The 55,197-nt window shown below is 69.7% G+C and carries 52 protein-coding genes and 2 tRNA genes; 29 read left to right on the forward strand and 25 right to left on the reverse strand.

Annotated features, from left to right (window positions below):
- Positions 1-72 precede the first annotated feature (72 nt).
- From WG923_RS23505 to WG923_RS23525, 5 genes are read right to left on the reverse strand one after another with little or no spacing between them, the layout of a single operon-like run.
- Positions 73-1,257 (reverse strand): acetyl-CoA C-acyltransferase, encoded by a 1,185-nt coding sequence (locus WG923_RS23505; protein WP_340353438.1) that lies wholly within the window; start codon positions 1,255-1,257, stop codon positions 73-75.
- A gap of 37 nt (positions 1,258-1,294) precedes the next feature.
- Positions 1,295-1,687, reverse strand: coding sequence for a Zn-ribbon domain-containing OB-fold protein (locus WG923_RS23510; protein ID WP_340353439.1), 393 nt, complete (start codon positions 1,685-1,687; stop codon positions 1,295-1,297).
- 1 nt (position 1,688) lies between these two features.
- Complete coding sequence (locus tag WG923_RS23515) at positions 1,689-2,822, reverse strand: thiolase family protein (protein WP_340353440.1); 1,134 nt, start codon at positions 2,820-2,822, stop codon at positions 1,689-1,691.
- Between the two features lies 1 nt (position 2,823).
- Entirely contained in the window at positions 2,824-3,600 is a 777-nt protein-coding gene (locus WG923_RS23520; RefSeq protein ID WP_340353441.1) for an enoyl-CoA hydratase/isomerase family protein, read from the reverse strand.
- A gap of 9 nt (positions 3,601-3,609) precedes the next feature.
- Entirely contained in the window at positions 3,610-4,776 is a 1,167-nt protein-coding gene (locus WG923_RS23525; protein ID WP_340353442.1) for an acyl-CoA dehydrogenase family protein, read from the reverse strand.
- 166 nt (positions 4,777-4,942) lie between these two features.
- Here WG923_RS23525 and WG923_RS23530 point away from each other — a divergent pair, with 166 nt between their 5' ends.
- Genes WG923_RS23530 through WG923_RS23545 form a run of 4 tightly spaced genes read left to right on the forward strand, consistent with a single transcriptional unit; the run spans position 4,943 to position 9,630 of the window.
- Positions 4,943-5,899, forward strand: coding sequence for a Bug family tripartite tricarboxylate transporter substrate binding protein (locus WG923_RS23530; protein ID WP_340353443.1), 957 nt, complete (start codon positions 4,943-4,945; stop codon positions 5,897-5,899).
- A gap of 16 nt (positions 5,900-5,915) precedes the next feature.
- A complete protein-coding gene (locus WG923_RS23535; protein WP_340353444.1) occupies positions 5,916-8,069 on the forward strand; it encodes an acetate--CoA ligase family protein in 2,154 nt (717 codons plus the stop codon).
- Between the two features lie 2 nt (positions 8,070-8,071).
- On the forward strand, positions 8,072-8,476 hold the full coding sequence (locus tag WG923_RS23540; RefSeq protein ID WP_340353445.1) for a Zn-ribbon domain-containing OB-fold protein: 405 nt from the start codon (positions 8,072-8,074) through the stop codon (positions 8,474-8,476).
- Positions 8,473-9,630 (forward strand): thiolase, encoded by a 1,158-nt coding sequence (locus WG923_RS23545; RefSeq protein ID WP_340353446.1) that lies wholly within the window; start codon positions 8,473-8,475, stop codon positions 9,628-9,630. Before WG923_RS23540 ends, WG923_RS23545 begins: the two co-directional genes overlap by 4 nt.
- 282 nt (positions 9,631-9,912) lie before the next feature.
- On the opposite strand, the gene WG923_RS23550 is transcribed toward WG923_RS23545, so the two are convergent.
- Positions 9,913-10,686 carry an enoyl-CoA hydratase/isomerase family protein gene (locus tag WG923_RS23550; protein WP_340353447.1) on the reverse strand — a complete coding sequence of 258 codons (774 nt, stop codon included), beginning with the start codon at positions 10,684-10,686 and terminating at the stop codon, positions 9,913-9,915.
- A gap of 58 nt (positions 10,687-10,744) precedes the next feature.
- On the opposite strand from WG923_RS23550, the gene WG923_RS23555 reads away from it, so the two are divergent.
- Complete coding sequence (locus tag WG923_RS23555; RefSeq protein WP_340353448.1) at positions 10,745-12,841, forward strand: 3-hydroxyacyl-CoA dehydrogenase NAD-binding domain-containing protein; 2,097 nt, start codon at positions 10,745-10,747, stop codon at positions 12,839-12,841.
- A 120-nt stretch (positions 12,842-12,961) separates the two neighbouring features.
- Here WG923_RS23555 and WG923_RS23560 read toward each other — a convergent pair whose 3' ends face one another.
- The 4 genes from WG923_RS23560 to WG923_RS23575 are packed head-to-tail and all read right to left on the reverse strand — an operon-like array spanning position 12,962 to position 16,982.
- Positions 12,962-13,816: an IclR family transcriptional regulator gene (locus tag WG923_RS23560; protein ID WP_340353449.1), complete on the reverse strand. Its 855-nt coding sequence runs from the start codon at positions 13,814-13,816 to the stop codon at positions 12,962-12,964.
- A gap of 36 nt (positions 13,817-13,852) precedes the next feature.
- Complete coding sequence (locus tag WG923_RS23565; RefSeq protein WP_340353450.1) at positions 13,853-14,989, reverse strand: acyl-CoA dehydrogenase family protein; 1,137 nt, start codon at positions 14,987-14,989, stop codon at positions 13,853-13,855.
- Between the two features lie 8 nt (positions 14,990-14,997).
- Positions 14,998-16,164 (reverse strand): acyl-CoA dehydrogenase family protein, encoded by a 1,167-nt coding sequence (locus WG923_RS23570; RefSeq protein WP_340353451.1) that lies wholly within the window; start codon positions 16,162-16,164, stop codon positions 14,998-15,000.
- 8 nt (positions 16,165-16,172) lie between these two features.
- Positions 16,173-16,982: an enoyl-CoA hydratase/isomerase family protein gene (locus WG923_RS23575; protein ID WP_340353452.1), complete on the reverse strand. Its 810-nt coding sequence runs from the start codon at positions 16,980-16,982 to the stop codon at positions 16,173-16,175.
- A gap of 70 nt (positions 16,983-17,052) precedes the next feature.
- On the opposite strand from WG923_RS23575, the gene WG923_RS23580 reads away from it, so the two are divergent.
- The 6 genes from WG923_RS23580 (at position 17,053) to WG923_RS23605 (ending at position 22,483) form a co-directional block, all read left to right on the forward strand.
- On the forward strand, positions 17,053-17,595 hold the full coding sequence (locus tag WG923_RS23580) for a nuclear transport factor 2 family protein (protein WP_340353453.1): 543 nt from the start codon (positions 17,053-17,055) through the stop codon (positions 17,593-17,595).
- 99 nt (positions 17,596-17,694) lie between these two features.
- The gene (locus tag WG923_RS23585; protein WP_340353454.1) at positions 17,695-18,663 is read left to right on the forward strand and encodes a Bug family tripartite tricarboxylate transporter substrate binding protein; all 969 of its coding nucleotides are present in this window, start codon (positions 17,695-17,697) and stop codon (positions 18,661-18,663) included.
- A gap of 4 nt (positions 18,664-18,667) precedes the next feature.
- Positions 18,668-19,459 carry a 3-hydroxybutyrate dehydrogenase gene (locus WG923_RS23590; RefSeq protein ID WP_340353455.1) on the forward strand — a complete coding sequence of 264 codons (792 nt, stop codon included), beginning with the start codon at positions 18,668-18,670 and terminating at the stop codon, positions 19,457-19,459.
- A 15-nt stretch (positions 19,460-19,474) separates the two neighbouring features.
- Positions 19,475-20,716 carry a CaiB/BaiF CoA transferase family protein gene (locus WG923_RS23595; RefSeq protein WP_340353456.1) on the forward strand — a complete coding sequence of 414 codons (1,242 nt, stop codon included), beginning with the start codon at positions 19,475-19,477 and terminating at the stop codon, positions 20,714-20,716.
- 19 nt (positions 20,717-20,735) lie between these two features.
- The gene (locus tag WG923_RS23600) at positions 20,736-21,710 is read left to right on the forward strand and encodes a Bug family tripartite tricarboxylate transporter substrate binding protein (RefSeq protein ID WP_340353457.1); all 975 of its coding nucleotides are present in this window, start codon (positions 20,736-20,738) and stop codon (positions 21,708-21,710) included.
- Positions 21,707-22,483, forward strand: a complete 777-nt coding sequence (locus WG923_RS23605; RefSeq protein WP_340353458.1) for an SDR family NAD(P)-dependent oxidoreductase — start codon at positions 21,707-21,709, stop codon at positions 22,481-22,483. Before WG923_RS23600 ends, WG923_RS23605 begins: the two co-directional genes overlap by 4 nt.
- A gap of 28 nt (positions 22,484-22,511) precedes the next feature.
- On the opposite strand, the gene WG923_RS23610 is transcribed toward WG923_RS23605, so the two are convergent.
- The 5 genes from WG923_RS23610 to hrcA form a co-directional block, all read right to left on the reverse strand.
- Positions 22,512-23,279 (reverse strand): SDR family NAD(P)-dependent oxidoreductase, encoded by a 768-nt coding sequence (locus WG923_RS23610; RefSeq protein ID WP_340353459.1) that lies wholly within the window; start codon positions 23,277-23,279, stop codon positions 22,512-22,514.
- Positions 23,279-24,472, reverse strand: coding sequence for a CaiB/BaiF CoA transferase family protein (locus tag WG923_RS23615; protein ID WP_340353460.1), 1,194 nt, complete (start codon positions 24,470-24,472; stop codon positions 23,279-23,281). Before WG923_RS23615 ends, WG923_RS23610 begins: the two co-directional genes overlap by 1 nt.
- 485 nt (positions 24,473-24,957) lie before the next feature.
- Complete coding sequence (locus WG923_RS23620; protein WP_340353461.1) at positions 24,958-25,350, reverse strand: VanZ family protein; 393 nt, start codon at positions 25,348-25,350, stop codon at positions 24,958-24,960.
- Positions 25,351-25,641: 291 nt separating this feature from the next.
- Positions 25,642-25,718, reverse strand: a tRNA-Ile gene (locus WG923_RS23625).
- Positions 25,719-25,862: 144 nt separating this feature from the next.
- Complete coding sequence (gene hrcA, locus WG923_RS23630) at positions 25,863-26,885, reverse strand: heat-inducible transcriptional repressor HrcA (RefSeq protein WP_340353462.1); 1,023 nt, start codon at positions 26,883-26,885, stop codon at positions 25,863-25,865.
- 50 nt (positions 26,886-26,935) lie between these two features.
- Between hrcA and WG923_RS23635 the strand changes: the two genes are divergently transcribed.
- The 3 genes from WG923_RS23635 to rapZ are packed head-to-tail and all read left to right on the forward strand — an operon-like array spanning position 26,936 to position 30,414.
- On the forward strand, positions 26,936-27,829 hold the full coding sequence (locus WG923_RS23635; protein WP_340353463.1) for an NAD kinase: 894 nt from the start codon (positions 26,936-26,938) through the stop codon (positions 27,827-27,829).
- 19 nt (positions 27,830-27,848) lie between these two features.
- Positions 27,849-29,513 (forward strand): DNA repair protein RecN, encoded by a 1,665-nt coding sequence (recN, locus tag WG923_RS23640; protein ID WP_340353464.1) that lies wholly within the window; start codon positions 27,849-27,851, stop codon positions 29,511-29,513.
- Positions 29,514-29,520: 7 nt separating this feature from the next.
- Positions 29,521-30,414 carry an RNase adapter RapZ gene (gene rapZ / locus WG923_RS23645; protein ID WP_340353465.1) on the forward strand — a complete coding sequence of 298 codons (894 nt, stop codon included), beginning with the start codon at positions 29,521-29,523 and terminating at the stop codon, positions 30,412-30,414.
- An 81-nt stretch (positions 30,415-30,495) separates the two neighbouring features.
- Here rapZ and mutY read toward each other — a convergent pair whose 3' ends face one another.
- The 3 genes from mutY to mutM are packed head-to-tail and all read right to left on the reverse strand — an operon-like array spanning position 30,496 to position 34,417.
- Positions 30,496-31,596, reverse strand: coding sequence for an A/G-specific adenine glycosylase (gene mutY, locus WG923_RS23650; RefSeq protein WP_340353466.1), 1,101 nt, complete (start codon positions 31,594-31,596; stop codon positions 30,496-30,498).
- Positions 31,593-33,551 (reverse strand): dynamin family protein, encoded by a 1,959-nt coding sequence (locus WG923_RS23655; RefSeq protein WP_340353467.1) that lies wholly within the window; start codon positions 33,549-33,551, stop codon positions 31,593-31,595. Before WG923_RS23655 ends, mutY begins: the two co-directional genes overlap by 4 nt.
- 50 nt (positions 33,552-33,601) lie before the next feature.
- Complete coding sequence (gene mutM, locus WG923_RS23660) at positions 33,602-34,417, reverse strand: bifunctional DNA-formamidopyrimidine glycosylase/DNA-(apurinic or apyrimidinic site) lyase (RefSeq protein ID WP_340353468.1); 816 nt, start codon at positions 34,415-34,417, stop codon at positions 33,602-33,604.
- Positions 34,418-34,512: 95 nt separating this feature from the next.
- Here mutM and WG923_RS23665 point away from each other — a divergent pair, with 95 nt between their 5' ends.
- The 8 genes from WG923_RS23665 (at position 34,513) to WG923_RS23700 (ending at position 40,715) form a co-directional block, all read left to right on the forward strand.
- Positions 34,513-36,246 carry a tetratricopeptide repeat protein gene (locus tag WG923_RS23665; protein ID WP_340353469.1) on the forward strand — a complete coding sequence of 578 codons (1,734 nt, stop codon included), beginning with the start codon at positions 34,513-34,515 and terminating at the stop codon, positions 36,244-36,246.
- Positions 36,243-36,737, forward strand: coding sequence for an outer membrane lipoprotein LolB (locus WG923_RS23670; RefSeq protein WP_340353470.1), 495 nt, complete (start codon positions 36,243-36,245; stop codon positions 36,735-36,737). Before WG923_RS23665 ends, WG923_RS23670 begins: the two co-directional genes overlap by 4 nt.
- Positions 36,738-36,741: 4 nt before the next feature.
- Positions 36,742-37,614 (forward strand): 4-(cytidine 5'-diphospho)-2-C-methyl-D-erythritol kinase, encoded by an 873-nt coding sequence (gene ispE / locus WG923_RS23675; protein ID WP_340353471.1) that lies wholly within the window; start codon positions 36,742-36,744, stop codon positions 37,612-37,614.
- Positions 37,615-37,634: 20 nt separating this feature from the next.
- Positions 37,635-37,711: transfer RNA gene (locus WG923_RS23680), tRNA-Gln, on the forward strand.
- 71 nt (positions 37,712-37,782) lie between these two features.
- Positions 37,783-38,766 carry a ribose-phosphate pyrophosphokinase gene (locus WG923_RS23685; protein ID WP_340353472.1) on the forward strand — a complete coding sequence of 328 codons (984 nt, stop codon included), beginning with the start codon at positions 37,783-37,785 and terminating at the stop codon, positions 38,764-38,766.
- Positions 38,767-38,845: 79 nt separating this feature from the next.
- Complete coding sequence (locus WG923_RS23690) at positions 38,846-39,550, forward strand: 50S ribosomal protein L25/general stress protein Ctc (RefSeq protein WP_340353473.1); 705 nt, start codon at positions 38,846-38,848, stop codon at positions 39,548-39,550.
- Positions 39,551-39,676: 126 nt separating this feature from the next.
- On the forward strand, positions 39,677-40,282 hold the full coding sequence (gene pth / locus WG923_RS23695; RefSeq protein WP_340353474.1) for an aminoacyl-tRNA hydrolase: 606 nt from the start codon (positions 39,677-39,679) through the stop codon (positions 40,280-40,282).
- Positions 40,283-40,313: 31 nt separating this feature from the next.
- Positions 40,314-40,715 carry a hypothetical protein gene (locus tag WG923_RS23700; protein ID WP_340353475.1) on the forward strand — a complete coding sequence of 134 codons (402 nt, stop codon included), beginning with the start codon at positions 40,314-40,316 and terminating at the stop codon, positions 40,713-40,715.
- Positions 40,716-40,798: 83 nt separating this feature from the next.
- Here the strand turns inward: WG923_RS23700 and WG923_RS23705 are convergent, their stop codons facing one another.
- On the reverse strand, positions 40,799-41,113 hold the full coding sequence (locus WG923_RS23705; protein ID WP_340353476.1) for a YfhL family 4Fe-4S dicluster ferredoxin: 315 nt from the start codon (positions 41,111-41,113) through the stop codon (positions 40,799-40,801).
- Between the two features lie 54 nt (positions 41,114-41,167).
- On the opposite strand from WG923_RS23705, the gene WG923_RS23710 reads away from it, so the two are divergent.
- The 6 genes from WG923_RS23710 to WG923_RS23735 all read left to right on the forward strand — a co-directional run bounded on the left by WG923_RS23710 (position 41,168) and on the right by WG923_RS23735 (position 47,912).
- Entirely contained in the window at positions 41,168-42,118 is a 951-nt protein-coding gene (locus tag WG923_RS23710; RefSeq protein ID WP_340353477.1) for an ABC transporter permease, read from the forward strand.
- Complete coding sequence (locus WG923_RS23715) at positions 42,115-42,993, forward strand: ABC transporter permease (RefSeq protein WP_340353478.1); 879 nt, start codon at positions 42,115-42,117, stop codon at positions 42,991-42,993. The genes WG923_RS23710 and WG923_RS23715 overlap by 4 nt, the downstream gene beginning before the upstream one ends.
- Positions 42,994-44,028, forward strand: coding sequence for an ABC transporter ATP-binding protein (locus tag WG923_RS23720; protein WP_340353479.1), 1,035 nt, complete (start codon positions 42,994-42,996; stop codon positions 44,026-44,028).
- On the forward strand, positions 44,025-44,858 hold the full coding sequence (locus WG923_RS23725; RefSeq protein ID WP_340353480.1) for an ATP-binding cassette domain-containing protein: 834 nt from the start codon (positions 44,025-44,027) through the stop codon (positions 44,856-44,858). Before WG923_RS23720 ends, WG923_RS23725 begins: the two co-directional genes overlap by 4 nt.
- A gap of 46 nt (positions 44,859-44,904) precedes the next feature.
- Positions 44,905-46,398 (forward strand): ABC transporter substrate-binding protein, encoded by a 1,494-nt coding sequence (locus WG923_RS23730; protein ID WP_340353481.1) that lies wholly within the window; start codon positions 44,905-44,907, stop codon positions 46,396-46,398.
- Positions 46,399-46,487: 89 nt separating this feature from the next.
- The gene (locus WG923_RS23735; RefSeq protein ID WP_340353482.1) at positions 46,488-47,912 is read left to right on the forward strand and encodes an amidase; all 1,425 of its coding nucleotides are present in this window, start codon (positions 46,488-46,490) and stop codon (positions 47,910-47,912) included.
- A gap of 30 nt (positions 47,913-47,942) precedes the next feature.
- On the opposite strand, the gene WG923_RS23740 is transcribed toward WG923_RS23735, so the two are convergent.
- From WG923_RS23740 to WG923_RS23760, 5 genes are all read right to left on the reverse strand, one after another.
- Positions 47,943-48,626 carry a histidine phosphatase family protein gene (locus WG923_RS23740; protein ID WP_340353530.1) on the reverse strand — a complete coding sequence of 228 codons (684 nt, stop codon included), beginning with the start codon at positions 48,624-48,626 and terminating at the stop codon, positions 47,943-47,945.
- A gap of 215 nt (positions 48,627-48,841) precedes the next feature.
- Positions 48,842-49,342 (reverse strand): pantetheine-phosphate adenylyltransferase, encoded by a 501-nt coding sequence (gene coaD, locus WG923_RS23745; protein WP_340353483.1) that lies wholly within the window; start codon positions 49,340-49,342, stop codon positions 48,842-48,844.
- Between the two features lie 51 nt (positions 49,343-49,393).
- Entirely contained in the window at positions 49,394-49,972 is a 579-nt protein-coding gene (gene rsmD, locus WG923_RS23750) for a 16S rRNA (guanine(966)-N(2))-methyltransferase RsmD (RefSeq protein ID WP_340353484.1), read from the reverse strand.
- Positions 49,973-50,253: 281 nt separating this feature from the next.
- Positions 50,254-51,606, reverse strand: a complete 1,353-nt coding sequence (locus tag WG923_RS23755) for a M16 family metallopeptidase (RefSeq protein ID WP_340353485.1) — start codon at positions 51,604-51,606, stop codon at positions 50,254-50,256.
- A 9-nt stretch (positions 51,607-51,615) separates the two neighbouring features.
- Positions 51,616-53,037, reverse strand: a complete 1,422-nt coding sequence (locus tag WG923_RS23760) for a M16 family metallopeptidase (protein WP_340353486.1) — start codon at positions 53,035-53,037, stop codon at positions 51,616-51,618.
- A 29-nt stretch (positions 53,038-53,066) separates the two neighbouring features.
- Between WG923_RS23760 and ftsY the strand changes: the two genes are divergently transcribed.
- Positions 53,067-54,302 (forward strand): signal recognition particle-docking protein FtsY, encoded by a 1,236-nt coding sequence (ftsY, locus tag WG923_RS23765; RefSeq protein ID WP_340353487.1) that lies wholly within the window; start codon positions 53,067-53,069, stop codon positions 54,300-54,302.
- A gap of 189 nt (positions 54,303-54,491) precedes the next feature.
- Here the strand turns inward: ftsY and cutA are convergent, their stop codons facing one another.
- Positions 54,492-54,854 (reverse strand): divalent-cation tolerance protein CutA, encoded by a 363-nt coding sequence (cutA, locus tag WG923_RS23770; protein ID WP_340353488.1) that lies wholly within the window; start codon positions 54,852-54,854, stop codon positions 54,492-54,494.
- Positions 54,855-55,197 lie beyond the last annotated feature (343 nt).

The following is a 55,197-nucleotide window of genomic DNA, read 5'->3' on the forward strand; positions in this document are numbered from 1 at the left end:
GTTCCTCGCTGGGTAGGTTTCGTTGCCGCAGGACCGCCTGGCGTCGGAGGCGGCCACCTTGCGTTGCATGGCTCAGAAGATCTCGAACAGGCCGGCCGCCCCCATGCCGCCGGCGATGCACATGGTGACCACCGCGTACTTCACGCCGCGGCGGCGGCCTTCGATCAGCACGTGGCCCGCGAGGCGCGCACCCGTCATGCCGAAGGGATGGCCGATGGCGATCGAGCCGCCGTCGACATTGAGCAGTTCGTCGGGGATGCCCAGCTGGTCGCGGCAGTGGATCGCCTGCGAGGCGAAGGCTTCGTTCAGTTCCCACAGGCCGATGTCGCGCACCTCCAGGCCGTGGCGCGCGAGCAGCTTGGGCACGGCGAATACGGGCCCGATGCCCATCTCGTCGGGCTCGCAACCCGCCACCGCGAAGCCGCGGAAGGCGCCCAGCGGCTGCAGGTTGGCGCGCTCGGCGGCCTGGCGCTCCATCATCACGCACGCCGAAGCGCCGTCCGACAGCTGCGACGCATTGCCGGCGGTGATGAACTTGCCCGGCCCCTTCACCGGCTCGAGCCTGGCGAGTGCTTCGTAGGTGGTGCCCGGGCGGTTGCAGGTGTCGCGGTCCACCGTCACCTCGCGCAGCGTGAGCGCGCCGGTGGCCTTGTCGGCAACGGCCATCGTGGTCGTCACGGCCACGATCTCGTCGCGGTAGCGCCCGGCTTCCTGGGCTTCTTCCGTGCGGCGCTGGCTCTGTGCCGAGAAGCGGTCCTGCGCCTCGCGGCTGATGCCGTAGCGTTGCGCCACGATGTCGGCCGTGTCGATCATCGCCAGGTACAGCTCGGGCTTGTGCTCCACGATCCACGGATCGCTGCCGCCTTCGGCGCCGGCCACCGGCGGCTTCAGCCCCGAGATGCTCTCGACGCCGCCGGCCACGATGGCGGCCTCGCCGTCCAGGACGATGCGGCCGGCCGCTTCGGCGATCGCCTGCAGGCCGGACGCACAGAAGCGGCTGACGGTGGTGCCCGCCACGCTCACGGGCAGGCCGGCGCGGATCGCGGCCTGGCGGCCGATGTTGCGCGCCATGCGGCCCTCGGGGTTGCCGCAGCCGAGGATCACGTCCTCGATCCGGCCCGGGTCGATGCCGGCGCGCTCCACCGCCGCTCGCACGGCGAAGGCCGCGAGCGTGGGCCCCGGCGTCACGTTGAATTCGCCGCGGTGCGCCTTGGTCAGGGGCGTGCGGGCGGTGGAGACGAAGACGGCTTCACGCATGCAGGTTTCCTTCGGTGTGGTCGGTCATTCCCGACTTTCAGGGCGCCAGGCGGAACCGCGCCAGCGCGGTCTCGCCTTCCCACTCGATCTTCAGTTCAACGGGCGCGTCTCCGTTGAGCGACGCGTTCGCAGCGACGATGTTGGTCAGCAGCCGCGGCCCCTCGGCCAGCTGCACCAGCGCCACGTTGTACGGCAGGCGCGCTTCGAAGGCCGGGTGGTAGGCCGTGTGGTACACGACCCAGCTCACCAGCGTGCCCTTGCCGCTGGCGCGCTCCCACTGCGGATCCGGCTGCAGGCACTGGGGGCAATGCCGGCGCGCCGGCAGGAAGGCATGCCCGCAGCGGCAACGCTGGATCACGAGATGGCCTTCGCGCAGCGCGTCCCAGAAGGGGCGGCTCAGGTCGGTGGGTTCGGGCTTGGGCAGCTCCATCTCAGTTCCCCAGGATCAAGGTGGAGTGGGTGTGCATGGTCCCGCCCTGGTTGCTCACCAGGCACAGCCTGGCCCCCGGCACCTGCAGGGTGGCCGTGCCGCGCATCTGGCGCACGCCTTCCATCACCAGCTGCAGGCCCGGCATGCCGGTTTCCGACAGCAGGCCGCCGCTGGTGTTGATCGGCAGCCGCCCGCCGTGCTCGATCGCGCCATCGGCGACGAAGGCGCCGACCTCGCCCTTGCGGCAGAAGCCGTAGTCCTCCAGCGTCATGAGCACGGTGATGGTGAAGCAGTCGTAGAGCTGGGCGACGTCGATGTCCCGCGGCTTCACGCCCGCCATCTCGAAAGCGGTCTGGCCGGAACGCGCTGCCTCGGTGGACGTGAGCGTGGCGCGCTGCGGCAGCTCGAAGGAGGTGTGGCCCTGGCCGAAACCGAGCACCGGCACCGGCTGCGCCACGCCGAGTTCGCGGGCACGCTTGGCACTCATCACGACCAGCGCGGCGCCGCCGTCGGACACCAGCGCGCAGTCGTCGCGCCGCAGCGGCTCCACCACCCACGGCGAAGCCATGTACTGGTCCATGTCCAGCGGCGCGCGCAGCTGCGCGTGCGGGTTGGCGGCACCGTGCTTGCGGCACGCCATCGCCACCGCGGCGAAGGCCTCGGGCCGGGTGCCGTATTCGATCTCGTGCCGGCGATGCACCATCGCGTAGCCGGCAGCGGTGGAGAACCAGCCGTAGGCGGCGTCGTCCCCGCGCGGGCGGCCGAAATGCCCGCGGTTGCCGGTGCGGGGCGTATCGGCGTAGCAGACCAGCGCCACCTCGCACTGGCCAGCCTCGATGGCCATGATGGCGAAGGACAGCAGGGTGATGTTCGCCGCGCCGCCCTGGTCCCAGGCGCCGCCGATGCGCGGCATGATGCCCAGGGCCTCGGCCACCTTCTGGCCGTACATGAACTGGTGCGCGGAGCTCGGCACCTTGACGAAGACGGCGTCGACGACCGACTTGTCGATGCCCGCGTCGGCCAGCGCGTTGCGGCAGGCCTCCACGTTCAGCGACACGGTGTCGCTGCCGGGGAGCTTGCCGAAGGCCGTGTGGCCGATGCCGGCGATGACGTGCCGTCCGCTCAGGCCCGCCATCTCAGTTCCCCGTGAAGCGCGGCTCGCGCTTGTCGGCGAAGGCCTGCTTGCCCTCGGCCGCGTCTTCGCTGCCCTGCAGCGCCTTCTGCACGAATTGCTCGAAGCGCAGGCCGGCGGCCAGGCCGTCCTGCTGGCTGCGCAGCGCGAGTTCCTTGATCGCCTGTACCGCCAGCGGCGCATTCGCCGCGACGCGGCGCGCCAGGTCGAGCGCGGTCGCCATGACCTGGTCGCCGGGAACCACGCGGTTCACCAGCCCCCAGCGCGCCGCCGTCTCGGCGTCGATCGCGTCGCCGATCAGCAGCATCTCCATGGCGATCGCGTGCGGCAGTTGCGCCGGCAGCCGCTGCGTGCCGCCGTTGGCCGGGATGATGCCGCGCTTGACTTCGCTGAGCGCGAAGGTCGCATGCGAGGCCGTCACGCGCAGGTCGGTGGCCAGCATCAGCGTCATGCCGCCGGCCAGGCAGTGGCCGTTGATGGCGGCGATCACCGGCTTCCAGATCTCCATCCCGCGATTGAGCAGCATGCCCTTCTGCGTCTGCCACAGCTCGGACATCGGCGCCTTGCGGCCGATCCAGGACTTCAGGTCGGCGCCGGCGCTGAACACCTTGTCGCCCGCGCCCGTGACGATGGCGACCCGGATCGCGTCGTCGTCGCGCACGCGCGTCCAGGCCTCGGACAGCGCCTGGTAGTGCTCCGCATCCAGCGCGTTGCGCTTCTCGGGGCGGTTGATGGTGATGACGGCGATGCCGCCATCGAGCACGGCCAGATCGATCGACATGGATGTTCCTTAGCGGCTGCCGAGGAGGTGACGGGCCAGCACCATGCGGTGCACTTCGGAGGGGCCCTCGCCGATGCGCTTGATGCGCAACTCGCGGTACCAGCGCTCCAGCGGAAGTTCCTGCGAGACGCCGAGGCCGCCCAGGATCTGGATCGCGCGGTCCACCACGCGGCCGGCCGTCTCGGTGGCCGTCACCTTGGCGATCGACGAGGCGATCTTCAGGTCGCCGCGGCCCAGGTCGGCGATCCACGCGGCCTGCCATGTCAGCAGGCGGGCGGCGCGCAGTTCCATTTCGCTGTCGGCGACCATCCACTGGATGGCCTGCTTGTCGGCCAGCTTGCTGCGGAAGGTCTCGCGCTCCTTGGCCCAGTCGATCGCGATCTGCAGCGCCGCCTGCGCCACGCCGATCGTGCCGGCGGCGTAGGGGATGCGGCCTTCGACCAGCCACTTCTCGCAGATCGCGAAGCCCTGGCCTTCCTCGCCCAGGCGGTCTTCCACCGGGATCTCGACGTCCTTGAACGTGATCTCGTAGGGCGCGTAGGACCGGATCACCGGGATCTTCTTGAGGCTCATGCCTTCCGGATTGCCCTTGACGATGAAGGCCGTGATGCCGCCGCGGTCGCCCTGCTCGCCGGTGCGCGCGAACACGATGCCCCAGTCGGCGCCCTGGGCGCCCGTGATCCACATCTTGCTGCCGTTGAGGATGTACTTGTCGCCCTTGCGCACGGCGCGCGCGCGGATCGAGCGGGCCGGGTCGGCGCCGCCGGAAGCCTCGCTGATCGCGAAGTAGATCTTCTTGCCCTGCCGGATGCCCGGGATGCCGTAGCGCTCGATCTGGTCCTTGGTGCCGAGCCAGATGGCGTTCGGGGGATCCGCGCCGAAGGCGCCGCAGGCGGGCACGTAGGCGCCCATGCGGCACTTGGCCGCTTCCTCCGCCACCACCGCCTGGCCCAGCAGGCTCAGGCCGGCGCCGCCGTATTCGGCCGGGGAGCGCACGCACCACAGGCCGATCTGGCGCGCCTTGGTCTGCACGCGGTCCAGCGCGTCGGCGGGCAGTTCGTAGGCGTCGTGGGGCAGCTTGTCCTCGGCGGGCTTGACTTCCGCGGCCATGAAGCGAGCCACGGTGTCCTGGATCTGGCGGAGTTCTTCGGGAAGCTCCCAGCTGTCAGTGCTCATGGGGGTGTCCGGGGTTGGCTGAAAAGTGGATCGGATTCTTGCACGTGGAACTCGGTTCGTCAAACGGAACTTCGCTTGCCGTCGTCCGCCACCGATGCCATAATGGATTCGCGTCCACACAGCGGAACTCTGCGGTTCCGCCCATCCATCCCGGAGACACTTGCCCATGGTTTTCCAGCGCTTCCTGCGGCCCCTGCTCGTCGCCGCCACCCTCTTCGCCTCGGTCGCCGCCACGGCGCAGGTCACGCGCATCGTCGTGCCCTTTAATGCCGGCGGCGCCACCGACAGTTACGTGCGCGCCATCGCCGACGAGATGACGAAGCGCGGCATCCAGACCATCGTCGACAACAAGCCGGGCGCCTCCGGCATGATCGCGGCCGATGCCGTGGCCCGCGCCAAGCCGGACGGCCTCACGCTCTTCATGGGCTCCAACAGCACGCTGGCCAACAACGTGGTGCTGTTCGAGAAGATGAGCTACGACCCGTTCAAGGCCTTCACGCCCGTCTCGCACATCGGCTACCAGCCCAGCATCCTGATCGCGCGCGCCGACGCCCCGTTCAAGGACCTCAAGGAATACGTCGCCTATGCCAAGGCCCACCCCGGCAAGATCAACCGCGCCTCGGTCGGCGCCGGCAACATCACCAACCTGGCCGGCGTGATGCTGGACAAGGCGGCCGGCATCAGCACCACCCACGTGCCGTACACCGGCGACCCGCTGGCCATCCAGGCCCTGCTGAGCGACCAGGTGGATGTGTACGTCGGCTCCCTCACGCTGGCGATGCCGCACACGCAAAGCGGCAAGCTGCGCGTGCTGGGCGTGTTCGACGACAAGCGCCTCGAGCAGATGCCGCAGGTCCCCTCGCTCAAGGAAGCCGGCTACAACCTCGACGCCTATGCCTGGTACTGCCTCGTCGCCCCGACGGGCACGCCGGCGGCCACCGTGGACAAGTTGAACAAGACCATCAACGAGATCCTCGCGAGCAAGGACTTCGCGGCCAAGGCCATGCAGCAAGGCGTGGTGCGCCGCGGCGGCAGCCCGCAGGACCTGGGCCGCTTCATCCGGGCCGAATACGACAAGTGGGCACCGCTCATCACCGAGCTGGGCCTGGCCAGGAAATTCTGATCCGCAGCGTCGCCGCATGACCGCCTCCGCACCCCGCCCCCTGTACCGCCCCGAGGAACTGGCGCGCACCTTCGCGCCGCGCAGCATCGCCGTGGTCGGCGTGTCGACCAACCCGGCCTCCTTCGGCTCCATCACCTACGCCAACATCGCGGGCCCCGGCCGCTTCGCCGGCCCCGTGTACATGGTCAACGCGAAATACGAGCGCATCGGCGAGCAACCCTGCTACCCATCGATCGCGGCCCTGCCGGAAACGCCGGACTGCGTCTTCATCGCCGTGCCGCGCGACGCGGTGGAGGCGATCGTTGCCGAATGCGCGCAGCGAGGGGTCGGCGGCGTCGTGCTGTTCTCCTCGGGCTTCGGCGAGACGGCGATCCCGGAACGCGTCGCGCAGCAGCAGCGGCTGGTGCGCATCGCGCAGGAAGCCGGCATGCGCCTGCTGGGGCCCAACTGCGTCGGCTTCATGAACTACGGGCTGGGGGTGATCGGCACCTTCGGCACGGCTTCGTACAAGGGCGCGCCGCGGCCCGGCGCCATCGGCCTGGTGAGCCAGTCCGGCGCGGTGGGCGCGGCGCTCGCGCAGGCACAGGAGCACGGCACCGCGCTGAGCCACCTGCTCACCTGCGGCAACGCGAGCGACGTCGACGTCGCGGACCAGGTCGCGTACCTCGCGGCCGATCCGTCGTGCAAGGCGATCGCCTGCGTGTTCGAGGGCATGTCGGATCCTTCGCGCTTCCTCGCCGCCGCGGCCCTGTGCAACGAAGCCGGCAAGCCGCTGGTGGTGCACAAGCTGGGCACCAGCGAACGCGGTGCGCAGGCGGCGGTTTCGCACACCGGCTCCGTTGCCGGTTCGCAGGCGGCGTATCGGGCGGCGTTCGAGCGCGCCGGCGTGATCATGGTCGACGAAGTGGAGGCACTGCTCGATACCTGCTCCTTCTTCGCCAAGGCACCGCCGCCGCAGGCGCGCGGCGTGGCCGTGGCCGCCGTCTCCGGCGGTGCCTGCATCATGCTGGCCGACAAGGCCGAACTGCACGGCGTGGACCTGCCGCATCCCGGCGAGGAAACCATGGCGGTGCTGGAGCGCCTGATCCCCGAATACGGCGCGCCTGGCAACCCCTGCGACATGACGGCGCAGGTGCTGTCCACCCCGCAGCACCTGAACGAGTGCTTCGAGGCGCTGATGGCGGACCCGCGCTACGGCGCGCTGGTCGTGCCGCACACCTACGCCTACGCACCGGCCACCGCCCGCATCGAGATCCTCGGCAGGGCCGCCGCGAAGCACGGCAAGGTCGCGTGCAACGTCTGGCTCACGCAGCACCTGGAAGGGCCCGGTGCCATCGAGAGCGAGCAGAACCTGAACGTGGCCACCTTCCGCTCCATGAACCACTGCATGGCGGCGCTGGCGGCCTGGCACCGGCGGGCCGACTGGCTGTCGACGCAGGCGCAGCGCGAAGCGCGCGTGTCTCCCGCCGGCGCGCGCGACGTCGCCGCGGCCCTGATCGCCGCCTCGCCCAACGCCACGCTCACGGAGCGCGAAGGCAAGGAAGTCCTGGCGGCCTACGGCGTCCCCGTGGTGCGCGACCTCCTCACCCACGGCAGCGAGGAAGCCGTGCGGGCCGCGACGCAGGTCGGCATGCCCGTGGTGCTGAAGGTCGAATCGCCCGACATCCCGCACAAGACCGAAGCCGGCGTGATCCGGCTGAACGTGCGCAGCGAAGCCGAAGTGCGCCGCGCCTACGAGGAAGTGATGCGCAACGCGCAGGCGGTGACGCCGGCGCCGCGCATCACCGGCGTGCTGGTGCAGCCCATGGTGCCCCAGGGCACCGAGATCATGGTGGGCGCGCGCGTCGATCCGCAGTTCGGTCCCATGGTCGTCGTAGGCCTGGGCGGCGTCTTCGTGGAACTGCTGAAGGACACGGCCGTGCGGCTCGCTCCGGTGGGCCCGCGCGAGGCGCGCAAGATGCTCGGCGAGCTGAAGGCGCAGCGGGCGCTGCAGGGCTTCCGCGGCTCCGAGCCGGTGGACCTGGAGCGTCTGGCGGACACCATCGCCCGCATCTCGGAGTTCGCGGCCGACCAGCGCGATCGCATCTCGGAGCTCGACGTCAATCCCCTGATCTGCGCCGGCGAACGCATCATCGCCGTCGACGCGCTGATCGCCCGGCAGGCCCGATGACCATGAACGAACTCCCCTCTTCGCTGGCGGCGCCGCTCCCGCAGTCGCCCCTCGAACAGTACCGCGCCTTCCTCGCGCGCGGCGAACTGGCGTACCAGGTCGACGCCGACGGCCGCGCGCTGTTCTACCCGCGCGTCGGAGCGCCGAACGGATACCGCGGCGAACTGCGCTGGGCCACCAGCCGCGGCCTGGGCACGGTGTACGCCGTGACGACGATCGCGCCCAAGGGCGAGCCCGCGTACAACGTGGTGCTGGTCGACATGGACGAGGGCTTCCGCCTCATGAGCCGAGTCGAGGGCATGCCCGCGGAGCAGGTCCGCATCGGCCTGCGCGTGAAGGTGCGCGTGCACCCGGCGGAAGGGGACGAAGGCCCTTATCCCGTGTTCGATCCCGTGGAGAACGCATGAAGGCCACCCTCACCCGCGGCGCCGCCGCCATCGTCGGCGTGGCCGAATCGGACCTGGGCGAAGTCGCCGGCGGCATGAGCGTCGTTGACCTCATGGCCCAGGGCGTGCACCGCGCGCTGGCCGACTGCGGCCTCGCGCTGGCCGACGTGGACGGCGTGTTCGCCGCCGCCGGCCAGAGCCGCATGCCCAGCACCGCCCTGTGCGAATACCTGCAGCTCAAGCCGCGCTACCAGGACTGCACGATGATGGGTGGCTCCTCCTTCATGACGCACGTGGCGCACGCGCAGGCGGCGATCGAGGCGGGGCTGTGCGAAGTGGCCGTGATCGCCTACGGCAGCACGCAGCGCAGTGCCGGCCGCAAGAACACGGCGCCGCGCGAGTTCAACCCCTACGAGACACCGTACCGGCCGGTGACGCCGGCCAGCGCCTACGCCCTTGCGGCCTCGCGCCACATGCACCAGTACGGCACCACGCGCGAGCAGCTCGCCCAGATCGCCGTCGCCGCGCGCCAGTGGGCGCTGATGAATCCGGCGGCGTGGGAGAAGACGCCGCTGACCGTGGAGGACGTTCTGAAGGCGCGCATGGTGAGCCATCCGCTGACGGTGCGCGACTGCTGCCTGGTCACCGACGGCGGCGGCGCGCTGGTGATGACGTCCGCGGCGCGCGCGAAGACGCTGCGCAAGCCGCCGGCCTACGTGCTGGGCGTGGGCGAGAACATCAGCCACCAGAACATCAGCAGCATGCCGGACCTCACGGTCACCGGCGCGGCCATCTCCGGTGCGCAGGCCTATGCGATGGCCGGACTGAAGCCCGAGGACATCGACGTGGTCGAGGTCTACGACGCCTTCACGATCACGACGCTGCTGTTCCTGGAGGACCTGGGCTTCTGCCCGAAGGGCGAAGGCGGCCGTTTCGTGAGCGAGGGAGCGATCGCCCCCGGGGGACGGCTGCCCGTCAACACCAACGGCGGCGGGCTCTCGTACTGCCATCCGGGGATGTACGGGCTGTTCGTGCTGATGGAGGCGGTGCGGCAGTTGCGGGGGGAGTGCGGGCAGCGGCAGGTGCCAGGGTGTGATACCGCGATCGCGCACGGGAATGGCGGAGTCTTGTCCAGCCAGAGCACGGTGGTGCTGGGGGGTGCGAGTACGGTTTGACGTGCGCCCTGTGGCCCGGACCAGGAGGGGACAGTCCGGCTCGGCGACTGTCCCCCGGCGCGGATGAGAACCGTTGCCCGTGATGGCACTGCGTCCGCGCCTCCTCCTGATGTCGCTGAGCCGGACTGTGTCCCCTCCTGGTCCTGCACTGCGCCGGATCCGGGGAGTTCGCGTGCCCTGCAATGGCTCCGATGCCTGACCAACGAGTTTCAACGGAGCCACCGGCCTTCGACGCCGCACGACGCAGGATCAGCCCGAGGGAAACAAGCGCCCGCCGGGTTACTAGCGCCCCACGAACTTCGGCTTGCGCTTCTCCCCGAAAGCAGCACGCCCCTCCGCATGGTCCTCCGTCTGCGACAGCTGCGGCCCGATCAACAACTCCGTTTCGAGGAACTGCTCCAACGAAGGTGCGACGCTGGCAGCGAACATCTGCTTGGCCATGGCGAGCGCCAGCCCCGGGCCTTCGGCGTACTGCGTGGCGAGCGCCAGCGCTTCGTCGAAGACGCGAGCGTCTTCCACCAGCCGCGTCACCAGTCCCAGGGCATGCGCCTCCTCGCCGCCCAGCTTGCGCGCGCTGTAGACCAGCTCCCTGGCCTGCGAGAAGCCCATCTGGCGGGCCAGGAACCAGATCGCACCGCCGTCGGGCGCGAGGCCCACCTTCGTGAAGACCTGCGAGAAGTTGGCCTGCGCCGACGCGACCACCACGTCGCAAGCCATGGCGAGGCTGAAGCCGATGCCCACCGCGGGGCCGCGGACCGCCGCGACCACCGGCTTGTCGAGCCCGTGCACGGCGCGGATCATGGCGTGCATCGTCTTCATGCGCTGGCGCGAGCCGGCGAGGTCGCGCCCGCCCATCTTGCCGACGTCCGCGCCGGAGCAGAAGGCCTCGCCGGCACCGGTGAGGAGCACCGCGCGGACCTCGTCCTGTTCGGCGAGATCGCGGAAGGCCGCCAGCAGCGCCCGCCGCATGTCGAGATCCAGCGCGTTGCGGGCCGCGGGGTTGTTCAGGGTGACGATGGCGACGGCGCCGCGGCGTTCGAGGTCGATGCTGCTCATGCGAAGATGATACGAGTTTCGCTTGCCGGAATCAATTCCGAAAACTAGAATCGCGGCCATGGCTAGCGAAAACTACTCCCTCCACGGCGGCGTGGCCGTCCTCACGCTGAACAACCCGCCCGTGAATGCCATGGGCCACGCGGTACGCCAGGAACTGGCGGCCAACCTCGACGCGGCCTGGAGCGATCCGGCCGTGAAGGCGATCGTGATCATCGGCGCCGGCAAGCTCTTCTGCGGCGGCGCCGACGTGAAGGCCTTCAACACACCCGCCTCGCGCGCGGAGCCGAGCTCGCGCACCATCGTGCGCCGGATCGAGGAGTCGGCGAAGCCCGTGATCGCCGCGATCCATGGCAGCGCCCTCGGGCTCGGCCTGGAGTTCGCCATGGGCTGCCACTACCGCATCGCCCAGCGCGGCGCGAAGCTGGGCCTGCCGGAGGTGAAGCTGGGCCTGCTGCCCGGCGGCGGCGGCACGCAGCGCCTGCCGCGGCTGGCGGGCGTGGAGGCCGCAGTGCGCATGATCATCGAAGGCGATCCGGCCAGCGCGGACGAAGCGCTGGGCATGGGGCTGGTCGATGAAGTGGCCGCGGGTGAGCTGCTGCCGGCGGCGCTGGCCTTCGCCGGGCGCGTCGCGCAGCGCAGCGACCATCCGGTGGCCTCGCAGCGCCAGGCGCCGGCGCCGGCGGACCCGAAGTTCTTCGAGACGCAGCGTGCGAGGATCGCCGCCGGCAAGCGCGGCCTGCCCGCGCCGCTGGAATGCCTGGCCTGCATCGAGGCGGCGGTCACGCTGCCCTTCGACGAAGGCATGAAGTTCGAGCGCGAGCGCTTCGACGTGCTGGTCAACGGCACCGAGTCCAAGGCGCTGCGCCACCTGTTCCTGGCCGAACGCGCGGCGGCCAAGATCGCCGGCCTCCCCACCGACACACCCGCGACCGAAGTGCGCAAGGTCGGCGTGATCGGCGCCGGCACCATGGGCGGCGGCATCGCCATGAGCTTCGCCAGCGCCGGCATCGAAGTCGTGCTCCTGGAGACGAAGCCGGAGGCGCTGGACCGCGGCCTGGCCACGATCCGCAAGAACTACGCGGGCACCGTCGCCAAGGGCAAGCTGGCCCAGGAGGAAGCGGACCGCCGCGTCGCCCGCATCCGGCCGACACTGGAGATGGCCGACCTGGCCGGCGCCGACCTCGTGATCGAGGCCGTGTTCGAGGACATGGGCGTGAAGAAGGAGCTGTTCGGCAAGCTCGACGCCCTGTGCAAGAAGGGCGCCGTGCTGGCCACCAACACCTCGCGCCTGGACGTCAACGAGATCGCCGCCAGCACCTCGCGGCCGGCCTCGGTGATCGGCCTGCACTTCTTCAGCCCGGCCAACGTGATGCGCCTCGTCGAGGTGGTGCGCGGCCGGGAGACCTCGCCCGAGGTGATCGCCACCTCCATGACCGTGGTGCGCAAGATCGGCAAGCTGCCGGTGCTGGTGGGCGTGTGCGACGGCTTCGTCGGCAACCGCATGGTGGCGCAGTACGCACGCGAAGCGGAGTTCCTGCTGGAGGAAGGCGCGACGCCGCAACAGGTGGACGGCGCCCTGAAGAAGTTCGGGCTGGCCATGGGCCGCTTCGCGATGTCCGACCTGGCCGGCCTGGACATCAGCTGGTCCAGCCGCAAGCGCCAGGCCGCCACGCGGCCCGCGCACCTGCGCTACTCCAGGGTCGCCGACCGGCTGTGCGAGCTGGGGCGTTTCGGCCAGAAGACGGGCGCGGGCTTCTACAAGTACGAGGCGGGCAGCCGCACGCCGGTGCCTGATCCGCTCGTCGACGAAATCATCGAACAGTGCGCGAAGGAAGCCGGCATCACGCGCCGCGCGGTCAGCGACGGGGAGATCGTGGAACGCTGCATCTACGCCCTGGTGAACGAAGGCGCGAAGGTGCTGGAGGAAGGCATCGCGCAACGCTCCTCCGACATCGACCTGATCTACGTGAACGGCTACGGCTTCCCGGCGTGGCGCGGCGGGCCGATGTTCTACGCGGATACCGTGGGGCTGGCGCAGGTGTACGAGCGCATCCGCGAGTTCCACCGGCAGCATGGCGAGTTCTGGACGCCGGCGCCGCTGCTGAAGCGGCTGGTGGAGGAAGGCAAGAGCTTCAAGGATTTCGTGCCGGAGTAGGCTGGCGGTGAGGCCCGAAGGGCCCGAACCCCAGCGCTGGCGCAAGCGCGAAGCGCTGTGGTTCGGGCGCTTCGCGGCTCACCATCAGCCCACGAAACCCGCCGCGCGGCGGGTCGCGTCCTAAGCTGTCGCGGCCGACTTCTTCGCCGGCGGCTTCTTCTTCGCGGCGGGCTTCTTCCTGGGCGGCGCCTCGTCGCGGTCCGTGGACGTGTCCGACATCAGCAGCTTCATGTCGATCCCGTGCTCGGGACTGGCGCCGAGCCGGTTGGAGATGTCGCGGCCGGCCGTCATCATGATCTCGGCGAGTTCCTGGTCGCGCGAGTCCACGCGGATGCTGGGCCCCGTCAGCGCCAGGCAGTGGCGCACCGCGCCCTTCATGTCGAAGATCGGCACGGCGATCGCCGTGAGGCCCGAGACGCGCTGGCCGCGCGTGAGCGCGTAGCCCTGGCGGCGGAAACGCGCGAGTTCGCGATCGAAGGCCGCGCGGTCGAAGTCGGGCGTCTTCATGTTCGCCTTGACGACCTTCTCCAGTTCGTCGGGCTCCATGTAGGCCAGCAGGATGCGGCTGCTGGCGCCGAGGAACAGCGGCATGTGCTGCCCCTGGCGCGCCATCGACATCAGCGGCGCCGGCGTGTCCACCACTTCCAGCACCATGCGGTCGACGCCGACGATGGTGTTGAGGGTGATGGTTTCCCTCGTCTGCTCGTTGACCTGCAGCATCACCGGGCGCGCGATCTCGCGGATGCTCAGCGTGCTGCGCACCAGCCCGCCCAGCCGCGCCATCTTGAGCGACAGGCAGTACTGCTGGTTGTCCATGCGGACCAGGAAGCCCGCGCGCTCGAGCGTGTTGACGAGGCGGAAGGCCGTCGTCTTCGGCATGCGGATGCGCTCGGCGATCTCCTGCAGCGACAGGCTCAGGTGCTCGTTGTCGTAGGCATCGAAGATCGCCAGCGCACGCCCGACAGCTCGAATCATGACTTCCCTTCCCGGTCCCCGTTTCGGACGGCGGAACTATACCGCAAGGGTGTCTTCCTGCAGGGTGGCGAAGCGGCGCCGGTGGGCGCTGGCGTTGCCGAGCCACGCGGACAGGACGAGAGCCCGCTTGAGGTACAGGCCGGCGTCGTATTCGTCGGTGAAGCCGATCGCGCCGTGCAGCTGGATCACCTCGCGCGTCACGCGCAGGCCGGCGTCGCTGGCCCGCGCCTTGCAGCGGCTCGCCAGCCGGGCGCGCGCGACCGGGTCGCCGTCCGCGTCGAGCTCGCGCAGCGCGTCCTGCAGCACCGCCCGCAGCAGCTCCTGCTGCACGTACAGGTCCGCGGCCTTGTGCTGCAGCGCCTGGAAGCTGCCGATCGCCTTGCCGAACTGGACGCGCTGGCGCATGTAGCCCAGGGCCATCTGCAGCGCGGCTTCCATCACGCCCAGCATCTCGGCGCCGGCCAGCACGGCCGCTTCGTCCAGGGCGCGTTCCAGCGGCGCGAGGTCGTCGCTGACCACCTCCTGCGCCTTCACCCGCACGCCCTGCAGTTCGAGCAGGCCGCTGGGCGTCTCGTCGGCGCGCCACTCGTGGCGCAGCGTCAGGCCTGTCGCATCGGCCGCGACCCAGTAGAGGCCGAAGCCCTCGTCGTTCCGGGCCGAGACCACGAAGCCCCCCGCCCCCGCCGCGCCCGCGACGAAGCGCTTGCTGCCGGTGAGCCGCACGCCAGTGCCGTCGGCCTCGGCCCGCGTGGCGATCGCCTTCGGATCGATGCCGCCCTGCGCTTCCTGCCAGGCGACGCAGGGCAGCCTGCGGCCCTCCACCAGCTGCGGCAGCAGCGACTCCTTCAGGGCCTCGTTCGTGCCGTGCTGCAGCACCCGCCCGGCGAAGACCGCCGGCAGCGCCGGGTCGGCCATCAGGCCCTTGCCCAGCTCCTGCAGCACGACCGCCATCTCGGCGAAGCCGAGACCGAGCCCGCCGTGGTCTTCCGGTACCAGGATGCCGAGCCAGCCGAGCTCGGCGATGTGGCGCAGCGTGCCGGCTTCGTAGCCGGGCAGCGTGCGGCGCCGCTCGCGCAGCTTCTTCATATCGACGTTGCGGCCCACGAAGTCGGCCGCGCTTTCGCGCAGCATGTCGATTTCCTGCTGCGATGGAACTGTGTTCGTTTCCGGCATGGCGTTTCTCAGGAGGGCAGGTCCAGCACGTTCTTGGCCAGGATGTTGCGTTGCACCTGGCTGGAGCCGCCGTAGATCGTGAAGGCGCGGCATTCCAGGAAGGGGTAGAGGATGTCGAGGGACTCGCCTTCCACATCGACATCGCCGATCAGGCCGCCGAGGTCGCCCGCGGCCTCGACCATCAGCTCGGTCACGCGCTGGCAGGTCTCGGTCGCCCAGATCTTCAGCATTGACACTTCGAAGCCGAAGCTGCCGCCGGTGCGCATGATCTGCGCGAAGCGCTCGTAGGCCGAGGCGGCATCGAGCACGTCCATCGTGACCTGCGCCAGCTTGTCGACGAACACGGGGTCGTCCATCTTGCCGCTCGCCTTGGCCAGCATCTTCAGGCGCAGCAGGGCCAGCATCGACTGGCGCGGCGAGCCGGACCAGATCCGCTCGAAGCCGAGCAGCGCCTTGGCGACGTTCCAGCCTTCGTTGAGGCCGCCCACCATGTTGGCCACGGGCGTGCGCACATCGTCCAGGAAGACTTCGCACAGCTCCTCGTGGCCGGCGATGTTGCGGATCGGGCGCACCGTCACCCCCGGCTGCCGCATGTCGATCATCACGAAGCTGATGCCGGCCTGCTTCTTCACCGTCTTGTCGGTGCGCACCAGCGCGAACATGTGGGTGGCGTCGAAGGCCACGCTGGTCCAGATCTTGGAGCCGTTGATGACGAATTCGTCGCCCTCGATGCGCGCCTCGGTGCGCAGGCTCGCCAGGTCGGAGCCGGCGTTCGGCTCGGAGTAGCCCTGGCACCAGGTGTGCTCGCCCGAGAGGATCTTCGGCAGGAAGCGCTGGCGCTGTTCGTCGGTGCCGCGCGCGATCAGCAGCGGGCCGATATTCATCAGGCCCTGGTCCATCACGCGCGGGGCGCCGCTGCGCTCCAGCTCCTCCAGGTACACCAGCACCTTGGATTGCGACAGGCCCATGCCGCCCCATTCCTTCGGCCACGCGGGCACGAGCCAGCCATGGTGCGACATGGTGAGGTACCACTCCTTCACCTCGGCCCAGCGCGGGCGGCGGCTCAGGTAGCGCAGGTGCTGCGGCACGTGGGCATCGAAGAACTCCCGCGCCACGCGCCGGAATTCCTCGTCGGACAGGGCGTTCCAGTCCCTCTGTTGCGCGGTTTCGCTCATGGCCGGCCTCAGTTGCCCTTGAACACCGGCGGCCGCTTCTCCAGGAAGGCCTTGGCCGCCTCGTGGTGGTCGCGCGAATTGATCGACAGCATCTCGTACGCGATCGACGCGTCGAGGATCAGGTTCAGCTGCTGCTTGATCCACTTGTTGACGGACAGCTTGGTCCAGCGCACGGCCAGCGGCGGCAGCGCGTTGAGTTCGCGCGCGATGACCATCGCCTCCTCCACCACCTGCTCCGCCGGCACGGCGTGGTTCAGCAGGCCCATCGCCTGCGCTTCCTTGCCGCTCATGAGCTTGCCGCGCATGAGGAATTCCTTGGCGCGGTTCGGGCCGACCAGGATCGGCCAGATCACCGCTCCGCCGTCGCCCGCGACCAGGCCCACCTTCACGTGGGAGTCGCCGAACTTGGCCGTCTCGGAGATCACCGTGGAGTCCGCGAAGAGGGCCAGCGTGGCGCCCAGGCCGACCGCGTCGCCGTTGATGGCGGCGATGATCGGCTTTTCCACCTCCAGGATGTTCTGGAACAGGCGCTTGGTGGAAGCCGGCGTGTCCAGCGAGAACTGCCAGCCTTCGTCGGTGCCGTAGCGGTTGACCATGCGCTTGATGTCGCCGCCGGCCGAGAACATCTTGCCGGCGCCCGTCAGCACGATCACGTTCACTTCCTTGTCTGCCTGCAGGTCGAGGAAGACGTGTTCCAGCTCCGCGTGCATCTCGGCGTGGATCGCGTTGCGGTTCTCCGGCTGGTTCAGCGTGAGGGTGGCGATGCCGGCGTCGCGCTGGATCGACAGGAAGCGGTAGCGGGAATAGTCAGGGTTCATGAGGGGCGCCTCGCGGTGGTGGTGAGTCCGTGGTGTGGACGTGATTCCATTTTCGTCGTATTCTCGGGACATGGAACAAGCCTGTCAAGCCGACCTGCGCGCCTTGCTGGACAAGGAAGCGATCCGGGAGTGCCTCCTGCGCTACTGCCGCGGCATCGACCGCGCCGACGAAGAGTTGCTGCGTTCGGCCTACTGGCCGGACGCCCACGACTCGCACGGCGCCTATGTCGGGCCGGTCGATGGCTTCATCGAACAGGCGCTGCCGCGGCTGCGCTCCGGCGGACGCGGCGTCCACCAGGTCAACAACATCCTGGTGGAACTGCATGGCGACCGCGCGGCGGTCGAAAGCAGCTTCCTGGCCCTGCAGACCAACGCCGCCGCGCCGGCGCTGGAAACCTTCCTGTGCGGCCGCTACCTCGACCGGTTCGAGCGCCGCGGCGGCACCTGGCGCATCGCGCAGCGCACGGTGGTCTACGACTGGATCGAGGAGCGCACGCGGCCCGAACTGGCGCAGGAGAACGCGGCGCTGTTCGCCCGGCGCCAGCCCACGGGCACGCGCTCGCCAGCCGACCCGGTGTACGCCTTCCTCGAGGGCGTGCGGACGGGGCGCTGACCGCCGGCGCTTGACCGGTGCGTCGCCAACATCCAGAATGGATCAACTTCCACACGGCGGAACTCACGCAAGTCCCGCCTCCGCTTTCCGGAGACTCTCATGCCTTTCCCGCGCAAGCTCCTCTATTCCGTGGCCGCGGCCGCGACCCTGGTGCACGGCACCGCGAACGCCGCCTGGCCCGAGCGCCCGGTGCGCATCGTGGTGCCCTACGCACCCGGCGGCTTCACCGACGTGCTCGCCCGGCTGGTCGGCACCAAGCTCGCCGAGAAGCTGGGGCAGCCGGTGGTCGTGGACAACAAGCCGGGGGCATCCACCATGCTCGGCGCCGAAGCGGTGGCGCGCGCCCCGGCCGACGGCTACACGCTGCTGATGGCCACCACCAGCACCCTCTCCACGAATCCGCTGATGTTCCGCAAGATGCCGTACAAGACGGCGGACTTCGTCCCGGTGGCGCTGGCCGGGCTCACGCCCTTCGTGCTGGTGGCGCATCCTTCCGTCCCGGTCAAGGACGCGGCAGGGCTGGTGAGCTATGCCCGCGGGAATCCCGGCCGGCTCAACTTCGCCATGCTCGGCCCGGGCTCCTCCACGCACCTGGTGGACGAGATGCTGCGGTCGGCGGCGAAGGTGGACATTCCCGACGTGCCCTACAAGGGCTCCGGCCCCGCCAGCAACGACCTGCTCGCCGGCCACGTGCAACTGAACTTCGACGCGGTCTCCACCGCCATCCCGCGCATCCGCAGCGGCCAGTTGAAGGGGCTGGGCATCACCTCCGACACGCGCTCGCCCCTGCTGCCCAACGTGCCGACCTTCAAGGAATCGGGCCTGCCGCAGATGGTCGCCTACTCCTGGTACGGCCTGATGGCGCCGGCCGGCACGCCGGCCGCGGTGGTGGAGCAGCTCAATCGCAGCGTGAACGAAGTGCTCAGGCTGCCCGAGATCCAGGCGCAGCTGGATGCCAACGGTGCCAATGCGCCGGCGCTGGACCCCAGGCAATTCGGCGCGCTGATCGCGGAGCACACGCACACCTGGGAGCGCATCGTCAAGCCGATGAACCTGCAGCTGGATTGAGGCGATGGCGAACACCCTGAAGGATCGCGTCGCGCTCGTCACCGGCTCCACCGACGGCATCGGGCTGGCGAGCGCCCGCGCGCTGGCGGCCGAAGGCTGCAGCGTGATGCTCAATGGCTTCGGCGAGGCGGATGCGCTCGCCGCGCTGTGCAGCGAACTCTCGGCGGCGTACGGCGTGGAGGTCGCGCACTCGCCGGCCGACCTGCGCGAGGAAGCAGCCGCCAGCGGACTGGTGGGCGAGGCCGTGGCGCGCTTCGGCCGCGTCGACATCCTGGTGAACAACGCCGGCACGCAGCACAAGGGCCTGGTCGAAGACCATCCGCCCCAGCGCTGGCGCGAGGTGATGGCCCTGAACCTCGATGCGGCCTTCCACACCATCCGCACCGCCCTGCCCGGCATGCGCGCGCGCGGCTGGGGCCGCATCGTGAACGTCGCCTCGGTGTACGGGCTGGCCGGCGGCGTCGAGCGCAGCAGCTACGTGGCTTCCAAGCACGGCCTCGTGGGTCTCACCAAGGCGGTGGCGCTGGAAACCGCGACGACGCCGATCACCTGCAATGCCGTGTGCCCGGGCGACGTATCGACCCGGATCTTCTATCGCAATGCCAAGCTGCTGGCCGAACGCGAGCAGATCACGCGGGCGGAGGCGCAGCAGCGCATAGCCGCCGCCAGCATGCCTTCGGGGCGCGTCGTCGCGCCGGAGCAGGTCGGCGCCTTCGTGGCCTTCCTGTGCAGCGAAGCCGCGGGCGAGATCCGCGGCGCCGCGCTGCCGATGGACGGCGCATGGCTCGCACGATGAAGCCGGAGTGATCGGATGGAAAGCAGCCAGGCCACCGGGGCCCTCTCCCATGTGCGCGTGCTCGACCTGAGCCGCGTGTTCGCCGGCCCCTGGGCCGCGCAGATGCTGGCCGACCTCGGCGCCGAGGTGATCAAGGTGGAGCGCCCGCACGAAGGCGACGATTCGCGCCGGCTCGGTCCGCCCTTCCTGCGCGACGACGCGGGCGAATACACGCGCGACTCCGGCTTCTTCCTCAGCGCCAACCGCAACAAGAAATCGATCACGGTGGATATCTCCCGCCCCGAAGGCCAGGAGATCATCCGCACGCTCGCGCGCGGGTGCGACGTGCTGATCGAGAACTACAAGGTGGGCGACCTCGCGCGGCACGGGCTGGACTACGCCTCGCTGCGGGGGCTGAATCCGCGCCTGGTGTACTGCTCGATCACCGGCTTCGGCCAGACGGGGCCCTATCGCAAGAAGCCGGGCTACGACTCGATCTTCCAGGGCATGGGCGGGCTGATGGCGATCACGGGCCATCCCGACGACCAGCCGGGCGGCGGCCCGCAGAAGGTGGGCCTGATCGTCTCGGACCTGATGGCCGGAATGTATGCCTCGGTCGCCATTCTCGCGGCGCTGGAGCATCGCGATGCCGTGTCCGGCCAGGGGCAGCACATCGACCTGGCCCTGCTGGATTCGCAGGTGGCGGCGCTGTCGCATGCCGCCATGGGCTATCTCGTCGCGGGCGACCCGGTCCCGCGCAGCGGCACCGTGTCGCCGACGGCCGCGCCTTCGCAGATGTACCGCTGCCAGGACGGCTGCGTGATGCTGGTGGTGGGCAACAAGGCACAGTGGCAGAAGTTCGCCGCGGTGATGGGGCGGCCGGATCTCCCCGCCGATGCGCGCTTCGTGACCAACCAGGACCGCATCCGCCACCGCGCGGAGCTCAACGCGATCCTGGATCCGATCTTCCTGTCCCGCCCCAGGCAGCACTGGATCGACGCGCTGGCCGAAGCCGGCGTGCCCTGCGGCCCGGTCAACGAATTGCACGAGATGTTCGCGGATCCGCAGGTGCGCGAGCGCGGCATGGTGGTGCACCTGCCGCATCCGCAGCGCGAGGCCATGCCGATGCTGGCCAACCCGATCCGGCTGTCGCAGACGCCCGTGCAGTACCGCATGCGGCCGCCCGCGCTGGGCGAACACACCGACGAAGTGCTGGCCGACCTGCCGGGCTTCGACGCGGCCCGCCGGCAGGCGCTGCGCGACGCGGGCGTGATCTGAATTCAACCAGGGAGACCGCATGAGGAACTTCACCCGGGCAGGGGCCCTGCTCGCAGCACTCGCCCTGTGGGCTTGCGCGGTGCAGGCGCAGCAGGCCTACCCCGGCAAGGCGATCCGGCTGGTGGTGCCCTTCGTCACGGGCGGCGCGACCGATATCGCGGCGCGCACGATCGCGGTGGAAATGGGCCAGACGCTGGGCCAGCCGGTGCTGGTGGAGAACCGGCCGGGAACGGCGGGGGCGCTAGGCGCCGACGTGGTCGCGAAGGCGGCACCCGACGGCTACACCCTGTGCCTGTGCACCGTCGGCCCGCTGGTGACCGCGCCGCTCGTGAATCCGGCGGTCGCCTACAAGCCGCTGCAGGACCTGGCACCGGTGAGCCTCGTCGCCTTCGCCGAACTGGGCGTGTTCGCGCGCGGCGACCTGCCCGCGTCCTCGCTGCAGCAACTGGTGGAGGCTGCGCGCAAGGCTCCGGGCAAGTTCACCTTCGCCACCACCGGCGAGGACGGCCCCAACTACATGGCCTTCAAGCTGCTGGAACGGCGCGCCGGCATGCAATTGCTGCACGTGCCCTACAAGGGCGACGGCCAGGCCGTGGTGGCCCTGGGCGGCGGCGAGATCGACTTGTTCGTGGGCGGGCTGCTCTCCGCGCAGCCGCTGATGAAGGCCGGCCGCGTCAAGGCGATCGCGCTGACGGGCGCGACGCGTTCGGCCTCGGCGCCCGAGGTGCCCACGGTCGCCGAATCGGGCTTCCCGGGCTTCGAGCACAGCATCTGGATGGGCGTGGTCGTGCCGGCAGGCACGCCGGCCGCCGTCGTCGACCGGCTGCACAAGGCCATCGCGGCGGCGACGCGCCAGCCCAGGGTGCGCGAGACCTTCGCGCTGCAGGGCCTGGTGCCGGTGGGCGGCACGCCGCAGGAATTCGGCGACGCGATCCGGCGCGACACCGCCAAGTACCAGGAAGTGCTGCAACTCATGGCGGGAGCGAAGAAGTGACCGACAAAGACCAACGATCGACGAACTCGCTCGCCGGCCGCATCGCTCTGGTGACCGGAGCCGGCTCCGGCATCGGCCGCGCCAATGCGCTGGTGCTCGCCCAGCGCGGCGCTGGTGTGATCGTGAACGACTTCGATGCCAGGGCCGCCGAGGAGACGGTGGCGCAGGTGATCGCCGCGGGCGGACGCGCGCTGGCCTGCGTGGCCGACGTCAGCGATTCCGCAGCCGTCGCGGCGGCCATCGCGGCGGCGGCCAGCGAGCTGGGCGACATCGATATCCTCGTCAACAACGCCGGCATCGCCAGCCGCCAGGAGGCCTTCCTCGAGGTCGACGACGCACGCCTGGAACGCATGTTCGCGGTCCACGTGAAGGGCACCTGGTTCTGCACGCGCGCGGTGCTGCCCGGCATGCAGCGCAAGGGCCGGGGCAAGATCATCAACACCTCCTCGATCCTGGGCCTGAGCGGACGCCGCCGCAGCTCGCACTACGCGGGCGCGAAGGCCGCCCTGATCGGGCTGACCAAGGCCTGGGCCAGGGAGTTCGCCGAGTGGAACATCCAGGTGAACGCCGTGGCGCCGGGGCGCGTGCGCACGCCCATCCTGGGCGCCTACGCGGAAACCGAGGCCTACCAGCGCGACCTGAAGGCCAACGTGCCGGCGGGACGGCGCGCCGAGCCGGAGGAAATCGGGTACCTGGTCGCCTTCCTCGCGTCGGCCGAGGCCGACTACCTGACGGGCCAGGTGATCAGCCCGAACGGCGGCGAAGTGATCTGAAGGGCCGCACGGCGCGCGCCGCGCGGCATCAGCAGGCGGTGAGCCCGCCGTCGACGGAGAGCACCACGCCGTCGACATAGCTGGCCATGTCGGAGGCGAGGAACACCGCCGGCGCCGCGATCTCGTGCGGCTGGCCGAGGCGGCGCGCGGGAATGCGCGCGAGGAAGCCCTCGAGGCGTTGCGGATCGTTCCGCGTGGCCTCCGTCATCGGCGTCTCGATCACGCCGGGTGCGAGCGCGTTCACGCGGATGCCGTCGCGCGCGAAGTCGCCCGCCAGCGATTGCGTCAGCAGCTTGAGCGCGCCCTTCGATGCAGAGTAGGCCGCTGCACCACGCTGGCCGTGCAGCGCCGCGCCGGAGGCGACGTTGATGATGTTGCCGCGCGTGCGGCGCAAGGCGGGCAGCCAGGCCTGGATCGTGTTCAGGGCGCCGAAGTAGTTCACGTCCATCATGCGGCGGGCGTTCTGCGCGGCGTCGCCGGCGTCGACCGGCTGCCGGATGATGATGCCGGCGTTGTTCACCAGCACGTCGATGTCGCCGATCTCGGCGCCGATGCGATCCGACAGGGCTTGCACGGCCGCCGCATCCGTCACGTCCAGCGCGAAGGCCCGGCACTGCGTGCCGAAGGCGGACGCGAGCTCCAGCGTGCGCGCGCAGGCTTCGGCGCTGCGGTCGGTGGCCAGCACGCGGGCGCCGGCCGCGGCGAAGGCCACGCTGATCGCCTGGCCGATGCCGCTGGCCGCGCCGGTGACCAGCGCGAGCTTGCCCGTGAGCAGGGGCGCCGGCACGGGCGGCATCACAGCACCTGCTGGGCGCGCAGCCGTTCGACCTGCGCGGCGTCCAGGGACAGGCGCTCCGTGAGGATCGCCTCGGTGTCGGCGCCGAGCGCGGAGCTCGGCTTGTACGGCACCATGCCGTCTTCGCCCGCGAAGCGTAGCGGGCTCGTGTTCACCACGATGCGGCCGTACTCCGGGTGCTCGATCCATTGCAGCGAGCCGCGCGCGTGCAGGTGCGGGTCGTTCACGACCTCCGCCAGCGTGCGCACCGGTGCGCAGGGCACGCGGTTGCGGATCAGGAGCTCGAACAGCTCGGTCTTGCCGTAGGGGCGCGTGAGGTCTCCGATCGCCGCGTCCACGGCGTCCATGTGGGCGCAGCGGTCCTGCACCGTGCCGAAGCGCGGGTCTTCCGCCAGCTGCGGCGCGTCGAGCGCGTCGACGAGGTAGCGCCAGTGCTGGTCGTTGTTGGTGATGATGGCGATGTAGCCGTCGCGCGTGGGGTACACGTTGTAGGGGCACAGCGACAGGCCGGTGTGGCGGTTGCCGGTGCGCGGAACCTCCTGCCCGCCGGAGCCGTAGTACAGGCCGAGCCCCGAGGCCAGCGTGGGGTACACCGCCTCCATCATCGAGACTTCCACGCTGCGGCCGCGGCCCGTGCGCTCGCGCTCGAAGAGGGCGGCGGAGATGGCGCCGAACAGGTGGATGCCGGCGAGGAAGTCGGCCACCGCGGGACCGGCCTTCACGGGCGGCGCGTCCTGGTAGCCGGTGGTGTCGATCACGCCCGCCATGGCCTGCACGGTGAGGTCCATCGCGGGGAAGTCGCGGTAGGGGCCGGTCTTGCCGTAGCCGGAGCCGGAGGCATAGATCAGCCTGGGATTGGCCTTGCGCAGCACGTCCTCGCCCAGGTCCAGCCGGTCCATCACGCCGGGTGCGAAGTTCTCCACCAGCACGTCCGCCTTCTCCACCAGTTGCAGCAGCAGCGCGCGGCCCTCGGTGGTCTTGAGGTTCAGCGTCATCGTGCGCTTGTTCGCATTGAGCATGGCGAAGGGCATCGCCGCGCCGCTGGAGCCCGAACGCTTGCGCAGGTGTTCGCCGCCGGGCGGCTCGATCTTGATCACCTCGGCGCCGCCTTGCGCGAGCAGGAAGGTGGCGTACGGACCGTTATAGATCTGCGTCAGGTCCAGGACGGTGACGCCGGCGAAGGGGTAGGACATGCGGGGGGCTCCAGTTCCCTCGCATTCTACCTTCCAGTTCCATTTTTCTGCAATATCTGCAAAAAATGGAACTCATCGACTGCGCGACAGGCAGGCGGCGCGGGCTTGATCCCGCGCTTCCGGTCGCGGCCTCGCGGCCTCGCGGCCTCGCGGACATCTGTGCCATGGAATCAGAGGCCGTGACAACGCGGAACGCCGCTAAGAGCCCCGGAGAAAAAGCGGCCGCACGAGGCGGCCGTAAAGTGGAGTTGCCCGCCCGCAGGGAGCCAGCGGGCAGCGCGTATTCTTCGGGGACTGTGCGCTGTCGAGCGCGCACGCTCATCGCGTCGGCGCTTTCGCCAGTGCACCTCGGCACACTGGTGCCCCTGAAGGCAGGAGGGGCTGCCAAGTGCGACGATCCTGGCAGCCAGGGTTGCGTCCGGTGACGCGCAGCGCTTGCGGCAGGCGAATGCAGTGGCGCCCGCTTGCCCGGGCAAGCCCAGGGGTCAGGATTCGCTGTTCTCGCCGACCCAGTGAGTGGAGAGCTTGTAGTCGTCCGGAAGGCTGTCGGAGCCCCATGCACGGGTGAAGAGCCAGGCGATCCCGAAGCCGGCCACGCCACCGGCGACGTCCATGAGGACATGCAGGACCGCCGCTTCCCGGCCGGGGATCAGGATCTGCACGAGCTCCATCAGGGCACCCAGGGCGAGAACGGCGAGCGCCACGTGCCAGGCGCGCACGCCGCGCCAGGCCAGGTGCGTCAGGAACGCGAGCACTCCGAAGGCCAGCATGTGATCCAGTTCGAAAGCCGGCGCCACCGTGTCGAGGAAGTTCATCAGGCGTTTGAGCCAGGTGAATTCCCGCAGGAGGGCCTCGAGCACGCTGTACGGCAGAAGCATCGCGGTGACTACCGCTGCCAGGACCAGGAGGAAGACAGCTCGAAGCAGAGACTTACGACCTACATGCATGGCACCTATCATAGCCGCAGCTCGATCGCAATCCCCCGGTTGGTGTCAGGTGATCCAAGTCAAGGAATGACCGGTGTCGGACATTGGAGACGAGGGACATTCGTGCGTTGCGGGGATGTTCGCGTGGCCAGCACAGGCGATCCGGATCACTGGAGATCCGCAATGGTCGGATCGGCGCTGGTGCGTGTGGAGCACCCGGTGCAATGGCACCGCGCATCGCGCTGGTAGGCCGTGCTGGACTTGAACCAGCGACCAAGGGATTATGAGTCCCCTGCTCTGACCAACTGAGCTAACGGCCCGCCAGGGGGGATTGTAGGAGTGCGGGTGGGGTCGGGGCCCGGAGCGGCGCTTTCGCGCCGTGGATTCCCGCCAGCGCGGGAATGACCGGAATGGGGCGGGGATGACGGGGGAGAGGCGCGGGAATGACGACGCGCAATGGATCGTCAGGACCCCGATCCACCCCCCTTGTGGCTCAGCGCATTGCTCACCAGCTTCGACGTGATGTCCACGATCTGGATCATCCGGTCGTACGCCATGCGCGTCGGCCCGATCACGCCCAGCGTGCCCACCACGTGCCCGTCCACCTCGTACGGCGCACTCACCACCGACAGCTCCTCGAAGGGCACGATGTGGCTCTCGCCGCCGATGAAGATGCGCACGCCGTCGGCCTGGCTCGACACGTCCAGCAGGCGCATCAGCTGCGCCTTCTGCTCGAACAGCTCGAAAGCGTGGCGCAGGTGCGTCATGTCGCTGGCGAAGTCGGTCACGGCCAGCAGGTTGCGCTCGCCCGAGATCACGACCTCTTCCTGGTCCTGCTGCATCGCCTGCGAACTCTCCTCCACCGCGGTCTGCATCAGCGTGACGATCTCGCCGCGCAGCTGCTCCACCTCGCCCTTGAGGCGCTCGCGGACCTGCTCGATGCTCAGGCCCGCATAGTTGGCATTGAGGAAGTTGGCCGCCTCCTGCAGCTGCGGCTGGCTGTAGTCCACATTGGTGTGGACCACGCGGTTCTGCACGTCGCCCTCCGGCGACACGATGATCAGCAGGAAGCGCCGCTCCGACAGCCGCAGGAATTCGACGTGGCGGAACACCGAGCTGCGCCGCGGGGCCACCACCACGCCCACGAACTGCGACAGGTTCGACAGCATCTGCGCCGCATGCGCGATCACCTTCTGCGGCTGGTCGGGCGGCAGGGAGGGGGCCGCGAGCATGTCGTCGCGCCGGGCCGTCAGCATGGTGTCGACGAACAGGCGGTAGCCGCGCGCCGTGGGAATGCGCCCGGCGGAGGTGTGCGGGCTGGCGACCAGGCCCAGTTCCTCCAGGTCCGACATCACGTTGCGGATGGTGGCCGGCGACAACTCCAGCCCGGAGGCGCGCGAGAGCGTGCGCGAGCCCACCGGCTGGCCTTCGGCGATGTAGCGCTCGATCAGCGTTTTCAGCAGCAGCTTGGCGCGGTCGTCGAGCATGGTGGGACAGGGTAAGGCTTGCGCGGCAATTTTAGTGATGTAATTTGCCGATGAAATCCATCTTCCGGCAGGTTGCCCTGATCGGCAAGTACCACGCCGCCGTGGCGCCGGCACTGGCCGCGACGATGCGCACCGCGCTGGAGGAGATTGCGGAATTCTTGACATGCCAGGGCTGCCAGGTGGTGGTGGAACGCGACACCGCCGCCGTTTCGGAGATCAGCGGCTACCCCACCGCCGATGTTCCCGGCATCGGCTCGCAATGCGACCTGGGCGTGGTGGTGGGCGGCGACGGCACCATGCTGGGCATCGGCCGGCAGCTCGCCCGCCACGGCACGCCCCTGGTGGGCGTCAACCAGGGGCGCCTGGGCTTCATCACCGACATCCCCCTGGACCAGTACCGCACCGTGCTGCCGCCCATGCTGGCCGGCGAGTACGACGAGGACCACCGCACGCTCATGCACGCCATCGTGATGCGCGACGGCCACGCCGTCTTCGATGCCCTGGCGCTGAACGACGTGGTCGTGAACCGCGGCGCCACCTCCGGCATGGTCGAACTGCGCATCGAGGTGGACGGGCATTTCGTCTCGCGCCAGCGCGCCGATGGCCTGATCGTCGCCACGCCGACCGGGTCCACGGCCTATGCCCTGTCCGCCGGCGGGCCCCTGTTGCATCCATCCAACCCCGGCTGGGTGCTGGTGCCGATCGCGCCCCACACGCTGTCGAACCGGCCCATCGTGCTGCCCGATTCGGCCGAAATCGCGATCGAACTGGTCGCCGGGCGCGACGCCAGCGCAAACTTCGACATGCAGTCGCTGGCCTCGCTGTTGCACGGCGACCGCATCACCGTGCGCCGCTCCCAGCACCGGGTACGATTCCTGCACCCCAGGGGTTGGAGCTACTTCGACACGCTCCGCAAGAAAATGCACTGGAACGAAGGCGCCTGAGCGCCGACACTGCGGGACCATGAGCCTCAAACGCATCGCCCTGCGCGACTTCGTGATCGTCCGCGAGCTGGAACTCGACCTGGCGGACGGCTTTTCCGTGCTCACCGGCGAAACGGGCGCGGGCAAGTCGATCCTGGTCGATGCGCTGCAGCTCGCCCTGGGCGCCCGCGCCGAGGCCACCGTCGTGCGCGAGGGCGCACCCCGCGCGGAGATCACCGCCGAATTCGACCTGCCTGCCTCCCTGCTGCCGTGGCTGCAGGAAGCCGGTTTCGACTCGGCCGATGCCTTGCTGTTGCGCCGCACCGTCGACAACCAGGGCAAGAGCCGCGCCTGGATCAATGGCAGCGCGGCCACGGCCACCCAGTTGCGCGAGGTCGGCGACCACCTGGTCGACATCCACGGCCAGCACGCGTGGCAGAGCCTCACGCGGCCGGCCTCGGTGCGCAGCCTGCTCGATGGCTATGCGGGCGTGAACACCGAGAAGCTGCAGCAGCTGTGGACGGTCTGGCGCTCGGCGCAGAAGACGCTGGCCGACGCGCGCGCCGCGCAGGATTCGCTGCAGCGCGAACGCGAGCGCCTGGCCTGGCAGATCGGCGAGGTCGACAAGCTCGCGCCCGGCGCCGACGAGTGGGACGAGCTCAACGCCAGCCACACGCGCCTGTCGCACGCGCAGGCCTTGCTCGATGCCGCGCAGGGCGCGCAGGAACTGCTCGATGCCGACGAAGGCAGCGCCCGCCGGCCGCTCGCGCAGGCGGTCGATGCGCTGCGCGCGCAGGAACACCTCGAGCCGCAATTCCGCGAGATCGCCGAGGTGCTGGGCTCCAGCCTGGCGCAGCTCGAAGACGCGGCGCACTCGCTGCATGCGTACCTGCGCAAGACCGACCTCGATCCCGAGCGGCTGGCGGAACTCGACGAGCGCATGTCGCTGTGGGTTTCCCTCTCGCGGCGCTACAAGCGCACGCCGGCGGAGCTGCCGGCGCTGCTCGCGTCCTGGAAGGACGAACTCGCGAAGCTCGATGCGGCCGCCGACCTCGCGGCACTGGAAGCCGCGGAAAAGCGCGAGCAGGAGGCCTTCCTGGCCGAGGCACGGGCGCTGTCGAAGGCGCGCACGAAGGCCGCGCCGCAGCTCGCCAAGGCCGTCACGCAAGCGATGCAGGGCCTGGGCATGCAGGGCGGCCGCTTCGAAGTGGCGCTGGAGAAGGCCGAGGGCCCCAGCGCGCACGGACTGGAAGAAGTGAGCTTCCTGGTCGCGGGCCACGCCGGCAGCACGCCGCGCCCGGTGGGCAAGGTCGCCTCGGGCGGCGAGCTCTCGCGCATCGCACTGGCGATCGCCGTCACCACCAGCCGGCTCGGCGAAGCGCAGACGCTGATCTTCGACGAGGTCGATTCCGGCGTCGGCGGGGCGGTGGCCGAGACGGTGGGGCGCCTGATGAAGCAGCTCGGGCGCGACCGCCAGGTGCTGGCCGTCACGCACCTGCCGCAGGTCGCGGCCTGCGCGGATCACCATCTCGTCGTCGCCAAGCAGGCGCGGGCCAAGGGCGTCGAGAGCAGCGTCGCAGGCGTGGAAGGCGAGCAGCGCGTCGCGGAGATCGCGCGCATGCTGGGGGGCGAGCGCCTCTCCGGCACGACGCTGGCGCACGCCAAGGAAATGCTCGGCGACGCCGCGGCGGCGCGGGAAAGCTGAGGCCGCCATGTCGCTGGAGCTCGTCCTCATCACAGGCATGTCGGGCTCGGGCAAGTCGGTGGCACTGCGCGCGCTGGAAGACGCCGGCTACTTCTGCGTCGACAACCTGCCGCCGGAACTGCTGCTGGATTTCACCGAACTGGAGGAGCGCAACGCGCGGCGCCGCGTGGCGATCGCCATGGACGTGCGCACGGCCACCTCGCTGCCGCTGGTGCCGGGCCACCTGCGCGAGCTGGTGCACCGCGGCGTCGCCGTGCGGCCGCTGTTCCTCGACGCCAGCACGGATACGCTGGTGCGCCGGTTCTCCGAGACGCGCCGGCGCCACCCGCTGTCCAAGACGGCGGTGGAAACCGATGGCGACCAGCACCGCGCCGTGGTGGAAGCGATCGAGCTGGAGCGCGAACTGCTCTCCGACCTGCGCGAGCGCGCCCACGTGATCGATACCAGCGTGCTGCGCGCCTCGCAACTGCAGGAGTACGTGAAGTCGCTGCTGTCGGCGCCGCTGGCGCAGCTGACGCTGGTGTTCGAGTCGTTCTCGTACAAGCGCGGAATCCCGCTGGACGCGGACTACATCTTCGACGTGCGCATGCTGCCGAACCCGCATTACGAGCCGGAGCTGCGGGACCTCACAGGCATGGATGCGCCCGTCGTCGAATACCTCGAGAAGCACCAGGAGGTGCAGGACATGTTCGCGGACATCGCGGGCTTCCTGGACAACTGGATGCAGCCGCTGGCGCGCAACCACCGCAGCTATGTCACGGTGGGCATCGGCTGCACGGGCGGGCAGCACCGCTCGGTGTACCTGGTGGAGCGGCTGTGCGCGGAGTTCGGCGAGAAGTGGACGACGCTCAAGCGCCATCGGGAGATGGGGAACCGTCGCAGCAGCGACAAGGCTTCGTAGGCTGGCGGTGACGCGCGAAGCGCCGGAACCCCAGCGCTGGGGTTCGCGCGCTGCGCGGCTCACCGTCCCCTTCGGGCCAGCCTACGCGTTCTCCAGGAACCTGCGCACCGGAGCAGGCAATCCGAGCGCCGGCCACTCCTTCGATGCGAACCACGCGCCCTCCCCCGCCTGCCAGTCGGGCGAAAGCACCGCCTCCACCGGATGCAGGTGCAGGTCCTTGTGCGTGAGCACATGCACGAACGGCTCGACGTCGCGCAGCTTGCGGCGTGAGGCTGGAGGCAGCACCTCCTCCAGCGCATCCCGGCTCGCGAACACCGGCAGGCAATACAGGCCCGCCCATACGCCCGGCGTGGGCCGCTTCTGCAGCCACACCGCCCCATCGCCCGAATGCGCATGCAGCAGCCACAAGGACTCCGCGCTGCGCTGGAGCTTGCGCGTCTTCACCGGATACGCCTCCGGACGGCCCTCCCGCGCGGCGACGCACTGCGGCTGCACCGGGCAGATCAGGCAGCTCGGGTTGCGCGGCAGGCACACCGTGGCGCCGAGGTCCATCAGGCCCTGCGTGTAGCGCGGCATGTTCTCGTGCAGCTCGCGCGCGGGCAGCAGCGCACGCGCGTGGTCCCACAGCGCGCGCTCGTTCGCACCGGCGCTCAGGTCCTCGCCGAATCCCAGCACGCGCGTGAGCACGCGCTTGACGTTGCCGTCCAGGATCGCGGCACGCTCGCCGAAGCAGAAGGAGGAGATTGCCGCCGCCGTCGAAGGCCCGATGCCGGGCAGCGACTGCAGTTCGAGGGCCGTGCGCGGAAACGAGCCGCCATGCCGGCCCACCACCTCCTGCGCGCAACGATGCAGGTTGCGCGCGCGGCTGTAGTAGCCCAGGCCGCTCCACGCCGCCAGCACGTCGTCGAGCGGCGCCGCGGCGAGCGCGGACACGTCGGGGAAGCGCGCGAGGAAGCGCTCGTAGTAGCCGAGGACCGCCGCGACCTGCGTCTGCTGCAGCATGATTTCCGACAGCCACACGCGGTACGGATCGCGCGTGTTCTGCCAGGGAAGCTCGTTGCGGCCGTGCGTGCGCTGCCAGCGCACCACGCGGCCGGAGAAACCAGCCGCTTCACACGAACCCCCGGCCTGCGGCTTCCGGTGCTCGCCCTTGGGGCGGCCCGGCGGGCTCGCGTCCGTCATGCCATCTTGAGCGCAGGCTGCGCCGCCGCCGGCCCGGCGGGCGTATGCGACAGGTGCGAGGTCAGTTCGGCGAGCTTCAGATCGAGCTGGTCCAGCGCCAGCTCCTGCGCCTCGATCTCGGCGATGCGGTCGTCGAGGCCGCTCGCGGCCTGCTGGATGCGCTCGATGGCCTCCAGCCGGCGGCCGAAGTTGCGGCGCCGCTCGCGCAATTGCGCATCGAGCTGCGCGGCCGCGGACTTGTTCCACAGCTCCACTTCGCCCAGCGCCGATTCGTAGATCACGCGCAGGCGCGTGGCCAGCGCGCGCACCAGGCGATCCGCGAACTCGGGCTGCGCGAGGCGCAGCGCGTTGCTCACGCCCAGGTACTGGTTGTGGCTGCGCTCGACGAGGTCGAGATCGCGTTCGTAGCGGGCCAGGTCCGGCTCGCGCGGCGCCTGCAGCGAGAAGCCGTATTCCGCATTGAGCTGGCGGAAGGTGCCCGTGAGCATGGTCTGGATCTCGTCGCTCACCTTGCCGGCCTTGCGCAGGCCGTCGCGCAGGCGGTCGAAGGTCTTGCCGTAGGCCTTGCGCACGCCGAGCTTCAGGCCCGGCTGGCGCAGGGCGTCGGTCAGTTCCTGCATCTCGGACTTCAGGGCCGCGGTGCCCAGGAGGTTGAACACGTCGCGCAGCAGCTTCAGGTGCACCGAGCGCACCGCGTGGATCTTGGCGCCACTCGCGTCGAATTCGGCCTGCTCCTGCTCGATGCGCGCGCGCATGTGCTTGATGACCGACATGTTCTTGCCGCGCAGGCCCTTCAACTCCACCATCTGCTCGGCGAGGTCGCGCCGGCGGATGGAGAGGACCCGCGTGGCTTCGCCGCGCAGCTCGCCGATGTTGGCGGCCACCGAGGCGCGCAGGATCTTCTGCCGCTGCCCCAGCACGCCATGCGCCAGCGCCTGTTCCAGCTGCGGCAGGCGGCTGGCCTTGAGCAGGTCGGCATCGTCGTTGACCTTGGCGACCAGGCCCTTCTGGCCCGACACCGGGATGACCTGGTGCCGCTGCAGGCCCAGGATCTCCGCCGTGGTGGCGCGCTGGCGGTCGATCTGCGCCTGCACCTGCGCGGGAGTGCTCAAGGCATCCCACATGGTGTCGATCTTGTTCAGGACGACGAGGCGCGAATCGGCGTCGTTGTCCTCGGTGATGAGGTGCTCGCGCCAGATCTGCAGGTCCGACTTGGTCACGCCCGTGTCGGCGGCCAGGATGAACACCACCGCGTGCGCCTGCGGGATCAGGTTGACGGTCAGTTCGGGCTCGGCGCCGATCGCGTTCAAGCCCGGCGTATCGAGGATCACCAGCCCCTGCTTGAGCAGCGGGTGCGCGATGTTGATCAGCGCATGGCGCCACTTCGGGATCTCGATCAGGCCGTCGGAACCCATCATCGGGTTGTCCTCGGGGCTGTCGTCGTGCCAGAAGCCGAGCGCGCGGGCCTCCTCCACGGTGACGTGGCGGACTTCGGAGACCTTTTCGATGGCCTGCGAAAGCTGTTGCGGATCGTTGACGTCCAGGTCCACCCGGTGCCACTTCTCGGGCACCATGCGCCATTCCATCAGGGGCTGGGTGTGCAGCCGCGTCTCGATGGGCAGCAGGCGCAGGCACGGCGGCACCTCGGGGTCGTAACCCAGCTCCGTGGGGCACATCGTGGTGCGCCCGGCGCTGGCCGGCATGATGCGGCGCTTGTAGCCGGCGAAGAAGATCGCGTTGATCAGTTCCGACTTGCCGCGCGAGAACTCGGCGACGAAGGCCACCATCACCTTGTCGGTGCGCATCTGCGATTCGAGGCGGCGCAGGCGCTCCTCGACGGCGCTATCGAGGAGGTCGTGGTCCTTCAGCCATTCGGACAGCAGCTTCAGGCGCAATGCGAATTCGCGTCGCCACGCGCCGTGCTGATCGAATTGTTCGTTGAAGGATAGTGCCACTGAGAGAGTCCCGCCCCAGTTGACTATAGCATCGGGTCTTAAGGCGCCCTTCAGCCTTTCTGGCAGTTCCGGCAGAAATATGTCGCGCGCTGGCCCTGCCGGATCATCCGTATGGGCGCTTGACAGTTTCGGCATGGCTCGCCGGCCCGGTCGTAGACCATGGCTTCGAGCTGGAAGTAGCCGGATTCGCCCTGCGCGTTGGAGAAGTCGCGCAGCGTGCTTCCACCTTTTTCCACCGCCTTGGCGAGCACTTCGCGGATCGCCGCCTGCAGCCGGGCGGCGCGCGGCTTGCTGATGCGAAAAGCCGGCATCGTGGGCCGGATGCCGGCCAGGAACAGGGCTTCCGATGCGTAGATGTTGCCAACGCCTACGACGAGGTCGCCGGCCAGCAACACCTGCTTGATGGGGGCGCGGCGCGTCTTCAGGCCCGCGTGGAAGGCCTCCAGCGCGAAGTCCTCCCCCAGCGGCTCCACGCCCAGGCCGCCCAGCAGCTTGCGGGCCTGTGCGCCATCCTCGCCTTCGCAGAACACCACCGCACCGAAGCGGCGCGGGTCGTTCAGGCGCAACACGCCCAGCGTGGTCACCAGGTCGAAGTGGTCGTGCAGCGCCGCTTCGGGCAGGCCCGTGTCGAAGCGCAGGCTGCCGGACATGCCCAGGTGCAGCAGCAGCAGTCCGCGATCCAGATCGAGCAGCAGGTACTTGCCGCGCCGCCGCACGGCCGTCACCGTGCGCCCCACCAGCGCGGCGGGCTCGCAGCCGAGGGGCCAGCGCAGGGGCTTGCCCACGCGGACTTCCAGGATGCGGGCGCCGACGATGCGGTCGGCAAAACTGAGGCGCGTGACCTCGACTTCCGGCAGTTCGGGCATGGAAACGGTTGGGCGGCCCGTCCGAAACAGCAAGCAGCCGGAGGGGCCGCAAAATCACGTAGCGGCTTGGCGGGACGGGCCATTATCATGATTCGATGAAAAGATTCCCGAAGGCAGGGCTGCTGCTCCTGTGCTGTGCACTCGCGGGCCCCGTGCTCGCGCAGGGCACCTCGCCCCTCGTCGCCGCCGCGCCCGACAACAGCGGCATGGATGCCGAACTGTTCTACCAGCTGCTGCTGGGCGAGCTGAACGTGCGCAGCGCGGAACCCGCGGCCGGTTTCGCGCTGATCCTCGACGCCGCCCGCAAGACCACGGACCCGTCGCTGTACCAGCGCGCGGTGGAACTGGCGTTCGAGGCCCGCAACGGCGACGCCGCGCTGCAGGCCGCGCGCGCCTGGAAGCAGGCCTTCCCCAACTCGCGCGAGGCGAACCGCTACGTGCTGCAGATCCTGGTGGCCCTGAACCGGATCCCGGAAAGCGTCGAACCGCTGAAGACGGAAATCGCGCTGGCCGATGCCGGCGACCGCGCGGCGGTGATCGCGATGGCCCCGCGCATCTACGGGCGCGCCAGCGACAAGAAGCAGGCCGCCACGGTGATCGAGCAGGCGCTGGCCGACTACCTGAACCAGCCGGCCACCGCCGCCGCGGCCTGGAGCACGGTCGGCCGCATGCGCATGGCCGCGGGCGACATCGAGGGCGCGCTCGATGCCGCCAGGCGGGGCCAGGCGCTGAACGCCAAGGCCGAAGGCCCGGCGCTGCTGGCGCTGGAACTGATGGATCCCAAGGTGCCGCAGGCCGAAGTGCTGGTGCGCAGCTACCTGCAGAACCAGCCGCTGCCGGAAATCCGCATGGGCTATGCCCGCGCGCTGCTCGATGCCCAGCGCCACCAGGAGGCCCTGCAGCAGCTGCAGCTCGTGACGCGCGAGCGCCCGGAATTCCCGGAAGCCTGGCTGGCGCAAGGCACCCTGCTGGTGCAGGACAACCAGCTCGCCCAGGCCGAGACTTCGCTGCAGAAGTACATCCAGCTGGCGCAGTCGCAACCCGCCGGCGAGGAGCGCAGCCGCGGCCTTGCGCAGGCCTACCTGTCGATGGCGCAGGTGGCGGAAAAGCGCAAGGATTTCACGGCCGCCGGGGCCTGGCTGGACCGCATCGAGAACTCGCAGGACCTGATCGCGGCGCAGAACCGGCGCGCTTCCATCCTGGCACGCCAGGGCAAGATGGCCGAGGCCCGCAAGCTGATCCAGTCGCTGCCCGAGCGCACGCCGGCGGATGCCCGCCTGAAGATGTCGGCGGAGGTGGCGCTGCTGCGGGACAACAAGCAATACAAGCCGGCCTACGAGCTGCTGGCCCAGGCGGTGGAGAAGAACCCCAAGGACGCGGACCTCCTGTACGACCAGGCCATGATGGCGGAGAAGCTCAACGAGTTCGCCGACATGGAGCGGCTGCTGCGCCAGGTGATGGTGGTCAAGCCCGACTACCACCATGCGTACAACGCCCTGGGCTTCTCTTTCGCCGAACGCAACGTGCGCCTGCCCGAGGCCAAGCAGCTGATCCAGAAAGCCCTGGAATACGCCCCCGGCGACCCGTTCATCACCGACAGCCTCGGCTGGGTCGAGTTCCGCCTGGGCAACCGCGCGGAGGCGCTGCGCATCCTGCAAGGCGCCTACAAGGAGCGGCCGGACCCGGAGATCGCGGCCCACCTCGGTGAAGTGCTGTGGACGCTCGGCGAGCGCGCCCAGGCCGAGAAGGTCTGGCGCGAGGGCATGCTGCTGAACAACGAGAACGAGACGCTGCTGGAGACGATCAAGCGGCTGCGGGTCCGGCTGTGAGGGCACGGTTCCTTGGCGCGTGGCTGCTGGCCGCGCTGTGCGCCCTGTTGCTGGCCGCGTGCGCCACGCCGCCACGCCCGGTCGTGCCGCCCGGCACGCAGTTGTGGACCGGGCGCCTCGCGCTGAGCGTCGAAGGCCAGGCGGGCCAGTCGTTTTCGGCCGGCTTCGAGCTCAAGGGCGCGCCGGAGAACGGCGAGCTGAGCCTCTTCAATCCCCTGGGCGGCACCATCGCCGTGCTGGCCTGGGCGCCCGGCAGCGCCACGCTGCGCTCCGGCGGCAACACGCGCCAGTTCGATTCGCTGGAAGCCCTGGCCCAGGAGGCCACCGGCGCGCCGATCCCGATCGCGGCGCTGTTCGACTGGCTCGCCGGCAAGGCCACGCCCGTGGCGGGCTGGCAGGCCGACGTGAGCCAGGTCGCGGACGGCCGGCTGCGCGCGCGCCGCGTCGATCCGCCTCCCATCGCCGACCTGCGCGTCGCCTTCGACCATTGAGCGCATGCGCGCCCTGTACGACGTCGCCGCGCCGGCGAAGCTCAACCTCTTCCTGCACATCACGGGACGGCGCGACGACGGCTACCACCTGCTGCAGTCGGCCTTCATGCTGCTGGACTGGCACGACAGCCTGCATTTCGAGCTGCGCCCCGCGGGCGGCCTCAGCCGCGAAGACCTCGGTCCGGCACTGCCTGACGAAGACCTGACGCTGCGCGCCGCCCGTGCCCTCCAGCAGGCCACCGGCTGCACCGCCGGCGCCCACATCCAGGTGATGAAGCGCGTGCCTGCCGAAGCCGGCATGGGAGGTGGCTCCTCTGACGCGGCCAGCTGCCTGCTGGCGCTCAACCGCCTGTGGGGCCTGGGCCTGCCGGGGCCCGCGCTGGAGGCGATCGGCCTGAAGCTCGGCGCCGACGTCCCGTTCTTCCTGCGCGGGCGCAACGCCTGGGTGGAAGGCATCGGCGAGCGGATCCGCCCGATTTCCCTGCCGGCCGCCCGCTTCATCGTGGTCAAGCCGCCCCGCGGGTTGTCGACAGCCGACATCTTCCGTCACCCCGCGCTGCAACGGGACAGCACTGCTGCTACAATCGCAGGCTTTGCTGCAGATCCCTGGGGTTTCGGGCACAACAGCCTGGAGCCGGTGGCACGGCAACTCAACCCACAGGTGGGAGAGGCGCTGGAGTTCCTCGCCAGGCAGGGCCTGCGGGCCCGCATGACGGGCTCGGGCAGTGCGGTCTTCGCGCTGCTGCCGCCGGAAAATGTTCCGGCGCAGGTGCCGGCACGCTGGGCCCAGGAGGGCTGGGTGGTGCGGGAATGCGGCAATATGGAGGTTCATCCCCTGGTGGGATGGGCGTCCAGCGACGATTCGGTTGACAGCTGATTGCGGCTGCCGACCCGTGTAGGGGAGTCGCCAAGTTGGTTAAGGCACTGGATTTTGATTCCAGCATGCGAGGGTTCGAGTCCTTCCTCCCCTGCCAAACCAGTCGTTAAGACGTCGCAGGACGGGCCCACGGGCCCGGCCTTCGACTGACAAAGGCGTCCGATCCTCATGCAGCAGGCTGCTCCACCCACCCCCGACTTCATGGTCTTCACCGGCAATGCCAATCCGGCATTGGCCGAGGAGATCGCGCGCCACCTGGGCATCTCGCTGGGGGCCGCGACGGTGGGCCGGTTCTCGGACGGCGAAGTCACGGTGGAGATCAACACGAACGTGCGCGCACGCGACGTCTTCGTGGTGCAGTCCACCTGCGCGCCGACCAACGACACGCTGATGGAACTGCTGATCATGGTCGACGCGCTCAAGCGCGCCTCGGCCGAGCGCATCAGCGCCGTGATCCCCTACTACGGCTATGCCCGCCAGGACCGCCGGCCGCGCTCCACCCGCGTGCCGATCTCGGCCAAGGTGGTTGCCAACCTGCTGCAGACCGTGGGCGTCGCCCGCGTGCTCACCATGGACCTGCACGCCGACCAGATCCAGGGCTTCTTCGACATCCCGGTCGACAACATCTATGCCTCGCCGGTGCTGCTGCGCGACCTGCGCACCAAGAACTACGAGGACCTGATCGTCGTCTCGCCGGACGTCGGCGGCGTGGTGCGCGCCCGCGCGCTGGCCAAGCAGCTGAACACCGACCTCGCCATCATCGACAAGCGCCGCCCGAAGGCCAACGTCTCGGAAGTGATGCACGTCATCGGCGAGATCGAGGGCCGCAACTGCGTGATCATGGACGACATGATCGACACCGCCGGCACGCTGGTGAAGGCCGCCGAGGTGCTCAAGGAGCGCGGCGCCAAGCACGTGTACGCGTACTGCACGCACCCGATCTTCTCGGGGCCCGCCATCGACCGCATCACGAAGGGCACCGCGCTCGACGAGGTCGTGGTGACCAACACGATTCCCCTGTCCGACACCGCGCGCGCCTGCGCGAAGGTGCGCCAGGTTTCCGTCGCCTCGCTGATCGCCGAAACGATCCAGCGCATCGCCAAGGGCGAATCGGTCATGAGCCTTTTCTCGGAGCAGGTCGACCTGTTCTGAGCCATGCCGCCTCCTTCACGGGGGGCTTTTTTGAACCGGCAGCGCACTGGTCGCGGTGCTTGCCGAATTGGAGATCGTCATGAAATTCGTCGCTTTCGAGCGCGCCAAGCAGGGTACGGGTGCGAGCCGCCGTCTCCGCAACGTGGGCAAGACGCCCGGCATCGTCTACGGTGGCGAGGGCCAGCCCCAGCTCATCGAACTGGACCACAACGCCCTGTGGCACGCCCTGAAGAAGGAAGCGTTCCACTCGTCGATCCTGGACATGGAACTCGGCGGCGCCAGCGCCAAGGTGCTGCTGCGCGACGTGCAGTACCACCCGTTCAAGCAGCAGGTGCAGCACATCGACTTCCAGCGCGTGGACGCCAACACCCGCCTGCACATGAAGGTGCCGGTGCACTACAAGAACTCCGAAGAGTCGGATGCGGTCAAGCTGGACCACTGCCTGGTCAACCCGGTCGTCAACGAACTGGACATCTCCTGCCTGCCGGCCGACCTGCCGGAATTCATCGAGATCGACCTGTCCGGCCTGAAGAAGGGCACCGTGCTGCACCTGAACGACGTGGCGCTGCCCAAGGGCGTGAAGGCCGTGACGCACGGCAAGCCGAACCCGGTGCTGGTGTCGGTGGTGACGCCGGCGGCGGAAGAGTCCGCTGCCGATGCCGCCGCCGCCGGTGCGGAAGGCGCCGCCCCGGTGGCCGCCGCCGCCGCTCCCGCTGCCAAGGCCGCTCCGGCCAAGGGCGGCAAGGACGCCAAGCCGGCCGCCAAGGCCCCGGCGAAGAAGTAATCACTTCGTCACCCCCGCGCAGGCGGGGGCCCAGAGAAAGCCCGCAGTCGCGGGCTTTTTTCTTGCTGCGTTGGCGACAATATTCCCTTCAGCGCCCCCGCGCTTCCCACTACCTTCCTCGCATCCATGATCAAGCTGTTTGTCGGCCTGGGAAACCCCGGGCCCGAGTACGAGGCCACCCGCCACAACGCCGGCTTCTGGTGGGTGGACGAACTCGCTCGCGAGCTGAAGGTGAACCTCGTGCACGATCGCGGCTACCAGGCGCGGGTGGCGCGCGCCAACGTGCATGGGCACACGCTCTGGTTGCTGGAGCCGCAGACCTTCATGAACCTGTCGGGGCGCTCGGTCGGGGCGCTGGCGCGCTTCTACAAGATCGAGCCCGAGGAGATCCTCGTCGTGCACGACGAACTCGACGTCGTGCCCGGCCAGGCCAAGCTGAAGTTCGGCGGCAGCCATGCGGGCCACAACGGCCTGCGCGACATCCACGCGCAGATCGGGCCCGACTACTGGCGCCTGCGCATCGGCATCGGCCACCCCGGCGTGAAGTCCGAGGTGACCAACTGGGTGCTGAAGAAGCCGGCGCCGGAGCAGCGCACGGCCATCGAGGAATGCATAGAGCGCACGCTCAAGGCCTTTCCGGCGCTCATGGCCGGCGAGATGGAGAAGGCCACCTTGATCGTGCACACGCACAAGGCGCCGCGGCCCAAGCCCCCGCGGCCCGAAGGGACCTGAAGAACCCCATCCACCTCGAGAAGGAGGCACCGTGACCCTGAAGACCCTGGTACTCGTCCTGGCCCTGGGCGCCGGCTCGGCTGGCGCCCAGACGGTCTGGCGCTGCGGCAACAGCTACAGCCAGCAGCCCTGCGCCGGCGGCACGCCCGTCTCGGTCTCCGAGCCGGTGACGGGGCGCGCCATGGCCATGCCCGTGGCCAACACGGACGCCAAGCTGGCCGCGGAGATGGAGAAATCACGCCTGGCGCAGGAGCGCAACGCGCCCAAGGCGATCGTGATCGGGCCGGTGGAGGCCCCGCCCTTGCCGGGTTCGGGCAAGGAGAAGGACGGCACGAAGCCGAAGGTCGGCAAGCTGGAGCAGTTCACCGCCGTTTCTCCGGGGCATCCGAAGGAGAAGAAGGCGAAGGCGAATAAAAAGAAGAAGGCCGACTGACTACCCTTGCTCCCTCCCCCTCCGGGGGAGGGTTGGGGTGGGGGCGCTCCCCGGCGCCGCGCCTCAGCGAGCGCCGCGTCCCCTCACCCCTGCCCTCTCCCAGGGGGAGAGGGAGGAACATCCGCGGGAGCGGTGGCGACTTCCTTCGTCGCTTCCCCCACCAGCCGGTGATACTTCTGCCACAGCGTCTCGCGGCTTTCCATCCGCTTCGGGTCGACCGGGATGCACGCCACGGGGCAGACCTGCACGCACTGGGGCTCGTCGAAGTGGCCGACGCATTCGGTGCAGCGGTCCGGATCGATCTGGTAGATCTCGGGACCGAGGAAGATGGCCTGGTTGGGGCACTCCGGCTCGCAGACATCGCAGTTGATGCACTCGTCGGTAATCAACAATGCCATGACGCTCTTGACTCCGGGGGCGGGAAGACTACTTCTGGCATTATCGCCCGCGGCATGAGTCTCTTCCTGGCCAAGCGGCTGATCACCCTCCTTGCGACGCTGGCAGGCACCTCGGTGGTGGTGTTCCTGGTGCTGGAGGTCCTGCCCGGGAACGCCGCCCAGGTCCTGATGGGCCCCGATGCGTCCCCCGAAGCCGTCGCGGCCCTGGCGCAGAAGCTGGGGCTGGACCGCCCCGCCATTGAACGCTACGGGCACTGGATCGCCGGCATGCTGCACGGCGACCTCGGGCTGAGCTACGCCTACAGCACGCCGGTGGGCGAGCTGGTGCGCGAACGGCTCGCCCTCACCGTGCCCCTGGCGCTGATCGCGATGACGCTGACCACGGCGCTCGCGCTGGCGGCGGGCATCTATGCGGCCTCGCGCCACAACAAGCTGGGCGACGTGGGCATCATGGGCCTCACGCAGGTCGGCATCGCGATCCCCAATTTCTGGTTCGCGATCCTGCTGATCCTGCTGTTCTCGGTGCACCTGAAGTGGTTTTCCGCCGGCGGCTTCCCGGGCTGGGAAGAAGGCATCCTGCCGGGGCTGCGCGCGCTGATGCTGCCGGCGCTGTCGCTCGCGGTGGTGCAGTCGGCGATCCTCGCGCGCATCACGCGCTCCTCGGTGCTGGAGGTCCTGCGCGAGGATTTCGTGCGCACCGCGCGCGCCAAGGGGGTGTCGCAGCGCGGCGCCCTGTGGGGCCACGTGCTGCGCAATGCGCTGATCCCGGTCATCACCGTCATGGGACTGCAGTTCTCCGAGCTGCTGGCCGGCACGATCGTGGTGGAGAGCGTGTTCTACCTGCCGGGGCTGGGCCGCCTGATCTTCCAGTCGATCGCCAACCGCGACCTGATCGTGGTGCGCAACTGCGTGATGCTGCTGGCGGCGATGGTGGTGCTGGTGAACTTCGCGGTGGACCTCCTCTACGCCTTGATCGACCCGCGCGTGAAGGCGGCCGACATATGAGCGCGATCCTCGAGGCCGCGCCATTGGCGCCGATGGCCGGCCCCGGCTTCTGGCACCGGGCCCTGCGCCATCCGAGCTTCGTGATCGGCCTCGTCCTCACCCTGCTGGTGGTGCTCGCCGCGGCGCTGTCTTTCGTCTGGACGCCGCACGACCCCTACGAGATCGACATGGCGCTCAAGCTCAAGGCGCCGGACGCGCGCTACTGGCTCGGCACCGATGCCTTCGGCCGCGACGTCGCCTCGCTGCTGCTGGTGGGCGCCCGCGCCTCGATCGTGGTGGGCATCGTCGCGGTGGGCATCGGGCTGGTGATCGGCACGGCGCTGGGGCTGCTCGCATCGGCCAGGCGCGGCTGGGTCGAGGAGGCGATCATGCGCCTCTCGGATTTCGGCTTCGCCTTCCCCGCGATCCTGTCGGCGATCATGCTGACGGCGGTGTTCGGCCCCGGCATGGTCAACGCGATCATCGCGATCGGCATCTACAACATCCCGACCTTCGCGCGCATCACCCGCGCCTCCGCCAACGCGGTGTGGGGCCGCGAGTTCGTGCTGGCCGCCCGCGCCTGCGGCAAGGGGCGCTTCGCGATCACGATGGAGCACGTGCTGCCCAACATCCTGTCGGTGCTGATCGTGCAGGCGACCATCCGCTTCGCGATCGCGATCCTGGCGGAGGCGGCACTGTCGTACCTGGGCCTGGGCACGCAACCGCCGCAGCCCTCTTGGGGCCGCATGCTGAGCGAGGCGCAGACGCTGCTGTTCCAGGCGCCGCTGCTCGGCGTGTACCCGGGCGTGGCGATCGCCATCGCGGTGCTGGGGCTGAACCTGCTGGGGGACGGCCTGCGCGATCTCTATGACCCGCGACTCGCGCGGCGACGCTAGATGCCCCTGCTCGAAGTCAAAGACCTCTCGGTCGAACTGCACACCCACCGCGGCCCGGCATTTGCGGTGCGCGACGTGAGCTTCGCGCTCGAACCCGGCGAGACGCTGGGCATCGTCGGCGAGTCGGGCAGCGGCAAGTCGCTCACCGTGCTGGCGATCCTGGGCCTGCTGCCGGAGCACGCGCGCGTGACGGGCAGCATCGTGTTCGAAGGCCGGGAACTCGTGGGCCAGCCGGAACGCGCGATGTGCGCGCTGCGCGGCGACCGCATCGGCATGATCTTCCAGGAGCCGATGACGGCGCTGAATCCCGTGCACACGGTGGGCCACCAGGTCGCCGAGCCGCTGCGGCTGCACCGCGGCGTGTCGGCCTCCGCCGCGCGCAAGGAGGCGATCGCCCTGCTCGACCGCGTCGGCATTCCCGATGCGGCACGGCGCATCGATGCGTATCCGCACCAGTTCTCGGGCGGGCAGCGCCAGCGCATCACGATCGCGATGGCGCTCGCCTGCGGGCCCGACCTGCTGATCGCCGACGAGCCGACGACGGCACTGGACGTGACGATCCAGCGCCAGATCCTGGACCTGATCCGCGAGCTGGTCGCCGAGCGCCACATGGCGCTGATCCTGATCTCGCACAACCTCGGCGTGATCGCGCACAACGTGCAGCGCATGCTCGTGATGTACGGCGGCAGCGTGGTCGAGAGCGGGCCGACGACGTCGGTGTTCGCGCACCGCAGGCATCCGTACACGCTGGGGCTGTTCGCGGCGCGGCCGGGGCTGCGGGCCATGAAGGGGCAGCGGCTGGCGACGATTCCGGGGACGGTGCCGGACCTGGTGGACCTGCCGCGGGGGTGTCCGTTCGCGGGCAGGTGCGGGTGGACGATTCCCGAATGCGATGCAGGGCTGCCGGCGGCGGTGGAGGTGGAGGAGGGGCACAGGGCGCGGTGCATCCGGCTGGAGGTGGTGGGAAGCGAGCGGCGTGCGGGGAGCGCCCCCACCCCGGCCCTCCCCCGGAGGGGGAGGGAGGAACAGCCATGAACGCGCCGCTGCTGGAGGTCGAGGACCTCGTCAAGGATTACGGGCTGCCGCGCGAGCGGCTGTTCCAGGCGCCGGGGAAGGTGCATGCGCTGCGGGGCGTGAGCTTCGCGATCCAGGCCGGGCGCAGCCTCGGCGTGGTGGGCGAGTCGGGCTCGGGCAAGTCCACGCTGGCGCGCCTGGTCATGGCCCTGGATGCGCCGACCTCCGGCCGCGTGCGCCTGCTCGGGCGGGACCTGCATGCGCTGCCCCGCGAGGAGCTGCGCGTCGCCCGGCGCGACTTCCAGATGGTGTTCCAGGACCCCTACGGCTCGCTCGATCCGCGCCAGACCGTGGAGCGCATCGTGAGCGAGCCGCTGGCCGCGCAGGGCGCCCCCCGCGACGAGCAGCACCGGCGCGCCAGGGAAGCGGTCGAGGCGGTGGGCCTGCGCGCCAACGACCTGCGCAAGTACCCGCACGAGTTCTCCGGCGGGCAGCGCCAGCGCATCGCGATCGCCCGCGCGCTCGTCACGCGGCCGCGCCTGATCGTCGCCGACGAGCCGGTCAGCGCGCTCGACGTGTCGGTGCAGGCCCAGGTGCTCAACCTGATGCAGGACCTGCAGGCCGAATTCGGCATCACCTACATGCTGATCAGCCACGACCTGGCGGTGGTGCAGCACCTGTGCGACGACGTGGCGGTGCTGTGGCAGGGCCGGATCGTCGAACAGGGACCGCCGGAGCGCCTGTTCGCGCAGCCGCGGCACGAATACACGCGCACGCTGGTGGAAGCGGTGCCCGAACCCGAGCCACCCCGGCCCGGCCCCCTTGCCACGCCTTTCCAAAGTCGGGGATGATCCCCGCATTCCATCCCTTGCCCCTAGCCCCTGGAGTTCCCAAGACATGCTGAAACGCCGCAGCGTCCTCGCGCACAGTGCCTCGCTGGCCGCCCTGGCCACCCTGCCCCCGGGCGTGCTGGCCCAGGGCCGCAAGGATTCGATCGTGATGGCCATGGCCCTCGAGCCCAGCCCCGGCCTCGACCCCACCGGCGGCGCCGCCTCGTCGATCGGCGAGGTCACGCTGTACAACATCTACGAGACGCTCACCAAGGTCAACCCGGACGGCTCCGTCACCCCGCTGCTGGCCGAAACCTGGGAAGTCTCGCCCGACCTCACCACCTACACGTTCAAGCTGCGCCGCGGCGTGAAATTCCAGAACGGGGAGCCCTTCAACGCGCAGGCGGTGAAGTTCTCGTTCGACCGCGCCGGCTCCGACAAGAGCACCAACAAGGACAAGCGCACCTTCGCGAACCTCAGCACCAGCGCCGTGGACGAGCACACGGTCGTGGTCCTCACCAAGGAGATCGACCCCGACTTCCCCTTCCTGCTCGGGCAGGCCACCGCCGTGATCGTGGAGCCCAAGAGCGCGGACACCAACATGACGAAGCCGGTGGGCACCGGCCCCTTCATGCTGGAGAACTGGGTCAAGGGCTCCTCGATCACGCTGAAGAAGTGGCCCGGCTACCGCAACGCCGCGGCGATCAAGCTCAATCGCGCCACCTTCCGCATCATCGCGGACCCGGCCGCGCAGGTGGCGGCGCTGCTGGCCGGCGACGTGGACGCCTTCCCGCGCGTCACGCCGCGCAGCGTGGAGCAGTTCAAGGGCAACCCGCGCTTCCAGGTGCTCGTCTCCGGCTCGCGCGCCAAGACCATCCTGGCGATCAACAACAAGAAGAAGCCCTTCGACGACGTGCGGGTGCGCCGTGCCATCGCGATGGCGATCGACCGCAAGGCGGTGATCCAGGGCGCGGGCGACGGCTACGGGGCGCCGATCGGCAGCCACTACCCGCCCAGCGCGCCGGGTTACGTCGACCTCACGGGCGTGAACCCCTACAACCCGGAGAAGGCCAGGGCGCTGCTGAAGGAAGCGGGCGTGGCCACGCCGCTGGAACTCACGATCACGCTGCCGCCGCCGCCCTACGCGCGCCAGGGCGGCGAGGTGATCGCCTCGCAACTGGCCAAGGTGGGCATCCAGGCGAAGCTGCAGAACGTGGAGTGGGCGCAGTGGCTGTCCAACGTCTACGGCAACAAGAACTACGACATGACGATCATCTCCCACGTCGAGCCCTTCGACCTGGGCAACTTCGCCAAGCCGGACTACTACTGGAACTACCACTCCGCGAAGTTCGACGAGGTCTACGGCAAGTACAAGACCACGGCCAACGCGAAGGACCGCCTGAAGCTGCAGGCCGACCTGCAGCGCATCCTCGCCGAGGACTCGGTGCACGCCTTCCTGTACCAGCCGCAGTGGGTGACCGTCGCCAACAGGAATGTGAAGGGCCTGTGGAACAACATGCCCATCTTCGTGAACGACCTGTCCTCCATCTCCTGGGCCTGAAGCATGGAGCATCGCCGAGCCGCCCCAGGACGCGACCGCCCCCTCGGGGGGCAGCGACCCACACGCGGTGGGGGAGCGTGGGGGCACCCATGACCGAGGCCCTGCACGAGCTCCCGGCGCCGCGGCTGGTGGAGCTGTATCGCCGGCGCGAGGTGTCGCCGGTGGAAGTGGCGCGCAGCGTGCTGGGACACGTGGAACGCTGGGAACAGTCCATCCACGCCCTGTACCTGCTGCGGCCGGACCACGTGCTGGAACAGGCGCGCGCCAGCGAGGCGCGCTGGCTGAAGGGCGAGCCCCTGGGGCTGATCGACGGCGTGCCGGTCACGATCAAGGACAACATCGCCACCCGCGGCGACCCGACGCCGCTGGGCACCGCGGCCAGCGAGCTGATCCCCGCCGCGGCCGATGCGCCGCCCGCGGCGCGCGTGCGCGAGCACGGAGGCGTGGTGCTCGCGAAGACCACGATGCCGGACTACGGCATGCTGTCCTCGGGACTCTCCAGTTTCCACAAGGTCGCGCGCAATCCGTGGGACCTCATGAAGACCCCTGGCGGCTCCAGCGCCGGCGCGGGTGCGGCGGCCGCGGCCGGCTACGGCCCGCTGCACATCGGCACCGACATCGGCGGCTCGCTGCGCCTGCCGGCGGGCTGGTGCGGCATCTTCACCTTGAAGCCCAGCCTCGGCCGCGTGCCGATCGATCCGCCGTACACGGGCCGCGCCGCCGGACCCATGACGCGCACGGTGGAGGACGCCGCGCTCTTCATGCAGGTGCTCGCCGGCGCCGACGACCGCGACTGCATGAGCCTGCCGCCGCAGGACATCGCGTGGGCCTCCTTCGACGCGGGGGTGGGCCGCCTGCGCGGGCTGCGCATCGGGCTGATGATGGAAGCCGGCTGCGGCCTCGCGCTCGACCCGGGCATCCGCGCCGCGGTGCAGAAGGCCGCGCTGCTGTTCGAGCGTGCCGGCGCGGTGGTCGCGCCGATGAAGCCCTTCATGACGCAAGGCATGCTGGATGGCATGGACCACTTCTGGCGCATGCGCTCGCACGTGGACATGCGCGGCCTGCCCGCGGACGTGAAGGCGCGCGTGCTGCCCTACATCCAGCAGTGGGCCGACAGCGCGGCGGGGCTCTCGGGCGAGGCCGTGTTCCGCGCGGTGCACCAGTTCCACCTCACGCGCGTCGCGGCCGTCAATGCCTGCCGGCCCTTCGACTACGTGATCTCGCCCGTGTCGCCGGTGCCCGCGTTCGGGGCCGACCTGCCGTCGCCGACCAACGACCCGCTGCGGCCGCTAGAGCACATCGGCTTCACCGTGCCCTTCAACATGTCGGAGCAGCCCGCGGCCTCGATCAACTGCGGCTTCACCGACGACGGCCTGCCCGTGGGCCTGCAGATCGTCGGCAAGCGCTTCGACGACCTCGGCGTGCTGCAGGTCGCGCGGGCGTTCGAGTTGATCCGCGAGCCGCAGCGGCCGTGGCCGCAGCCGCCTTCGGGCGCGATCCACCACGTCGACTAGAGAGGCCGCAGCGAAGCGGCGCAGGGCGACTCAGGCGGCGGTGCGGCTGGCTTCGCTGTCCACCAGCTTGCGCTGGTCGTACACCGGCTGCGGCGGCAGGTCGGCCAGGTGCCGGGTGTCGGCCCAGCTCACGATCTCGTATGCGTCTTCGTGCACGCGGATGCGGTTGAGGCCGGCGTTCGGGATCTCGCTCTGGCGCGGGCCGTCCAGGCCCAGCGAGCGCGCGGTGCGGTAGATCATGTCCAGCACGCCGCCGTGCGTGACCACCACCACGGTCTGGAGCGGGTGGGCGGCGACGACGCGCTGCACGGCCTGCATCACGCGCGCATGGAAAGCGCGGGTGGATTCGCCTTCGGGCATCGCGAAGTCCTGCTCGAAGCGCAGCCAGGCCTGCCAGGCACCGGGGTGTTCGCGCTGGATGTCGTCCACGCGCATGCCGTCGACGCGGCCGAAGGCCTGTTCGCGCAGTCCGCTGTCGGCCACCGGCCGCAAGGCGAGTTCTTCGGCGATCGGCTCCGCCGTCTGCACGGCGCGCAGCAGGTCGCTGACGTAGACGGCGTCGGCCTTCTCGCCCGCGAGCCGCGTGGCGAGCCGCCGCGCCTGCGCGAGGCCGATGGCATTGAGCCCCACGTTCACCTGGCCCTGGAAGCGCAGCTCGCGGTTCATGTCCGTCTCGCCATGCCGCACCAGCACCAGTTCCGTCGCACCCGCCATCATTCGCATGGCGAAATTATGCGCGCCATTGCGCAATGCGGGATGCGCACTAACCCACGCATGGGTGGGATTTCGGCTGGGGGGAAAACAAAATACCGGACGCAGAGGACGCTAAGGGTACGCAGAGGACGCAAAAGAAAACCTTTAAAGTTTTCTTTGTCTCTTTTGCGTTCTCTGCGTACCCTTCGCGTCCTCTGCGTCCGGAAGTCCGCTTCCTACTCGCGTTCCAGGTTCCGCACCTTTTCCACGAGGCGCTGCTGCACCGACGGCGAGACGAACTGGTGGACTTCGCCGCCGAGGACGGCGATTTCGCGCACGAAGGTGCTGGAGATGAACTGGAACTTGTCGCTGGGCGTGAGGAAGACGGTTTCCACGTCCGGCATCAGGTGGCGGTTCATGCCCGCGAGCTGGAACTCGTAGTCGAAGTCCGTCACCGCGCGCACCCCGCGCACCATCGCCTTGCCGCCGCGCGCCACCACGAAGTCGCGCACCAGGCCGCTGAAGCCCTCCACCGTCACCTGCGGGTAGTCCCTCAGCGCCTCGCGCGCCATGTCGATGCGCTCCTGCATGGTGAAGAGCGACTTCTTGTGATGCCCCGCCGCGACGGCCACGATCAGGCGCCCGAACAACTGGCAGGCGCGGTGCACCACGTCCTCGTGGCCCAGCGTCATGGGGTCGAAGGTGCCGGGGTAGACGGCAAGGACGTCGGTGGCCATGGGGGATCTCCTGGACGCCGGCGGCGCGCCGGCACGCGAATGTGCGCCGGATTATGCAGTGCGCCGCAGCAGGTGCCCGTGCACGGCGCCGGCTTTCAGGTGCCGCAGCAGCTCCAGGCCGTGCCGCGCCAGCGCCTCCCCGCTCCAGGGCGTGGGCGCTTCCAGGTAGATGAAGCCCTGCGGCGCCAGCGCGGGCACGGCCGCCGCCAGCGCCTTGTCGAACAGGTCGGCATCGAAGGGCGGGTCGAGGAACACCAGGTCCGTCCCGCCGGCAGGCAAGCCCGCGAGCACCGTCAGTGCGTTGCCCCGCTGCACCCGCACCTGGCTGGCGTGCAGCCGCTGGACCACGGAGCGCAGCGCATCGACGAGCCCGCCGTCGGATTCGACCAGCAGGACGTCCGCGGCACCGCGCGAGGCGGCCTCCAGGCCCAGTGCGCCCGTGCCCGCGAACGCGTCGACGCAACGCCAGCCGGCCAGGTCCTGCCCCAGCCAGTTGAAGAGCGTCTCGCGCACGCGGTCCGGCGTCGGCCGCAGGCCCGGGCGGTCCGGAACCTCCAGTTTCGTGCGCTTCCAGTTGCCGCCGATGATGCGGACCTGATGGGGAAGGGGGCGGCGGGCGGGAGCAGGCATGTTGGCGGGCGAAGGCAGATGACGTCATTCCCGCTCAGGCGGGAATCCAGGGCTTTCGAGGTCACGCGCCGCGCGCGTGTCCCGGGCCCCGCCTGCGCGGGGACGACGGTGAAAAAAAAAACGGGCACGGCCTCATGGCCGTGCCCGAGTCTCTCCCTGTGAAACTCTCTCGCGTGCTCGCAAGAAATGCGTGACAGCGCCATCGAATTGTTGAGGGTCTTGCGAAGGGTTGCACGCCGGCCCCTGTCAACATTGACAGGGGAGCAGGCACTTCCCGTACTTCACTGTCGGGCGGACGCCACGTCGGCACCCACGACGACGGTCACCATGCGATCCGGCTGCACCTTGCGGGCGAAGGCGGCCTTGATGTCGGCGGCGGTGACCTTCTCGACCTGTTTGGTCCAGGTGTCCAGGTAATCGAGCGGCAGGTCGTACCAGGCGATGTTGGCCAGGTTCTCGACCAGCTTGCGGTTGCTGTCGATGCGCAGCGCGAAGCCGCCGATCATGAAGTCCTTGGCGGCCTTCAGTTCGGCTTCGGTCGGGCCTTCGGCGACGAAGCGCCGCAGCACGTCGCGCGAGACCTGCACCGCCTGCGCCGCCTGGTCGGGCCGCGTCTGCAGGCCCAGCGTGAAGGCGCCGGCATGCAGGCCCGGGGCGAAGTAGCTGTAGACGCTGTAGCTCAGGCCGCGCTTTTGCCGCACTTCCTCCGACAGGCGCGACACGAAGCCGCCGCCGCCCAGGATGTAGTTGCCCAGGAGCAGCGGGAAGAAGTCCGGGTCGGAGCGCTTGTAGCCCGGTTGCCCGATCAGCACATGGGCCTGCGCCGAGGAGAACGGGATGTTGCGTTCCGCCGCGGCGGTGAGGGCCGGCACTTCCGCCACCGGCGGCAGCGGCTCGCAGCGGCCGGCCGGCAGCCGCGACAACAGCGTCGCGGCGATCTGGTCGGCCTGCGCCCGCGTGACGGCGCCGACGACGCTCACCTTGGCACGGCAGGGCAGGATGGCGCTGTAGAAATTGCGCATGTCCTGCACCGTGATCCGGTTCAGCGATTCCTCGGTGGTGTCGTAGCCGTAGGGATGGGCCCCATAGACCGCGGCGCCGAAGGCGCGGGCGGCGACCGTGCCGGGCTTCGTGTTCGACTCGCGGATGGAGGCGACCATGCGCTGGCGCTCGCGCTGCCAGATCGCGTCGGGGAAGGACGGTTCGCCCAGTTCGCGCGCGGCCAGCTTCACGGCCTTGTCCAGGAGATCCGGGTAGGTCAGCGAGCGCAGCGAATAGCTCATGCGGTCGAGGCTCGCGCCGCCGCCGAAGGAGGCGCCGAGGTCGGCCCAGGCTTCGCCCAGCTGGTTCTCGTCCAGCGCGGGCTCGCCGTTGCGTGCCGCGATGCCCTTGGAGGTCATGTCCGCGGTCACGCCGGCGAGGCCGGCCTTGTCGGCGGGATCGCGCCGGTCACCGGCATCGAAGTCGATCTCCACGTCGACCATCGGCAGGCCGGGGCTCTCGATCAGCCAGACCTGCGCCCCGCTGGGCTGCTGCCACTTCTGGATCGGGAGGGCGGCAAAGGCGGGAGCGGCGAAGGCGCAGGCCACGAAGCCGGCCAGCGCGCCGCGCGCCAGGAAAGTCGTCAGACGCATGGGAACCTTTCAGTGGCGCAGGGGGACGCTGGGGGTGCGGGGCTTGCGGTTCGGGTCCACCGGCAAGGGCCGCAGGACACCCACCGTGAGCTGCTCGTCGCCGAAGTAGCGCGCCGCCACGGACTGGACCTGCTCCGGCGTCACCTCGCGCAGCCGCGCCATCAGGCGTTCGTCGGCGTCGATCGGCAGTCCCATCACCCAGGCGCTGCCCAGTTCGCGGGCCTGGTTCATCACGGAATCGAGCTTGTAGATCTCGCCGGCGATCCAGCGCGTCTTCACGCGCTGCAGTTCCGCGGGGCTCACGCCTTCGCGGGCCACGCGCGCCACTTCGGCGCGCAGCGCGGCTTCCACCTGCTCGGGCGTCTTGCCCGCCGCCGGCACGCCGGCCAGCGTGAACATCTGCGGGCCACGGCCCCACAGGCCGTTGCCGGCATCGACGCTGTCGGCCACGCGGTCGGGGCCCTGCGTGAGGGCACGGTCCAGGCGCGCGCCCTCGTAGCCATCGAGCACGCCGGACAGCACGGTGAGCGCCAGCGCGTCGTCGTTCTCGGGCGTCTTGTCGAAGGACTTGAGCTGCGGCACCTTGAAGGCGAGCGCCACGTACGACTGCTCCGCCGGCGCCTTGAATTCGAGCCGGCGGATGCCCTTCTGCACCGGCTCCTCGCGCGGCTTGCGCGGCGGCACGGCCTTGGCCGGGATGCTGCCGTAGTACTTGTCGACCAGCGCGCGGACCTTGGCCGGGTCGACGTCGCCGGCGATGATCACGGCGGCGTTGGCCGGCACGTACCAGCGGCGGTAGAACTCGCGGGCGTCGGCCGGCGTCATCGCGTCGAGGTCGCTCATCCAGCCCACCACCGGGCGGCGGTAGGGCGAGGCCTGGTAGGCCACGGCGCTGAGCTGCTCGTACAGCAGCCCGCGCGGGTTGTCCTCGGTGCGCGAGCGCCGTTCCTCCTTCACCACCTCCAGCTCGCGCTTGAACTCGTCGTCCGCCCACTGGTTGTGGGCGAAGCGGTCCGATTCGAGCTTGACCACGTCTTCCAGCCGGTTGGCGGGAATCTGCTGGAAGTAGCCGGTCTGGTCCTTGGTGGTGAAGGCATTCTCGCGACCGCCCAGCGCGGCGACCTTGCGCGAGAACTCGCCCGGGCCGGTGGTTGGCGTGCCCTTGAACATCATGTGTTCCAGCACGTGGGCGACCCCGGTGGTGCCGTCGACTTCGTCCATGGCGCCGACGCGCACGTAGACCATGTGCACGGCGGTCGGTGCGCGGCGGTCCGGCTTGATGATGACCGTCATGCCATTGGGCAGCTGGTACTGCAGCGGCTTCTCCTGGGCCGGCGCCGGACCGGCGATCTGGCCGTGGGCCGCGGGGAGGAGCGCGAGCGGCAGCGCGGCCGCAAGCGGAAGGAGCAGGGAGCGCAGGTGTCGTTTCATAGAATCCTCTGATTCTAGAAACCTCCCTGATGTTCAGCTTCTTCCGGAAAAAGCCGCCCGCCACGCCGGCGCCCGTCGCTGCGCCCGCACCCGTCCCGGTGGCCGAGCCGGCGCCGGCCCCTCCTGTCCCGAAGACGGACGCCACACCGGCGCCGGTCGTCGCGCCGCCGCCATGGGCGCCCGCCCCCGCGGCCGAGCCTCGCACGGTTGAGCCTCCCCGGGCTGCGCGTCCCGTGGCCGCACCGCCCCTGGCCGCGCCGGCGCCGGTGGCCACGCCGGCGCCGGCCGCACCGCGCAGCGGCGGCCTGATCGGCAGCGCCCTCGTCCAGGCCATCGAGATCCCGGTGGCGGCCCCGGTGGCCCCCGAGCGCCAGAACTGGATGGCGCGGCTCACCGAAGGCCTGAAGAAGACGGGAACCAACCTCTCGCAGGTCTTCACCGGCGCGCAGATCGACGAGGCGCTGTACGAGGAACTGGAAACCGCCCTGCTGATGGCCGACACCGGCGTGCCCGCCACCGAATACCTGCTCACGGAGGTGCGGCGCAAGGTGGCCGCCACCGGCGCCACGCGGCCCGTGCAGGCCAAGAACATCCTGGTCGATGCGCTCACGCAGCTGCTGCGGCCGCTGGAAAAGCCGCTCACCATCGGCGAGCACCAGCCCACCGTGATCATGGTCGCGGGCGTCAACGGCGCCGGCAAGACGACCTCGATCGGCAAGCTGACCAAGCACCTCGCCGACGAAGGCGAGACGGTGCTGCTGGCGGCCGCCGACACCTTCCGCGCCGCCGCCAAGGAGCAGCTGGCGATCTGGGCCGACCGCAACAAGGTGGAGATCGTGAGCCAGGAAGGCGGCGACCCCGCGGCCGTGAGCTTCGACGCGGTGTCGGCCGGCAAGGCGCGCGGCAAGAACGTCGTGATCGTGGACACCGCGGGGCGCCTGCCCACGCAGCTTCACCTGATGGAGGAACTCAGGAAGATCCGCCGCGTGGTGAACAAGGCCGACCCCACCGCGCCGCACGAGGTGCTGCTGGTGATCGACGGCAACACCGGCCAGAACGCGCTGCAGCAGGTCAAGGCCTTCGACGCGGCGCTGCAGCTCACCGGCCTGGTCGTGACCAAGCTCGATGGCACGGCCAAGGGCGGCGTGCTGGCGGCGATCGCGCAGGAGAAGCCGGTGCCGGTGTACTTCATCGGCGTGGGGGAAAAGCTGGAGGACCTGGAGACGTTCAGCGCGCGGGAGTTCGCACTGGCGCTGTTGTCGTAGAAGGGCGCGGGCGCTTCGCGCATCGCTGGGGTTCGCGCGCTGCGCGGCTCACCGCCAGCTACGGGATGCGCACGGCGCCAGCCTATGGGATGCGCGCGGCGTCGGCCTACGGGATGCGCGCGGCGTCGGCCTCGGTAGGCTGGTGGTGAGCCGCGAAGCGCGCGAACCCCAGCGATGCGCGAAGCGCGCTCACAACCCGAGCCTGTCCCGCGGATCCTCGGGCAGCGTGACCTCCCCCCGCACCCAGTCGCCATACGCCCCGCCGGCCTGCATCCGCACCGCCGCGAACTGCGGCAGCTGGTACGGATGCTGCTCGCGAAACAGCGCCTGCAGCGCCTGCTCGCACCCCGGCAGGGTCTTGACGGTCACCCGCACCTCCGCCTCCTCGCACTCCTTGCCCTGCCACCGGTAGAAGGACGTCAGGCCCTCCTCCACCTGCACGCAGGCCGCCAGCCGCGCCTGCAGGATCGCGCGGGCGAGCCTGCGTGCGTCGTCCCGGGAACCGACCGTCGTCGTGACGGCCAAAATGTCGCGGCCTTGACTGTTTTCCATGGCGCACACCCTCCAGAATCCGCCGATTGTCCGCCGGGGCCGCCATCACGCCCACACGCCATGGACGTTCACGACGGGTGAGCACCTACTCCACAGCTCCGTGCCAGCTTCCCGGCGGCCTGGGTCGGCCAGTTCCCGCACCGGATCGAGGCCAGGCCTGCCTCGAGGACTTGCAGTCCACTGGGTCGGCCCCATCTTCCTCCCGAGCAGTTGTTCCTGAAGCTCGGCATCCGCCGGCAGGCGGCGTCCTTCGGGGGCAGCACACGCTCTCCCTGGAAGCCCTCGCCGACCTCCTGTCGGCGCTCATGCCTACGGAACCAAGGCCTTAGCACTCTGTCTAACA

This window comes from Ramlibacter sp. AN1133 (assembly GCF_037890035.1).
Lineage (GTDB): Bacteria > Pseudomonadota > Gammaproteobacteria > Burkholderiales > Burkholderiaceae_C > Ramlibacter.

Bases quoted from the DNA above. Each gene is read 5' to 3' on its own strand.
- WG923_RS23505 (WP_340353438.1), bottom strand. From the start codon at position 1,257: ATGCGTGAAGCCGTCTTCGTCTCCACCGCCCGCACGCCCCTGACCAAG.
- WG923_RS23510 (WP_340353439.1), bottom strand. From the start codon at position 1,687: ATGGAGCTGCCCAAGCCCGAACCCACCGACCTGAGCCGCCCCTTCTGG.
- WG923_RS23515 (WP_340353440.1), bottom strand. From the start codon at position 2,822: ATGGCGGGCCTGAGCGGACGGCACGTCATCGCCGGCATCGGCCACACG.
- WG923_RS23520 (WP_340353441.1), bottom strand. From the start codon at position 3,600: ATGTCGATCGATCTGGCCGTGCTCGATGGCGGCATCGCCGTCATCACC.
- WG923_RS23525 (WP_340353442.1), bottom strand. From the start codon at position 4,776: ATGAGCACTGACAGCTGGGAGCTTCCCGAAGAACTCCGCCAGATCCAG.
- WG923_RS23530 (WP_340353443.1), top strand. From the start codon at position 4,943: ATGGTTTTCCAGCGCTTCCTGCGGCCCCTGCTCGTCGCCGCCACCCTC.
- WG923_RS23535 (WP_340353444.1), top strand. From the start codon at position 5,916: ATGACCGCCTCCGCACCCCGCCCCCTGTACCGCCCCGAGGAACTGGCG.
- WG923_RS23540 (WP_340353445.1), top strand. From the start codon at position 8,072: ATGAACGAACTCCCCTCTTCGCTGGCGGCGCCGCTCCCGCAGTCGCCC.
- WG923_RS23545 (WP_340353446.1), top strand. From the start codon at position 8,473: ATGAAGGCCACCCTCACCCGCGGCGCCGCCGCCATCGTCGGCGTGGCC.
- WG923_RS23550 (WP_340353447.1), bottom strand. From the start codon at position 10,686: ATGAGCAGCATCGACCTCGAACGCCGCGGCGCCGTCGCCATCGTCACC.
- WG923_RS23555 (WP_340353448.1), top strand. From the start codon at position 10,745: ATGGCTAGCGAAAACTACTCCCTCCACGGCGGCGTGGCCGTCCTCACG.
- WG923_RS23560 (WP_340353449.1), bottom strand. From the start codon at position 13,816: ATGATTCGAGCTGTCGGGCGTGCGCTGGCGATCTTCGATGCCTACGAC.
- WG923_RS23565 (WP_340353450.1), bottom strand. From the start codon at position 14,989: ATGCCGGAAACGAACACAGTTCCATCGCAGCAGGAAATCGACATGCTG.
- WG923_RS23570 (WP_340353451.1), bottom strand. From the start codon at position 16,164: ATGAGCGAAACCGCGCAACAGAGGGACTGGAACGCCCTGTCCGACGAG.
- WG923_RS23575 (WP_340353452.1), bottom strand. From the start codon at position 16,982: ATGAACCCTGACTATTCCCGCTACCGCTTCCTGTCGATCCAGCGCGAC.
- WG923_RS23580 (WP_340353453.1), top strand. From the start codon at position 17,053: ATGGAACAAGCCTGTCAAGCCGACCTGCGCGCCTTGCTGGACAAGGAA.
- WG923_RS23585 (WP_340353454.1), top strand. From the start codon at position 17,695: ATGCCTTTCCCGCGCAAGCTCCTCTATTCCGTGGCCGCGGCCGCGACC.
- WG923_RS23590 (WP_340353455.1), top strand. From the start codon at position 18,668: ATGGCGAACACCCTGAAGGATCGCGTCGCGCTCGTCACCGGCTCCACC.
- WG923_RS23595 (WP_340353456.1), top strand. From the start codon at position 19,475: ATGGAAAGCAGCCAGGCCACCGGGGCCCTCTCCCATGTGCGCGTGCTC.
- WG923_RS23600 (WP_340353457.1), top strand. From the start codon at position 20,736: ATGAGGAACTTCACCCGGGCAGGGGCCCTGCTCGCAGCACTCGCCCTG.
- WG923_RS23610 (WP_340353459.1), bottom strand. From the start codon at position 23,279: ATGCCGCCCGTGCCGGCGCCCCTGCTCACGGGCAAGCTCGCGCTGGTC.
- WG923_RS23615 (WP_340353460.1), bottom strand. From the start codon at position 24,472: ATGTCCTACCCCTTCGCCGGCGTCACCGTCCTGGACCTGACGCAGATC.
- WG923_RS23620 (WP_340353461.1), bottom strand. From the start codon at position 25,350: ATGCTTCTGCCGTACAGCGTGCTCGAGGCCCTCCTGCGGGAATTCACC.
- hrcA (WP_340353462.1), bottom strand. From the start codon at position 26,885: ATGCTCGACGACCGCGCCAAGCTGCTGCTGAAAACGCTGATCGAGCGC.
- WG923_RS23635 (WP_340353463.1), top strand. From the start codon at position 26,936: ATGAAATCCATCTTCCGGCAGGTTGCCCTGATCGGCAAGTACCACGCC.
- recN (WP_340353464.1), top strand. From the start codon at position 27,849: ATGAGCCTCAAACGCATCGCCCTGCGCGACTTCGTGATCGTCCGCGAG.
- rapZ (WP_340353465.1), top strand. From the start codon at position 29,521: ATGTCGCTGGAGCTCGTCCTCATCACAGGCATGTCGGGCTCGGGCAAG.
- mutY (WP_340353466.1), bottom strand. From the start codon at position 31,596: ATGACGGACGCGAGCCCGCCGGGCCGCCCCAAGGGCGAGCACCGGAAG.
- mutM (WP_340353468.1), bottom strand. From the start codon at position 34,417: ATGCCCGAACTGCCGGAAGTCGAGGTCACGCGCCTCAGTTTTGCCGAC.
- WG923_RS23665 (WP_340353469.1), top strand. From the start codon at position 34,513: ATGAAAAGATTCCCGAAGGCAGGGCTGCTGCTCCTGTGCTGTGCACTC.
- ispE (WP_340353471.1), top strand. From the start codon at position 36,742: ATGCGCGCCCTGTACGACGTCGCCGCGCCGGCGAAGCTCAACCTCTTC.
- WG923_RS23685 (WP_340353472.1), top strand. From the start codon at position 37,783: ATGCAGCAGGCTGCTCCACCCACCCCCGACTTCATGGTCTTCACCGGC.
- WG923_RS23690 (WP_340353473.1), top strand. From the start codon at position 38,846: ATGAAATTCGTCGCTTTCGAGCGCGCCAAGCAGGGTACGGGTGCGAGC.
- pth (WP_340353474.1), top strand. From the start codon at position 39,677: ATGATCAAGCTGTTTGTCGGCCTGGGAAACCCCGGGCCCGAGTACGAG.
- WG923_RS23705 (WP_340353476.1), bottom strand. From the start codon at position 41,113: ATGGCATTGTTGATTACCGACGAGTGCATCAACTGCGATGTCTGCGAG.
- WG923_RS23710 (WP_340353477.1), top strand. From the start codon at position 41,168: ATGAGTCTCTTCCTGGCCAAGCGGCTGATCACCCTCCTTGCGACGCTG.
- WG923_RS23715 (WP_340353478.1), top strand. From the start codon at position 42,115: ATGAGCGCGATCCTCGAGGCCGCGCCATTGGCGCCGATGGCCGGCCCC.
- WG923_RS23720 (WP_340353479.1), top strand. From the start codon at position 42,994: ATGCCCCTGCTCGAAGTCAAAGACCTCTCGGTCGAACTGCACACCCAC.
- WG923_RS23725 (WP_340353480.1), top strand. From the start codon at position 44,025: ATGAACGCGCCGCTGCTGGAGGTCGAGGACCTCGTCAAGGATTACGGG.
- WG923_RS23730 (WP_340353481.1), top strand. From the start codon at position 44,905: ATGCTGAAACGCCGCAGCGTCCTCGCGCACAGTGCCTCGCTGGCCGCC.
- WG923_RS23735 (WP_340353482.1), top strand. From the start codon at position 46,488: ATGACCGAGGCCCTGCACGAGCTCCCGGCGCCGCGGCTGGTGGAGCTG.
- WG923_RS23740 (WP_340353530.1), bottom strand. From the start codon at position 48,626: ATGGCGGGTGCGACGGAACTGGTGCTGGTGCGGCATGGCGAGACGGAC.
- coaD (WP_340353483.1), bottom strand. From the start codon at position 49,342: ATGGCCACCGACGTCCTTGCCGTCTACCCCGGCACCTTCGACCCCATG.
- rsmD (WP_340353484.1), bottom strand. From the start codon at position 49,972: ATGCCTGCTCCCGCCCGCCGCCCCCTTCCCCATCAGGTCCGCATCATC.
- WG923_RS23755 (WP_340353485.1), bottom strand. From the start codon at position 51,606: ATGCGTCTGACGACTTTCCTGGCGCGCGGCGCGCTGGCCGGCTTCGTG.
- WG923_RS23760 (WP_340353486.1), bottom strand. From the start codon at position 53,037: ATGAAACGACACCTGCGCTCCCTGCTCCTTCCGCTTGCGGCCGCGCTG.
- ftsY (WP_340353487.1), top strand. From the start codon at position 53,067: ATGTTCAGCTTCTTCCGGAAAAAGCCGCCCGCCACGCCGGCGCCCGTC.
- cutA (WP_340353488.1), bottom strand. From the start codon at position 54,854: ATGGAAAACAGTCAAGGCCGCGACATTTTGGCCGTCACGACGACGGTC.